This is a genomic window from Ruminococcus sp. AF31-8BH (assembly GCF_003460605.1).
In the GTDB taxonomy this organism is placed as follows: Bacteria; Bacillota; Clostridia; order Lachnospirales; family Lachnospiraceae; genus Blautia_A; species Blautia_A acetigignens.
Map to the genome: position 1 here is coordinate 57,501 of NZ_QTVN01000004.1, position 57,671 is coordinate 115,171.

Annotated in this window: 56 protein-coding genes, 1 tRNA gene and 1 pseudogene (2 of these 58 cut by a window edge); 13 read left to right on the forward strand and 45 right to left on the reverse strand. The window is 43.4% G+C overall.

Annotated elements, in window-relative coordinates; genetic code table 11:
* The 10 genes from DWZ38_RS06305 to DWZ38_RS06350 all read right to left on the reverse strand — a co-directional run.
* A protein-coding gene (locus tag DWZ38_RS06305; RefSeq protein WP_117851001.1) for a hypothetical protein crosses the window boundary here: on the reverse strand, positions 1-1,511 show its 5' portion. Its footprint begins 328 nt before the window's first position; 1,511 of the gene's 1,839 nt are visible here — the first part of the coding sequence; it begins with the start codon at positions 1,509-1,511; its stop codon lies off the left edge, out of view.
* Positions 1,512-1,727: 216 nt separating this feature from the next.
* The gene (locus DWZ38_RS06310; RefSeq protein WP_021925069.1) at positions 1,728-2,348 is read right to left on the reverse strand and encodes a V-type ATP synthase subunit D; all 621 of its coding nucleotides are present in this window, start codon (positions 2,346-2,348) and stop codon (positions 1,728-1,730) included.
* Positions 2,349-2,365: 17 nt separating this feature from the next.
* The gene (locus DWZ38_RS06315) at positions 2,366-3,748 is read right to left on the reverse strand and encodes a V-type ATP synthase subunit B (RefSeq protein WP_021925070.1); all 1,383 of its coding nucleotides are present in this window, start codon (positions 3,746-3,748) and stop codon (positions 2,366-2,368) included.
* Positions 3,749-3,766: 18 nt separating this feature from the next.
* Positions 3,767-5,539, reverse strand: a complete 1,773-nt coding sequence (locus DWZ38_RS06320; RefSeq protein ID WP_021925071.1) for a V-type ATP synthase subunit A — start codon at positions 5,537-5,539, stop codon at positions 3,767-3,769.
* Complete coding sequence (locus DWZ38_RS06325; protein WP_117851003.1) at positions 5,532-6,119, reverse strand: V-type ATP synthase subunit E; 588 nt, start codon at positions 6,117-6,119, stop codon at positions 5,532-5,534. The genes DWZ38_RS06320 and DWZ38_RS06325 overlap by 8 nt, the downstream gene beginning before the upstream one ends.
* 17 nt (positions 6,120-6,136) lie before the next feature.
* Complete coding sequence (locus tag DWZ38_RS06330; protein ID WP_117851005.1) at positions 6,137-6,445, reverse strand: V-type ATP synthase subunit F; 309 nt, start codon at positions 6,443-6,445, stop codon at positions 6,137-6,139.
* Positions 6,446-6,447: 2 nt separating this feature from the next.
* A complete protein-coding gene (locus tag DWZ38_RS06335; protein ID WP_117851008.1) occupies positions 6,448-6,879 on the reverse strand; it encodes an ATP synthase subunit C in 432 nt (143 codons plus the stop codon).
* Between the two features lie 42 nt (positions 6,880-6,921).
* Entirely contained in the window at positions 6,922-8,892 is a 1,971-nt protein-coding gene (locus DWZ38_RS06340) for a V-type ATPase 116kDa subunit family protein (RefSeq protein ID WP_117851010.1), read from the reverse strand.
* Between the two features lie 18 nt (positions 8,893-8,910).
* The gene (locus tag DWZ38_RS06345; RefSeq protein WP_117851015.1) at positions 8,911-9,954 is read right to left on the reverse strand and encodes a V-type ATPase subunit; all 1,044 of its coding nucleotides are present in this window, start codon (positions 9,952-9,954) and stop codon (positions 8,911-8,913) included.
* Positions 9,954-10,274 carry a hypothetical protein gene (locus DWZ38_RS06350; protein WP_021924907.1) on the reverse strand — a complete coding sequence of 107 codons (321 nt, stop codon included), beginning with the start codon at positions 10,272-10,274 and terminating at the stop codon, positions 9,954-9,956. Before DWZ38_RS06350 ends, DWZ38_RS06345 begins: the two co-directional genes overlap by 1 nt.
* A 387-nt stretch (positions 10,275-10,661) precedes the next feature.
* Here DWZ38_RS06350 and trmB point away from each other — a divergent pair, with 387 nt between their 5' ends.
* From trmB to DWZ38_RS23340, 5 genes and pseudogenes are all read left to right on the forward strand, one after another.
* Positions 10,662-11,315: a tRNA (guanosine(46)-N7)-methyltransferase TrmB gene (gene trmB, locus DWZ38_RS06355; RefSeq protein ID WP_117851017.1), complete on the forward strand. Its 654-nt coding sequence runs from the start codon at positions 10,662-10,664 to the stop codon at positions 11,313-11,315.
* Positions 11,316-11,404: 89 nt separating this feature from the next.
* Positions 11,405-11,566, forward strand: a complete 162-nt coding sequence (locus DWZ38_RS22145; RefSeq protein WP_173767896.1) for a hypothetical protein — start codon at positions 11,405-11,407, stop codon at positions 11,564-11,566.
* Positions 11,563-15,021 carry a DEAD/DEAH box helicase gene (locus DWZ38_RS06360; protein WP_117851020.1) on the forward strand — a complete coding sequence of 1,153 codons (3,459 nt, stop codon included), beginning with the start codon at positions 11,563-11,565 and terminating at the stop codon, positions 15,019-15,021. The genes DWZ38_RS22145 and DWZ38_RS06360 overlap by 4 nt, the downstream gene beginning before the upstream one ends.
* 277 nt (positions 15,022-15,298) lie before the next feature.
* Positions 15,299-15,371: transfer RNA gene (locus DWZ38_RS06365), tRNA-Lys, on the forward strand.
* Between the two features lie 52 nt (positions 15,372-15,423).
* Positions 15,424-15,507 (forward strand): annotated as a pseudogene (locus DWZ38_RS23340) (DUF6783 domain-containing protein); the annotation flags it as partial.
* Positions 15,508-15,638: 131 nt separating this feature from the next.
* Here the strand turns inward: DWZ38_RS23340 and DWZ38_RS22150 are convergent.
* The 12 genes from DWZ38_RS22150 to DWZ38_RS06420 all read right to left on the reverse strand — a co-directional run bounded on the left by DWZ38_RS22150 (position 15,639) and on the right by DWZ38_RS06420 (position 25,444).
* Positions 15,639-16,562, reverse strand: coding sequence for a hypothetical protein (locus tag DWZ38_RS22150; RefSeq protein WP_178105282.1), 924 nt, complete (start codon positions 16,560-16,562; stop codon positions 15,639-15,641).
* A gap of 363 nt (positions 16,563-16,925) precedes the next feature.
* Positions 16,926-17,828 (reverse strand): hypothetical protein, encoded by a 903-nt coding sequence (locus tag DWZ38_RS06375; RefSeq protein WP_243000171.1) that lies wholly within the window; start codon positions 17,826-17,828, stop codon positions 16,926-16,928.
* 262 nt (positions 17,829-18,090) lie between these two features.
* Positions 18,091-18,507: a phage holin family protein gene (locus tag DWZ38_RS06380; RefSeq protein WP_117851025.1), complete on the reverse strand. Its 417-nt coding sequence runs from the start codon at positions 18,505-18,507 to the stop codon at positions 18,091-18,093.
* Positions 18,508-18,625: 118 nt separating this feature from the next.
* Positions 18,626-19,186: a hypothetical protein gene (locus tag DWZ38_RS06385; RefSeq protein ID WP_147342984.1), complete on the reverse strand. Its 561-nt coding sequence runs from the start codon at positions 19,184-19,186 to the stop codon at positions 18,626-18,628.
* A 77-nt stretch (positions 19,187-19,263) separates the two neighbouring features.
* Entirely contained in the window at positions 19,264-20,058 is a 795-nt protein-coding gene (locus tag DWZ38_RS06390; protein WP_117851029.1) for an RHS repeat-associated core domain-containing protein, read from the reverse strand.
* A gap of 193 nt (positions 20,059-20,251) precedes the next feature.
* Positions 20,252-21,157 (reverse strand): hypothetical protein, encoded by a 906-nt coding sequence (locus DWZ38_RS06395; protein WP_330608790.1) that lies wholly within the window; start codon positions 21,155-21,157, stop codon positions 20,252-20,254.
* A 264-nt stretch (positions 21,158-21,421) separates the two neighbouring features.
* Entirely contained in the window at positions 21,422-21,838 is a 417-nt protein-coding gene (locus DWZ38_RS06400) for a phage holin family protein (RefSeq protein ID WP_117851031.1), read from the reverse strand.
* A gap of 121 nt (positions 21,839-21,959) precedes the next feature.
* The gene (locus DWZ38_RS06405; RefSeq protein WP_117851034.1) at positions 21,960-22,535 is read right to left on the reverse strand and encodes a hypothetical protein; all 576 of its coding nucleotides are present in this window, start codon (positions 22,533-22,535) and stop codon (positions 21,960-21,962) included.
* A gap of 17 nt (positions 22,536-22,552) precedes the next feature.
* Positions 22,553-23,197 carry an RHS repeat-associated core domain-containing protein gene (locus DWZ38_RS06410; protein ID WP_117851036.1) on the reverse strand — a complete coding sequence of 215 codons (645 nt, stop codon included), beginning with the start codon at positions 23,195-23,197 and terminating at the stop codon, positions 22,553-22,555.
* Complete coding sequence (locus DWZ38_RS22460; RefSeq protein ID WP_207661317.1) at positions 23,110-23,313, reverse strand: hypothetical protein; 204 nt, start codon at positions 23,311-23,313, stop codon at positions 23,110-23,112. Before DWZ38_RS22460 ends, DWZ38_RS06410 begins: the two co-directional genes overlap by 88 nt.
* Before the next feature lie 483 nt (positions 23,314-23,796).
* A complete protein-coding gene (locus DWZ38_RS06415) occupies positions 23,797-24,378 on the reverse strand; it encodes a hypothetical protein (RefSeq protein WP_117851038.1) in 582 nt (193 codons plus the stop codon).
* Positions 24,379-24,403: 25 nt separating this feature from the next.
* Complete coding sequence (locus DWZ38_RS06420) at positions 24,404-25,444, reverse strand: RHS repeat-associated core domain-containing protein (RefSeq protein ID WP_178105283.1); 1,041 nt, start codon at positions 25,442-25,444, stop codon at positions 24,404-24,406.
* 174 nt (positions 25,445-25,618) lie between these two features.
* Between DWZ38_RS06420 and DWZ38_RS06425 the strand changes: the two genes are divergently transcribed.
* Positions 25,619-25,999: a sigma-70 family RNA polymerase sigma factor gene (locus DWZ38_RS06425; protein ID WP_117851042.1), complete on the forward strand. Its 381-nt coding sequence runs from the start codon at positions 25,619-25,621 to the stop codon at positions 25,997-25,999.
* Between the two features lie 66 nt (positions 26,000-26,065).
* Here DWZ38_RS06425 and DWZ38_RS06430 read toward each other — a convergent pair whose 3' ends face one another.
* From DWZ38_RS06430 to DWZ38_RS06505, 16 genes are all read right to left on the reverse strand, one after another.
* Entirely contained in the window at positions 26,066-26,659 is a 594-nt protein-coding gene (locus DWZ38_RS06430) for a 50S ribosomal protein L25 (RefSeq protein ID WP_021925321.1), read from the reverse strand.
* A 274-nt stretch (positions 26,660-26,933) separates the two neighbouring features.
* A complete protein-coding gene (locus DWZ38_RS06435) occupies positions 26,934-27,821 on the reverse strand; it encodes an ABC transporter permease (RefSeq protein ID WP_021925320.1) in 888 nt (295 codons plus the stop codon).
* Positions 27,818-28,825, reverse strand: a complete 1,008-nt coding sequence (locus DWZ38_RS06440; protein ID WP_021925319.1) for an ABC transporter permease — start codon at positions 28,823-28,825, stop codon at positions 27,818-27,820. Before DWZ38_RS06440 ends, DWZ38_RS06435 begins: the two co-directional genes overlap by 4 nt.
* The gene (locus tag DWZ38_RS06445) at positions 28,812-29,729 is read right to left on the reverse strand and encodes an ABC transporter ATP-binding protein (protein ID WP_021925318.1); all 918 of its coding nucleotides are present in this window, start codon (positions 29,727-29,729) and stop codon (positions 28,812-28,814) included. The genes DWZ38_RS06440 and DWZ38_RS06445 overlap by 14 nt, the downstream gene beginning before the upstream one ends.
* Positions 29,707-30,735 (reverse strand): ABC transporter ATP-binding protein, encoded by a 1,029-nt coding sequence (locus DWZ38_RS06450; protein WP_117851044.1) that lies wholly within the window; start codon positions 30,733-30,735, stop codon positions 29,707-29,709. Before DWZ38_RS06450 ends, DWZ38_RS06445 begins: the two co-directional genes overlap by 23 nt.
* Positions 30,736-30,852: 117 nt before the next feature.
* Positions 30,853-32,388, reverse strand: coding sequence for an ABC transporter substrate-binding protein (locus DWZ38_RS06455; protein WP_021925316.1), 1,536 nt, complete (start codon positions 32,386-32,388; stop codon positions 30,853-30,855).
* A gap of 360 nt (positions 32,389-32,748) precedes the next feature.
* A complete protein-coding gene (locus tag DWZ38_RS06460) occupies positions 32,749-33,510 on the reverse strand; it encodes a dipeptide/oligopeptide/nickel ABC transporter ATP-binding protein (RefSeq protein ID WP_021925315.1) in 762 nt (253 codons plus the stop codon).
* Positions 33,507-34,301, reverse strand: a complete 795-nt coding sequence (locus DWZ38_RS06465; RefSeq protein WP_021925314.1) for an ATP-binding cassette domain-containing protein — start codon at positions 34,299-34,301, stop codon at positions 33,507-33,509. The genes DWZ38_RS06460 and DWZ38_RS06465 overlap by 4 nt, the downstream gene beginning before the upstream one ends.
* Before the next feature lies 1 nt (position 34,302).
* Positions 34,303-35,841, reverse strand: a complete 1,539-nt coding sequence (locus DWZ38_RS06470; RefSeq protein WP_021925313.1) for an ABC transporter substrate-binding protein — start codon at positions 35,839-35,841, stop codon at positions 34,303-34,305.
* A gap of 43 nt (positions 35,842-35,884) precedes the next feature.
* Complete coding sequence (gene nikC, locus DWZ38_RS06475) at positions 35,885-36,796, reverse strand: nickel transporter permease (protein WP_021925312.1); 912 nt, start codon at positions 36,794-36,796, stop codon at positions 35,885-35,887.
* Complete coding sequence (gene nikB / locus DWZ38_RS06480; protein ID WP_117851046.1) at positions 36,793-37,737, reverse strand: nickel ABC transporter permease; 945 nt, start codon at positions 37,735-37,737, stop codon at positions 36,793-36,795. The genes nikC and nikB overlap by 4 nt, the downstream gene beginning before the upstream one ends.
* 154 nt (positions 37,738-37,891) lie before the next feature.
* Positions 37,892-38,857, reverse strand: coding sequence for a LysR family transcriptional regulator (locus DWZ38_RS06485; RefSeq protein ID WP_243000172.1), 966 nt, complete (start codon positions 38,855-38,857; stop codon positions 37,892-37,894).
* Positions 38,857-39,267, reverse strand: a complete 411-nt coding sequence (locus DWZ38_RS06490) for a peptide deformylase (protein ID WP_021925309.1) — start codon at positions 39,265-39,267, stop codon at positions 38,857-38,859. The genes DWZ38_RS06485 and DWZ38_RS06490 overlap by 1 nt, the downstream gene beginning before the upstream one ends.
* A 405-nt stretch (positions 39,268-39,672) precedes the next feature.
* Positions 39,673-41,442, reverse strand: a complete 1,770-nt coding sequence (locus DWZ38_RS06495) for a succinylglutamate desuccinylase/aspartoacylase family protein (protein WP_021925307.1) — start codon at positions 41,440-41,442, stop codon at positions 39,673-39,675.
* Between the two features lie 85 nt (positions 41,443-41,527).
* Positions 41,528-42,313 (reverse strand): class I SAM-dependent methyltransferase, encoded by a 786-nt coding sequence (locus tag DWZ38_RS06500; RefSeq protein WP_021925306.1) that lies wholly within the window; start codon positions 42,311-42,313, stop codon positions 41,528-41,530.
* 217 nt (positions 42,314-42,530) lie between these two features.
* Entirely contained in the window at positions 42,531-42,848 is a 318-nt protein-coding gene (locus DWZ38_RS06505) for a hypothetical protein (protein WP_117851049.1), read from the reverse strand.
* A gap of 356 nt (positions 42,849-43,204) precedes the next feature.
* Here DWZ38_RS06505 and DWZ38_RS06510 point away from each other — a divergent pair, with 356 nt between their 5' ends.
* Both DWZ38_RS06510 and DWZ38_RS06515 read left to right on the forward strand, forming a co-directional pair.
* Positions 43,205-44,506, forward strand: a complete 1,302-nt coding sequence (locus DWZ38_RS06510) for an MATE family efflux transporter (RefSeq protein WP_117851051.1) — start codon at positions 43,205-43,207, stop codon at positions 44,504-44,506.
* Positions 44,507-44,640: 134 nt separating this feature from the next.
* A complete protein-coding gene (locus tag DWZ38_RS06515; protein WP_021925303.1) occupies positions 44,641-45,009 on the forward strand; it encodes a metal-dependent transcriptional regulator in 369 nt (122 codons plus the stop codon).
* Between the two features lie 264 nt (positions 45,010-45,273).
* On the opposite strand, the gene glgB is transcribed toward DWZ38_RS06515, so the two are convergent.
* Positions 45,274-47,055 (reverse strand): 1,4-alpha-glucan branching protein GlgB, encoded by a 1,782-nt coding sequence (gene glgB, locus DWZ38_RS06520; protein ID WP_117851053.1) that lies wholly within the window; start codon positions 47,053-47,055, stop codon positions 45,274-45,276.
* A gap of 203 nt (positions 47,056-47,258) precedes the next feature.
* Between glgB and DWZ38_RS06525 the strand changes: the two genes are divergently transcribed.
* Together DWZ38_RS06525 and recQ are read left to right on the forward strand one after the other, a co-directional pair.
* Positions 47,259-47,807, forward strand: a complete 549-nt coding sequence (locus tag DWZ38_RS06525) for a TetR/AcrR family transcriptional regulator (RefSeq protein WP_117851055.1) — start codon at positions 47,259-47,261, stop codon at positions 47,805-47,807.
* 13 nt (positions 47,808-47,820) lie between these two features.
* Positions 47,821-49,767, forward strand: a complete 1,947-nt coding sequence (recQ, locus tag DWZ38_RS06530; protein ID WP_243000173.1) for a DNA helicase RecQ — start codon at positions 47,821-47,823, stop codon at positions 49,765-49,767.
* Positions 49,768-49,853: 86 nt separating this feature from the next.
* Here the strand turns inward: recQ and pflA are convergent, their stop codons facing one another.
* Complete coding sequence (gene pflA / locus DWZ38_RS06535; protein WP_117851058.1) at positions 49,854-50,582, reverse strand: pyruvate formate-lyase-activating protein; 729 nt, start codon at positions 50,580-50,582, stop codon at positions 49,854-49,856.
* An 18-nt stretch (positions 50,583-50,600) separates the two neighbouring features.
* On the reverse strand, positions 50,601-52,856 hold the full coding sequence (pflB, locus tag DWZ38_RS06540) for a formate C-acetyltransferase (protein ID WP_117851060.1): 2,256 nt from the start codon (positions 52,854-52,856) through the stop codon (positions 50,601-50,603).
* Positions 52,857-53,245: 389 nt separating this feature from the next.
* Between pflB and DWZ38_RS06545 the strand changes: the two genes are divergently transcribed.
* Together DWZ38_RS06545 and DWZ38_RS22725 are read left to right on the forward strand one after the other, a co-directional pair.
* Positions 53,246-53,776, forward strand: coding sequence for a LysR family transcriptional regulator (locus DWZ38_RS06545; protein ID WP_330385650.1), 531 nt, complete (start codon positions 53,246-53,248; stop codon positions 53,774-53,776).
* On the forward strand, positions 53,725-53,919 hold the full coding sequence (locus tag DWZ38_RS22725; RefSeq protein ID WP_243000183.1) for a LysR substrate-binding domain-containing protein: 195 nt from the start codon (positions 53,725-53,727) through the stop codon (positions 53,917-53,919). The genes DWZ38_RS06545 and DWZ38_RS22725 overlap by 52 nt, the downstream gene beginning before the upstream one ends.
* 6 nt (positions 53,920-53,925) lie before the next feature.
* On the opposite strand, the gene DWZ38_RS06550 is transcribed toward DWZ38_RS22725, so the two are convergent.
* From DWZ38_RS06550 to DWZ38_RS06560, 4 genes are all read right to left on the reverse strand, one after another.
* Positions 53,926-55,740: a cation-translocating P-type ATPase gene (locus DWZ38_RS06550; protein ID WP_117851063.1), complete on the reverse strand. Its 1,815-nt coding sequence runs from the start codon at positions 55,738-55,740 to the stop codon at positions 53,926-53,928.
* A 237-nt stretch (positions 55,741-55,977) separates the two neighbouring features.
* The gene (locus DWZ38_RS06555) at positions 55,978-56,253 is read right to left on the reverse strand and encodes a metal-sensing transcriptional repressor (protein WP_117851065.1); all 276 of its coding nucleotides are present in this window, start codon (positions 56,251-56,253) and stop codon (positions 55,978-55,980) included.
* Positions 56,250-56,426 carry a hypothetical protein gene (locus tag DWZ38_RS23345; protein ID WP_347519012.1) on the reverse strand — a complete coding sequence of 59 codons (177 nt, stop codon included), beginning with the start codon at positions 56,424-56,426 and terminating at the stop codon, positions 56,250-56,252. The genes DWZ38_RS06555 and DWZ38_RS23345 overlap by 4 nt, the downstream gene beginning before the upstream one ends.
* Positions 56,398-57,192 carry an AAA family ATPase gene (locus tag DWZ38_RS06560; protein WP_347519015.1) on the reverse strand — a complete coding sequence of 265 codons (795 nt, stop codon included), beginning with the start codon at positions 57,190-57,192 and terminating at the stop codon, positions 56,398-56,400. Before DWZ38_RS06560 ends, DWZ38_RS23345 begins: the two co-directional genes overlap by 29 nt.
* 136 nt (positions 57,193-57,328) lie before the next feature.
* Between DWZ38_RS06560 and DWZ38_RS06565 the strand changes: the two genes are divergently transcribed.
* Positions 57,329-57,671 carry the 5' end (the start) of a sodium-dependent transporter gene (locus tag DWZ38_RS06565; protein ID WP_117851304.1) on the forward strand. 1,049 nt of this gene lie beyond the right edge of the window, so only the first 343 of its 1,392 coding nucleotides appear in the window; the start codon lies at positions 57,329-57,331; the stop codon falls past the right edge of the window.

Consider the following 57,671-nt stretch of genomic DNA (forward strand, 5'->3'; position numbering starts at 1 on the left):
TCTGTCAGATAGAAATCAAGGTCGCTGATAGAATCCCAGATCACATTGCCCTGCATATCCTGGCTGATGCCTGTGAAATGGCAGTCCGCACCGTTTGCTCCAGACTGGCCCCAGCCTCTCTGGTTGGTGTTGCCTGTGCACTGCAGAAAAAATTCATTATCGTCGTTATAGTTAATGTCAACATTACTTAAAGTAATGGTACTTTCTGTATTGGTTGTGTAGAACACGCCGCCGTTTTCAGAAGTCAGGCTGCCGCCGTCCATCTGGAAGGTACTGTTTCCAACCTCAGAGTCACCGGACATGCTCTGATAAAGAATAACGGTCCAGGTATTGTCGTTCTGATCCAGGTCACTCATGTTTCCAGTCAGATCACAGTCATAAAGGTGAATGGAGTTCAGACCTTCGATGCAGACTGCCTCGGAACCGTTTGCTGTCAGGCTCGCGTTGCTTACCGCAATGTCAGCTGTGCTGTAAATAGCCGGGGAACCAACACCGTTGGAAACATAATTTCCTCCATCAATTACCATTGTTCCGCCGCCTCTGTCACTTCTGATTGCCGCAGAAGACTCTCCGTTGGTCTCAACATCCAGGTTCCATCCATAAAGTGTACCGCCGCCAGCTACATGAACACCGCCTGAGGTATCTTGTGTTGTTTTTACAGTTGTACCGGAAGCATATACCGTTCCATCTCCATATGCAAAAAGTCCTGCACCGCCAGCTGCATCGGTTGTCACGCTGCCATCCTTTACATAAGCAGTACCGTCTGTTGCCAGAACCGCTGCGCCAACGCCATAGAAGCTGGAATTGTCTCCGCCTGTGCTGCTGTCAGAAGTTCTTGTAATGGTATCATTATCAAGGGTTACGCTTGCTCCGGAAGAAATCAAAGCTGCGTTCTCATCTGTACCAGTAGACTCCAAAGTCTCACCAGATACGGTCGTGTCCTCTGTATATTCATTTACAGCTGTATAACTGTCAACACCCTGAGACTGTCCGCTCATTTCCATGGACATTACAGTAATGCTCGCTGCATTTCCGTCTTCATCTAATGTAATGGAAACAATATCCCCTTCCTGAATATCAGAAAGTGAAATTTCCTCAGCCTCTGCACCCTGTCCGTCTCCATCTGGCTTCTCCGGTACTCCACCGTTCTGACCGTCTCCGCCAGTCTGGCCCTGCTGCATACCGCCAGACTGTTTCGTAATCACAGTATTCTCTGTAATAGTAATCGTCTGGCCCTGACCATTACCACCCGGCTGCCTCATTTCCTTCATAGTACCAACCGCAATAGTAATCTCCGTATCCGAAACCGATTTCACCTCACCAAGAACCACATTCTCCTCAGCTTCATCACTCTGTGCATTCTCATCACTGCCATCAGCCTTCTCACTACTTTCGTCAGAAGCCTCATCCGCTGCACGCTCCGTCTTAACATCCTCCGCATAAACCATAGCCGGAACAGAAGTTGTCGCTACCATAACACCCATTAAAACTGCTAAATATCTACGTTTCATACCCATTCATTTCCTTTCTGTATTCATATTCATCCGATCCACTCTCAAAGCCCTCATCCACTTCTCCTTTAAATCGTCTTTGTTTTTGTGTTCCTTATGGCTTATACTATACAAACAATTTGTGTCCCAAAAATGGGGAAATGGTGTTCATTCTATGGGTACTCTCGTAAAAAACTGTGAACTCATATTTCAAGCCGAAAAAAACAGGGTGCGCCATCACGCACCCTGCTTCATCCTCTTAATAACCTTAAGTCGTGTAAATTCCTCTCGCTCCTTCTCCTCCAAAGCATTGGAAATATCCTTTGTCAGAGCTTCAAACTTCGGAATCGTAATATTCTTCAGCGCATTCGCCCTCTTCTGCGTCTTCTTAATATTGCTGGCCAGACGAATCGCCGAATTCTCAATCATAGACAGCTTAATCGAAAGCTCCTTCACCCTCTCAAAAGCCGCCTTCGCCTCATCCAGAGACATCTTCGTACTATAATAAGCATACGTAGGAACATTTCCTGACTTGTCATACTCCACAAGCGGAATTTCTGTACCCATGACGCTACGCGTCTTAATACGAATCGAATCCTCAATCGGCACCGTATGCGAAATCTGATCCACAAACGCGATACCCATCTCCATATTCGCCCTCTGCAAAGCCGCATAAGCCGTACGGAACGTCTCATCAATCTGCCCCTGAATATCCTTCGCCTGATCAACCAGATTCATCATCTCACGAATCAGAATATTACGCTTTTTATCCATCAGTTCATAACCCTGACGGGAAAGAGCAAGAGAATTCTTAGCCAGAATTAAATTACCCTTGGTAGGAAACGTATTCGGATCCATTCAAGTCACCTCACTCTTTATTTGGTCGTCTCGTGATAATACTGATCCAGAATCTTAGTATCAATACGGTCAAGCTCTTCCTTAGGAAGCATACCCAGAAGCTCCCAGCCCTTATTCAGGGTATCAATAATACTTCTGTTCTCTGTATCCGTCTGTCCCACAAACTCAGCCTCAAACGCCTTACCAAACTGCAGATACTTCTTATCCAAAGGAGAAAGCTCATCCTCACCGATAACAGAAGCAAGCGCTCTCGCGTCACCAACCTTGGCATAACAGGAAAACAGCTGGTTCGCAACATCTTGATGATCTGCTCTTGTAAAGCCTTCACCAATACCATCCTTCATCAGACGGGAAAGTGACGGCAGAACATTGATCGGCGGGTAAACGCCCTGGCCATGAAGCTGTCTGTCCAGAACGATCTGACCCTCAGTAATATAACCGGTAAGGTCAGGAATCGGGTGCGTAATATCATCATTAGGCATAGTCAGAATCGGGATCTGTGTAACAGAACCTGTACCGCCAGAAACGATACCTGCACGCTCATATAAAGTAGCAAGCTCACTGTAAAGATATCCAGGATAACCCTTACGGGAAGGAATCTCACCTTTAGAAGAAGAAACCTCACGCATTGCCTCACAGAAAGAGGTAATGTCTGTAAGGATAACCAGAATATGCATTCCCTTTTCAAAAGCAAGATACTCTGCTGCAGTCAATGCGATTTTCGGAGTCAGAAGACGCTCAACAGTTGGATCATTTGCCAGATTCAGGAACATAACAACATGGTCGGAAGCACCGCTCTCCTCAAAGGTTCTGCGGAAAAACTCAGCAACATCATACTTAACACCCATTGCAGCAAATACAATAGCGAAATTTTCATCAGAATCGGCACCAAGAGAAGCCTGACGTACGATCTGTGCAGCCAGCTTGTCATGAGGAAGACCGTTTCCGGAGAAAATCGGAAGCTTCTGTCCACGAATCAGTGTGGTCAGACCATCAATGGCAGAAATACCTGTATTGATGTAGTTTCGCGGATACTCACGGGTAACCGGGTTCAGCGGTAAACCGTTGATATTCAGACTAACCTCAGGAGTGATCTCACCAAGACCATCAATAGGCTGTCCAATACCGTTAAAGGTACGTCCCAGGATCTCCGGGGAAAGTCCGATTTCCATCGGATGACCGCTAAGGCGTGTATGAGTATTTCCAAGGGACATATTGTCTGTACCCTCGAAAACCTGGATAACTGCTTTATCCTCGTATATTTCAATGATACGGCCAAGTTTTTCGGTACCGTCATCCATACGGAAGGAGACGATTTCCTCGTAGGAAGCGTTCTTAACGCCTTCCAGAACTACAAGAGGGCCGTTTATTTCACTAAGGCCTAAATATTCGATTGCCATAAAAAACTTACCTCCCTATCAGCCGTTTCTCTCTAATACGTTATCATAGAATCTGTCGATGTCAGCCTTATACTGGTCAAACATCTCAGGTTTGTTATTCGGAACATCATATTTGATGGCAATTACACGCTCAAAAATGTTGTCCTCCTTCAGTACGGAAACCGGCATTCCCTGGTTTACAAGGGAACGGCATTTCTCATAAAGATAAAGGATAATCTCCATCATATTAAACTGCTTGCTCATTGGCACGCAGGTATCCTCTGCATGGAATGCATTCTGCTGAAGGAATCCAAGACGAATAACCCTTGCGATTTCCAGTGTCAGCTTCTGATCATCCGGAAGAACATCGCTACCGATCAGCTTAACAATCTCCATAAGAGAACTCTCCTGGTTCAGAATTGCCATCAACTGATTACGGTCGCTGACAAATTTACCGGAAACATTATCTCTATACCACGGACTTAAGTCCTCCAGGTACTCACTGTAGCTTGTCAGCCAGTGGATTGCCGGGAAGTGACGGGCATAGGCAAGAGACTTGTCCAGTCCCCAGAAGCAGCGGACGAAACGCTTTGTATTCTGTGTAACCGGTTCAGAGAAGTCACCACCCTGTGGGGAAACCGCTCCGATAATGGAAACGGAACCTTCTGTACCGTTTAAGTTCTGCATCATACCAGCTCTCTCATAGAAAGCAGAAAGCTTGGAAGCCAGATAAGCCGGGAAACCTTCCTCAGCAGGCATTTCCTCCAGACGTCCTGATAACTCACGAAGAGCCTCAGCCCAACGGGAAGTGGAGTCTGCCATGATCGCAACATCATAACCCATGTCTCGGTAATACTCAGCAAGTGTTACACCTGTATAAATAGAAGCCTCACGGGCTGCAACAGGCATGTTGGAAGTATTGGCGATCAGGGTTGTACGGTCCATCATCAGGTTTCCGGATTTCGGGTCGATCAGTTTACTGAAGTCTTCCAGAACCTGTGTCATCTCGTTTCCACGCTCACCGCATCCAATATAGATAATAATATCTGCGTCAGACCACTTTGCGATTTGGTGCTGTGTCATTGTTTTTCCAGTACCGAAACCGCCAGGAATTGCTGCTGTACCGCCTTTTGCAATGGGGAAAAGGGTATCCAGGATACGCTGTCCGGTTACCAGCGGAACGCTTGCAGGGAAACGTTTGTAGGTTGGTCTTGGAACACGAATCGGCCATTTCTGAGCAAGGGCGATCTCTTTCTCGCTGCCGTCAGAAAGACGAACAGTTACGATAGGCTCCAGAATGGTATAAGCTCCATCCGGAACAGCCTTAATAACCTCAGCCTCTCCTCCAATTGTAGGAGGAACCATGGATTTGTGAAGAATGGAAGCTGTCTCCTGTGTCTCAGCAATAATAGTTCCTGCGCTTACCACATCTCCAACCTTAACGGTTACGTGTACATCCCATTTCTTGGAAGTGTCAAGGGAATCAACGCTGACACCACGGGAAATATATTTACCGGAGGACTTGGCAATCTCCTCCAGAGGACGCTGGATACCATCGAAAATATTGTGGATGATTCCAGGTCCAAGAAGAACGGAAATGGCATCGCCTGTTCCTATTACTGTATCTCCTGGCTTCAGTCCTGTTGTCTCCTCGAAAACCTGTACAGTGGTCATGCCCTTTTTCAGGCCGATAACCTCTCCTACCAGTTTCTCAGGTCCAACATAAACCATCTCGGAAATCTTGAATCCGGGATCACCTTTCAGATAAATAACAGGACCGTTAACGCCGTAGATAATACCTGTTTTATTCATGGCTCAGCCCTCCGTCAAATTTAAATTCTTTCTTCAGTGTTTCATAAGCGCCCATAAAAGAGTTGTCAATCAGGATGTTCTTCGCCGGGATGGTAGCTTTGATGCCGCCCATAAACGGCTCATTAGAAATCTCAACAGCAAATCCTGTTTTTGCCACAATGGAACGCTGCAGTGCTGTATCTTCCGGGGAAAGATAGATGAAGATCTCATCATTTCCCGCAAACTCTCTTGCCTTCTGGATCTTCTGGCAAAGATAATCCTGATATTCCGGGCTTGCCATAAAGTCTTCCAGATGATTCTTAACTTCTACAAAAAGCTCATTTCTAAGCTCATTCTGTTTGGTTGTCCAGTCACGTCTTAAAGTCAGCTGCTCAGCAGAAAGTGCCTTGTTTACCTCGCGGGTTGCATTTTCTGTCTCGGCCTTGATCTGTGCCTCGGCATCCATTTTTCTTGATTCTTTATGCTTTTCCAGCATTTCTTCCAGGCTCTTCTTATGGGCTTCCAGTGTATTCTCAGCCTCTGTCTGGGCTTCCGCAACGGAAGTGTCATAGAAATGCTGCAGTTTTTCTTCAATTGTCATGCTTGGTCTTCTCCTGCCTATAACTTTAAGCCAATGGCTTCGTTAACATATCCGGTAATAAAATCAGGTTTACGGCCTGTACCATGCCTGTCAGGGATTTCGATGATCAAAGGCGTTTTATGGTTCAGCTTTACATCGTCCACGATCTGGGGAAACTCCCGGCCAAATTTCTCGGTCAGAAGGAGAATCCCGATTTCTTTGTTGGCGATCGCTTTTTCCAGAGCGTCCTTCAGTTCGTCACGCTCATGGACTACAACGCCTTCCACACCTGCCAGTCTCATCCCTGTGCAGGTATCGATGTTGTCACTGATCAAAAACATTTTCATAATTATAATTTACCGATGATCATGAAGGAAATGATCAGACCATAAAGAGCAACACCTTCGGCAAGACCTACGAAGATAAGAGATTTACCAAGAATGCTCTGATCCTCGCTGATTGCACCAAGAGCTGCACTTGCCGCACTGGCTACGGCAATACCACCACCGATACAGGAAAGACCTGTAACAAGAGCTGCTGCGATATATCCAAGACCTGTTGCAAGACCTGCATCAGCGCTTGTTGCAGCCTGTACAGAAGAGCTTCCTGCAAACATAACCATTGCTGCTACTAACATGGTACCAAAGAAGAAAAATGCGTTTGTTGCAATTGTTGTTTTGTAACGTCCACGGCTCTTCTCGCCGATGAAATAATAACCAAATGGAACGATAATGCTTAATACAAGCGCTACTGCTAAGATAATCTGTGTCATAACTGTCATGATAATTGACCTCCTCGTAATTCAATCTTTCATAAATTAAATTTATTTTGCCTCCGCATCAGAACGGAACGGCTCGAATTTTCTTCCGCTTCCTTTGTAGAAACGGCTGAACATCTCGTAATATTCAAGTCTGAGTACCTGGATACCAACGATCAGGCCCTCAAGACCGCATACGAAAATATTTCCAAGAACGATTACTACCCAGTTCGGGCTTCCGTTCTCAGCACCGGCCAGCATCAGCACAACCTGCATCATAGCCGCATGGCTGACTGCATAAGCTCCGATACGCACGAAAGAAAGTGTGTTGGAGAAGTAGCTCAGAAGAACCTCGAACATTTCGAAAAATCCCTGAACGATAAACATTCCCACACCGCCTTCAAAAGCTGCCGGTTTCTTTTCCACAAGGTTTGTAAGAGGCTCTTTTAAGAACATTACAAGCAGCGGAAGGATAAACATAATGCAAAGAACGATACCGCCCGGAAGCTTATGGCCTGTCATAAACAGAGCAATTACAATAACTGCGGAGCCATAGAATACAAGGCCTGCAACAGAGTTGGTATCGAACCATACCTTCTCTGTATCTTTCGCTTTCAGGGAATTCATAATATTAAAGATCATACACAGAAGAATGATTCCCATACCAAAGCCGATGGCGATAATAAATACGGTGTTCAGTTTTCCAATAAAAGGCACATCCATCATGGCATCCATTGGGCGCAGCCAGACAGGTTCTATAATATCCTCAAATCCAAAGAAGCTGCCGAACATGAAGCCAAAGAATGTGGAAAAGATTCCGGCACAGCTGATGATTCCGGCAAGGTCAATATGCTTGAACTTGTAAAGAAGGAATCCGCCAATAAGTAAAACCAGTCCCTGTCCTGCATCTCCGAACATTGCGCCGAAAATAAAGGAATAAGTAAGGGCGATAAACCAGGTGGGGTCCATCTCTCCGTAAGCCGGAAGGCCATACATTTTGGTGTACATTTCGAATGGCTTGAAAAGCTTGGGGTTCTTCAGCTTGGTAGGCGGTGTCTTGTGGGCATCCTCCTGCTCATTCTCATCGATCAGGCAGAAGATACGGGCATCTCCGGAAATATCATTCTGGAAAGCTTTTGCATCTTTCTCTGTCATCCAGCCGCAAAGAATATAGAACGGCTCCTTCGGCTTATAATCAGCTGACGCATCCGCGCTGTTGTCTCCATGTGTGCAGGCTGCCAGCTTACGGATATCAAAGTTCCGTGAAAACTGGGAAAGTGTCAGCTTGCTTGAAGCAATGTCAGATGCATATTTCTTAAAGAAAGCTTTTCTTGCCGCTTTGTTTGCATCCAGGTCAGCGATCGTCTTCTTATACTCTGCTTCAAGTGCTGTGAAAGCAGCCTTGGCAGTTCCATCATACTGATCCGGTACATAAATTTTTTCAAAGTGCATAGCAGAATATACGGCATGGATCCGCTGTGCTTCGTGAACGGGAACAAAATAAATTCCCCAGATATAACGTTCGTCTTCATCACATTTAATGAAAATCGTGTCCAGATTGTCATAAATGTAGGTTTTGAATTTCTCGAAATAATCTTTCTCGATCCGTCCAAAGCGATAATGGATATAACGCATTTTCAGGATAGACTGCACATCAAAGTCTACATTTCGGAACGGATAGATGATTCGAAGTGATTCTGACAGGGAATCACGTTTCTCTTCCAGTTCCTGGCGGGTCTTATTCAGAACGTCCGCTTCGTCTTTGATCTGCTGTACAAGAGAGAGCGCTTTTTCGATTGGAAGCTTCTTCGCAGAAGCCTGCTCCGGGTTCTCAACCTCTTCATAGAAGCTTCCGATGGTGCTTAAAGCTTCTTTATACGGATTGATCTCAAGGTACGGGGAAAGATTCTTCACATCTGTCAGCTCTGTAAGAGCATTTTCCAGATGAATCTCATACCGGCTGAGGTAATTGTTTACAACTCGGTCGATATCCTCCCTTGGCCCGGTAATGCTGACAAATTTCATTTTCTCAATCACATTGCTACCTCCGGGTTACTAATTGTTGTGAACATAACGCATTGCCTCGTCCGGATCAACCTGGTAACGAACACACTCCAGTGCGATGGTCAGACGGTTTACCTCATGTTCTTTGTGATAAAGATAAGAATACAAAACAGCTACGGAATAAGGATCTTTGCGAGCCTCTTTTTCCAGGACAGTACGGAGCATGTTGTTATAAAGCTCCTCCATGGAAATCAGGTTCATCTGCTGATATTTCCGGCCGTACCAGGTACGGTTGAAAATCTGCTCACCTTCTTCACTGCTGGTAGCTTCTACCATGGCTGTGATTTCTTCTTTCTTTAGTTTATAATTCACGGGAATCAGCTGTGCGTAGATGGCTGCAGGCTCCATTTTGTAATAACGCTTGGATCTTAAGATAAACTGCAGATTCAGCATATCAAATTTCTCGCCGTAAGCCTTGGTGATCTCGTCTAAGTCATTTCCCTTGAATAACTTTTTACGGACACTCCAGATCTGATTGAAATAATAAAGATCAAGAGCCATTCCGTAGTCAAATAAAAGTCCATTGCCGTTCTCATATACGCTCAAAAGAGGAGCGTAAAATTCATTTCCCTTCAGGGCTGTCATGAATTCATCCATATTTCCGGCACTTACCAGTCTGTCAAGATCCAGCTTGGAATGGTGCAGGAAAAAGTCACGGTAAGGACTCATATCCACAGGATTGGTGCTTCTGTGATCAAAGAGATTCGTAAGGATCTCTTTCAGAACACGGATTTCGTAGCGCTTGGAATAAAGTGCCAGGAATTTGCGCTGTTCCTTGTTTGCAAAATTATAAATGCGGGAGAAATTTCCGAAAATGGATTTCTTCAGAAGCTTCTCAATCTCGCCTCGATGAAGATTGTTCTCATCAAGATCAGACCAGGCCTTCGCATATTCCGGCGTTTTTTTCAAATAAGCAGCTACCTGTGGAACATCCGAAAAACGGACAATTTCCTGAAGCTGTTCATCTGTTACCAGATGACTGCTCATAGCGCGTATTTTCGTGGAAACTCCGCTGTAGGAAAGAACGCTTCCCATTACATCACTTCCTCCTGAATGATCTTTTCAAAAATTTCTTTGGAAAGGCGTTCGTGATTCTTCGCGTAGTAAGCGTCGAGCTCACTTAAGGCTGCCTGTGTATCTTCACGCAGGGAAGCAAGGCGCTTATCCTTCTCACCTTCAAGATTACGGCGTATTTCCTGAATCTGCTCTTCGGTGTGTTTCTCCAGCTGGGTGTCAAATTCCTTGGACTGCCTTTCCATCTCAGCTGAAAGAGCTTTCTTCTTCTGCGCGGCATCATTCATAATGCTCTGTGCAGTGGTCTCTATCTCGGATAATTTACCGATTATCTGTTCCATTTTTCCCCTCCTTTTCAATTTTTAAGTATTTTACATCTATTTCACAGAAAAAGCCAGTCAAAGTTTGCCTAAATTTTTCATAAAAATGCGCCAAAATTCCAGATAATGTGACTAAAAATTAACAATCTTTTCAAAATCTGTCATACCAATTTTTAATAATGGGTACACGTATTTACTATAATAAGAAAGTTTACCTGCCAGTTATTAATTTTCCAGTCCCTGCCTTCCTTATCCTATTATTGCGAAAACACGGAAAATCATGTATAGTAGGTTTCATGAAAACAGATATCGTCTGCATGAAATCATAAACAGAGCCCATATGAATCTGTCTTAATTTTTGCTGTATCAGCAGTTTTAAATATCAAAACATTATGTCAGGAGGCATTTATGCGACTTAGAAATATCCCCGGCGCCAAAGACGCCATTGAAGAAAGTATTTATGTAATCCAGAATCCCCAGGAAAATAAAGGGTGCTGGGACAAGTTTTTCCCACAGAACCAGCCCATCCACCTGGAAGTAGGCATGGGAAAAGGCCGCTTTCTTATGGATATGGCCCGGCTTCACCCGGAGATCAATTATATCGGAATCGAAATGTATGACAGCGTGCTCCTTCGCGCTATCCAGAAGCGGGAGGCTCTTGCAGAAGAGGGAGAAAATCTTTCCAATTTAATGTTCATGCGCATGGACGCCAGACTTCTTCCGGAAGTTTTTGAAAAAGGGGAAGTGGCAAAAATTTATCTTAACTTCTCCGATCCATGGCCAAAGGCCCGCCATGCCTCCAGAAGACTGACTTCCCGTGAATTTCTCGCCCGCTATGACCAGATTCTCACCCTGGAAGGCACTATTGAATTCAAAACCGACAACCGCGGTCTCTTTGATTTTTCCCTGGAAGAAGTTCCGGAAGCCGGATGGAAATTAGAAGCCCACACCTTTGACCTTCATCACAACGAAGAAATGATGAAAGGAAATGTCATGACCGAATATGAAGAGAAATTCTCTTCTATGGGAAATCCCATCTGTAAAATGATCATCAGCCGATAAATTTCACACACTCCTGTCAGGTATGCACCTTTTTTCTGTGTCTTCATATTGTAATAAAGAAGGTTCTACCCCGACAGGAGATTTTTATTATGAAACGAACCACCCCACTGCAAAAATATGCTGCCCAGTTCCGCTACGAACACAAAAACATGAACGACCGCTTCTCCGGCGTCAAAAAACACGCCAACGAACTCTCTAAACTTTTAGACGGCATGTTTCCGAAAGATAAGAAAGAGAAAGAGAAAAAATGATAGAATGGAAAAAAGACCTCTCACCCACTACCACCAGCAAGGGAACGCAAAATGATAATATGTATCAGTTACTTGGCGGTGCCCGTAACAACAATGATTCTGAAGATGATTCCGCATTAGAGGAAAATCTCCTTAAGCTAAAAAATTATACTTATTTTGACGGTGACAAGATTCTTGCATCTTTGAAGCTTTCTGCTAAAGATAAGAAAAATGGCGAAGCAATCTACCGCCAGAATAAAGTAAACATCTCAGATATCTCAAGCGGCTATTCTCATCTGGGAGAACGATGCGGACAGGCAGATGCTGTCTTTAATGTCGGAAGAGATACCTTTCATACAACAATTATCTTCAATAATAAGGAAATAACTTACTCTAAATGTTACTGCCCGGAATGCAGCAGGAAATACTGGGGCTGGTACTCTGACAATGCCAAGTGCCAGTATACCGCTGCCCTTGCCTTTTACATCAAAGATTTTGTAAAACAAAATAATTTTGCAGATGCAACTGATATGAATGGCAATTATCTTCTGTCCACCTATCGAAAAGGACAGATAAAAAATACCCAAAAAGAACAGCCTGCTCCTTCTGCGCCCAGTGTTTCCCTGATTCCCCGTCTGACACAAAAAGACAGCCAGTTATCTGTTTCATTTAAAGTCGGTACAGACAAACTATTTGTTGTGAAAAAGCTGGACGATTTCTGCAGTCAGGTCCATAACAGTGAAACTGTCAAATACGGAACAAGCACTGTAATCAGCCACAAGCTGCAGGATTTTACGGAAAAAAGTCAGAAATGGATCCGTTTTATTGACCAGATTGTCCGGGAAGAAGCACGTTTTGTTAATAAAATTGAAGCTTCCGGCACATATCTCCCTAAGAAATTTAATGTTGGCAGTTCCCTGGAGCTGTTTGGCTGGCGCCTGGACAGCTTTTATGAAAATCTGTCGGATGACAAAATTGAGTTTGAAAATAAATCTGATTCTGCCACAAAAAAGAAAGCCCAGCTTCATTGTGCTATTGGAAATCCCCGGATCACCATGCAGATTCTGGATGCTTCCAAAAATAACAACCAGTTTGACGGTGTCACTGTAAAAGGAAGCCTGCCAGAGTTATTTCACGGAATGGACTTTGCGTATTTCATTCAGGATGACCGCTTTTGCAAAGCAGAACCTGATTTTATGGAAAAAGCAAAGCCCTTGTCAGACCTTTCCCGCAATGGACAGTTTCATTTCCAGATGGGCCGCAATACATTATCTAATTTTTACCACAATGTACTGCCCCAGTTACAGGATATTGCTGATATTACGGAAGAAAATCCTGAAAAATTCAGGCAGTATCTGACTCCGGAAGCGCATTTTGTATTTTATCTGGATATGGAAGCCGACAATATCACCTGCAAAATAAGCTCTTTTTACGGTCAAAAAGAGTATTCCTTATGCAAGGCCTTTTTCGACAACAGCATTCGCACGGAGCAACAATTCCGTGATTTTCCTCTGGAAAACAGTGTTCTTGGACAGGCAATGGAATGGCTGCCTTATTATGATGCCGACTTTGACGTCCTGCACTGTGCCGGAGAAGAGGATCTGGTTTATCATATGATGGAATCTGGAACGGACGCTCTTATGGAGCTTGGTGAGGTACGCTGCACCAATCGTTTCCGAAGCAAGCACACCCTGAAAACAGTAAAAGTTTCTGTGGGCGTATCCTTGTCTGGAGGACTTCTGGATCTGAATATTTCCACAGATGATATTTCCAGTCAGGAACTTTTGGATGTCCTGAAAAGCTATCAACAGAAGAAAAAATATTACAAGCTGAAATCCGGCGAGTTTGTAAACCTGCAGGAGCAAAATCTGGAAATGCTGGCGGAGCTAATGAAAACCCTTCACCTTACCCCCAAAGAATTTGTCAAGGGGAAGATGCACCTTCCTGCATACCGTACCTTATATCTGGATCAGATGCTGGAAAGCAATGAGAACATTTATGCCAACCGCGACCGCCATTTCCGTGAAATCGTAAAAGGCTTTAAGACTATCAATGACGCTGATTTCGAAGAACCGGAAAGTCTTTCCAAAATTATGCGTCAATATCAGAAAAACGGCTATAAATGGCTTCGCACCCTGGAAGCCTGGAAATTTGGCGGTATACTTGCTGATGATATGGGTCTTGGAAAAACACTGCAGGTTATCGCAGTTCTTCTCGCTGCAAAGCTTGAGGGAAAAAAGGGTACTTCTCTGGTAGTTGCCCCGGCGGCTCTCGTCTTTAACTGGGGTGAAGAGCTTGCCAGATTTGCTCCTGCTTTAACGTTTTCCCTGATCGCCGGAAGTCAGGCAGAGCGTCAGAAAAAGCTTCAGGAATACCAGAATTTCGACGTTCTGGTGACTTCCTATGACCTTTTGAAAAGAGATATCGATCAGTATGAGGAAAAAGAATTCTTATACGAAATTATTGACGAAGCACAGTATATTAAAAATCACACAACTGCAGCTGCCAAATCTGTAAAAGTGATTCAAAGCCAAACCCGTTATGCCCTTACCGGCACTCCTATTGAAAACCGCCTCAGTGAGCTTTGGAGTATTTTCGATTATTTAATGCCTGGATTTCTCTATGGATATGATATCTTCAAGAAGGAATTTGAAACTCCAATTGTAAAAAATGAGGATGAAGCAGCTATGACGCGCCTGCAGAAAATGGTTTCCCCATTTATTCTGCGCCGTCTGAAAGAAGATGTGCTCAAGGATCTCCCAGAAAAGCTGGAGGAAATCCGTTATGTCAAATTCGATGACGCTCAGCAGAAGCTGTATGATGCACAGGTTGTACATATGAAAGAAAAAATTGCCCAGCAGGACGAGGGTGAATTTAACAAAAATAAACTGTGGATCCTTGCTGAGCTTACAAAACTGAGACAGATCTGCTGTTCACCTTCTCTTTGCTTTGAAAATTATCGGGGAGAAGCTGCCAAGCTGGAAGGCTGCATGCAGCTGATCCAGAGTGCCATGGACGGCGGTCATCGTATGCTTTTGTTTTCCCAGTTTACCTCTATGCTGGCCATTCTTCAGGATAAGCTGGAAAAAGAGGGAATTCCTTATTATATTATTACCGGGGAAACGTCCAAGCAAAAGCGTCAGGAGCTGGTAAAGCAATTTAATTCGGACACTACCCCTGTATTTCTCATCTCCCTGAAAGCAGGCGGCGTGGGATTGAATCTTACAGGAGCAGATGTGGTTATCCACTATGATCCCTGGTGGAACCAAGCAGTGCAAAATCAGGCCACAGACCGCGCCCACCGCATTGGTCAGACCAAAAAAGTAACGGTGTACAAGCTGATTGCCCGAAATACTATTGAAGAAAAAATCCAGAAGCTTCAGGACGCCAAGCAAAATCTCGCTGAACAGATCATCAGCGGTGATATGGGACAGCTTGGCAGCATGAGCAGGGAGGATATTCTGGAGCTGTTATAGGAAATATTTTTTATTATTTTCTTCCATTACTTAGAGCGTGTTTGAAAAAGACTTTCTGCAAGGTGTACATCACAATTTGCCGAGGTGTACATTTTGCAGAAATGATTTTTTAACCCTCGAATACCTACAAATAACTGCATTTATCGCCCAGGCGACAGCAATCGTAAATATTTTCGAAAAAATTTAAAAAAATTATAAAATTCCTATTGACTTTTATCTTCCATATGCTATAATACATCTTGCGTTGAGGAAATAACAAACCAACGAAATAAAAAAAGCGCCTTTAGCTCAGTTGGTAGAGCACCTGACTCTTAATCAGGGTGTCCAGGGTTCGAACCCCTGAAGGCGCACTGAAAGCACTGTTTTTGCGGACAAAGCGATTGCCGCGGGGACGGTGTTTTTTTGTGCCCTGGCTACGACAACCGAATTCGGGTGAAATATACCGCAAAGTGGGGCGTGCAGATTGCAGGAATGATTTTTCAAACATGCCCTAGAAAACAATGGCTATCTGGGTTCTTGCATATTCCTTATGCGTCTTCAAAAATAGAACCAGGAAAACATCAGCACATAGTACTGCCATTCCCTGGTCCTGTAAAATTAGGTATTCAATCTTCTGCTTACTTGCCTTGCATTAAAGCAAGCTTTTCTTTCAGAAGTAAAAGTTCCTTTTCCGCATTGTCAGCACGTATTTTCTCTGACTCTGCACGGCAACGTTCTTTTTCTGCGTTCAGCCGCTGTTTTTCTGTATTCTTTCGTTCCGTTTCTCTCCCTGCTTCAAATTCCTCTTTCCGTAAAATCTCTTCTTCCCATTCCCGGTCGTATTCAAATATACTCATCGCAACCACCTCAGCTTTATTCGCCAGGAGAAATTCCCGCAGAATTCCTTCCCGAATGCATTCGTCCACTGCTTTTTCTACCGCCTCGTTTAAACTCAGCGTTTTTTTGTATGTTCTTACCTTTGACACGTACTGGGCATATTCTTTCAGAATCCGGCAACTCTCCATCAGCTTTTGGTTATGACCTTCATTGATGTTGATTACCAGAACCTTCAATTCCAGCGCAGGCTCTCCTCGGGCTGTTTCATAGGCATCGGACAAACGGTGTTCCATACGTTCTCCGATCTTACGGTTCCCGTTGTAGAATACAATAAACTGCGGCGCTGGAATCTTCTGCTGTCTGCTGGAGTATAAAGAAATTCCTTTTTCTTTTATGTACTTCTCGTATTCCTTGGCTATGTACATCAGATCACGCAGCGGGATATTAGGATTGTACGTAGATTGATGCTCCCACAGAAATAAATCCAGGTCCAGAATAAATGCCAGATCATTCTTCATACTCATATATATGGCATTCTCCAATGTTACAATCTCCAGATTGTCACAATCGCTGTAATTTTTCCCATTCAACGCATTATACAACGACAACAAATTTTTCTTATCCGAAAAAAGCATTCGAAAAATGGTATCCTTGTACTTCTTATTTGCAGCCGGAAGGATGCTCTGCTCCTCCTGTACTCCACTGCCAGCTTGTAGTTCCATCATAATAGGTACTCCTTTCCAGGAGACCTGAACACGCTTATTTCGAAATCTCCTGCTCTTAAATGTTTTTGGATTAAAAGCATAGATTTCTGAAATGTGTTTAGATGATAGACAGCGCCAACGCACTTTGATAATTGAAAGAAATATGCTTTGTATTTATCTTAGCACATTCTGGTCCTTTTGGAAACAGGAAATATATTAAAAATATATAAAATATTTTTTCTTTCTTTATAAACTGCCATTTCAAACATACATATAAATTTCTATTTCAACAATTCTGAAATTGTTCAGTATCTCATAAAATAAAACCAGGAAATCAACAGCATACAGTGCTGCGATTTCCCGGCTTGGTAAACACTTAATTTTCTACTTACCCTCCAATAAAGCAAGCTTTTCTTTCAAGTATAAAAGTTCCCTTTCCGCATTATCAGCACGCAGTTTCTCTGAATCCGCGCGGCGTCTCTCTTTTTCTGTATTCTTCCGTTCCTCTTCTCGCCCAGCCTCGAATTCCTCTTTCCGTAGCAACTCTTCTTCCCATTCCCGGTCGTACTCAAATATACTCATTGCAACCACCTCTGCTTTATTCGCCAGGAGAAATTCTCGCAGAATTCCTTCCCGAATGCATTCTTCCACTGCTTTTTCTACCGCTTCGTTTAAACTCAGCGTTTTCTTGTATGTTCTTACTTTTGATACGTACTGGGCATATTCTTTTAGGATCTGGCAGCTCTCCATCAGCTTTTGGTTGTGGCCTTCGTTGATGTTTATTACCAGAACTTTTAGCTCCAATGCAGGTTCTCCGCTGGATATTTCGTATGCATCGGACAAGCGGTGTTCCATGCGTTCTCCGATCTTACGGTTCCCGTTGTAGAATACAATAAACTGCGGCGCTGGAATCTTCTGCTGTCTGCTGGAGTATAAAGAAATTCCTTTTTCTTTTATGTACTTCTCGTATTCCTTGGCTATGTACATCAGATCACGCAGCGGGATATTAGGATTGTACGTAGATTGATGCTCCCATAGAAATAAATCCAGGTCCAGAATAAATGCCAGATCATTTTTCATACTCATGTATATGGCATTCTCTAAGGTCACGATCTCCAACTGGTCACAGTTGCTGTAATTTTTCCCGTTCAGCGCATTATACAACGACAGCAAATTTTTCTTATCCGAAAAAAGCATTCGAAAAATAGTATCTTTGTACTTCTTGTTTGCAGCCGGAAGGATACTCTGCTCTTCCTGTACTCCACTGCCAGCTTGTAGTTCCATCATAATAGGTACTCCTTTCCCAGGAGACCTGAACACGCTTATTCCGAAATCTCCTGCTCTTAAATGTTTTTGAGTTAAAAGCATAGATTTCTGAAATGTGTTTAGATGATAGATAGTGCCAACGCACTTTGATAATTGAAAAAAATATGCTTTGTATTTATCTTGCACAGTCTGTGCTTTTTGGAAATAGGAAATATATTAAAAATATATAAAATAAATTTTATAAGTCATAGATTGAGGACAATATTTTACAGATGGGTTTTTTCTATGCATTTTTCTCGCTTTTTAGGGCGTCAATGCTTTTTCGGAGGATTTCGGGGAGGGGCATGCCCATGAGACCGGCGTTTTCTATGATGGAAAGTGCCTCGTTGCAGATGAATCCGATGCATACAGCGTCACGAACATATTCTGTATCCATCAGGGAATCTAACTGTGCGCCTACCAGAACATAAAATAGTGTCATCGCTTTTCGGCAAAGTCCTTTCCAGCCTGCATGGCTTTCCAAAGCACCATTTTGAGATTTGGGGCTTTTCTGGAATACTACGGGCAAAAGGATTCCGCCAGTCAGCCAGTCGATGGTCATGAAAATTATCAGGGTCTGCAAGGATTTATCCCATCCGCCCAGCAAAGAAATGACGGCGCTGCCGATAAAACTTATGATCGTTATAATTCGGTACTTCATTTTTCACCTTCTTTCAAAAAAAGAGTACAAAAAGGGAATGGTTAGTCGAAAATACCAACCATCCCCTGTTGGTTTTGATTTACACTAGCTTGGAAGTATACATTCTAAATTTTACATATCACCGCTTTCTTTTCTTTCTGTCTTCATAAAGCCTTTTGCGTTCTTCCCGCATTCTTATTTTCTCTTCTAAACTACGCTCATAACTTTTTCGCTGTAAAAGACTTTCCTCAACTGAATAATTTACTCCCCATGTGTTTAAACACTTTAAAATTTCTTCCTGTTTTTTATCCTCAAAAATAATATAAAAGCATTCCAAAAAATGCAGAGAATGATATACTTTATAAGGTGTCATTTTTTTACCATTTTTTTTAACTGCTTTCGTTGAAAAAAACAGACCAGCACTCATCGACTTTGAGCATTTAACTTCACCATAGCATATAAAAGCGATATCCTCCCACCTGTATCTTTTTTTTAAAAACAGCAATCTAACATTACAGCCCTCCTGACTTATTTCTATAATTCTGCTTTCAGGCAATAAAAGACAAACTACTAAACACATATCCCCACATATCATAAATAATGTGATTCCATTTGGAGGATACATACACAAAATTGTACCACACCCAATAATAATTATGTATATCAACGTCAAGTAAAAATATTTTGATCTGAATTTCACTTGCATCACTCCTTTGGCATAATTCTGTATATAGTTAATCGTCCAGTATAACCTCAGCAATTTTTTTAACACATCCTCTAAACTGTACGAGCATTTCGCGGATAATAGTTCTTTCTTTTTTTATAAACTACTTTTCCATTTGATGCTTTATAAATAAAAGATGTCGAATATACTTTATTTTTTCCATTAAATGTACGACTTTGTCCGATAGCTTTTTTCGGAATAGGCACTGAAATATGGGAAGCAGAAATCGGTTGATTTATGACCTTATTTTCTGACATATTTGACATCGAAATTCCTGCTGACACTCCAGCCGCAGTTAGGTTCCCACTTAAACCAAATGTTGTTCCCCAAACACCAGTAATGAGATTTTGAGAGTGCTCAGGAATTGATGCAAATCCAGTTACATTACTTATAAATACAGTTGCTAAAAAAGCAGTACTTGCATTTAAAACAGTTTTTAACAGCGAATCACCTCTTTGATAACTACACCAAATTGTATAGACTGCACTAATCCCTCCGCCAATTAAGGCTCTAATCATTCCTCCGTCTCCTCCAGCTCCAGCAACAGCTCCAGCGGTGGCAGCACAAAGAATATCCCATCCAGAATATTTTTGTCCTGTTACAGTCGCCGCAATACCTCCAGTTATAACGTTAACAGCGGCTCCAATTACAGCTCCAACTACAATATTCCAGCATTGTCCATCGCCATCAACTCTCGTAATCGGGTTATCATCACAGTATGCATACAGGTTCTTCTCACCCAGCATATCGAGATTGTCCCTTAAAACCTGTGTGTCATCCGCGCTGATGAACCTGCGGATTGCAGGATCGTAGTAACGGCTGCGGCAGTAATACAGGCCGGTCTCCAGCTGTCATAGGTATATCTTACAACGACCGTTTCGCCCTTGTCAATATGACCTCAACCACCATTCTGCCATTTCAAAACTACATATAAATTTCTATTTCAACAATTCTGAAATTGTTCAATATTTCATAAAATAAAACCAGGAAATCAACAGCATACAGTACTGCAATTTCCTGGCTTGGTAAACACCTAATTTTCTATTTTCCCTCCATTAAAGCAAGCTTTTCTTTCAGAAGTAAAAGTTCTCTTTCCGCATTGTCAGCACGCCTACGCTCTTTTTCTGTATTCTTTCGCTCCTTTTCTTTTCCCAACTGCTCTCCCAACTCCTTCCCAGCCTCAAACTCTTCTTTTCGCAAAATTTCTTCTTCCCACTCCCGGTCATATTCAAATATACTCATTGCAACCACCTCCGCACGATGCTTCAGAAAAAATTCTCGCAGAATTCCCTCCTGAATGCACTCCTCAACTGCTTTTTCTACCGCTTCATTTAATTTCAGCGTTTTTTTATATGTTCTTACTTTTGACACGTACTGGGCATATTCTTTCAGGATCTGGCAGCTCTCCATCAACTTTTGGTTGTAGCCTTCATTGATATTGATTACCAGGACCTTCAGTTCCAGTGCAGGCTCTCCATTGGATGTTTCGTATGCATCGGACAGGCGGTGCTCCATCCGTTCTCCGATCTTACGGTTTCCGTTGTAGAATACAATAAACTGCGGTGCGGGAATTTTCTGCTGTCTGTTGGAGTATAAGGAAATTCCTTTTTCCTTTATATACTTCTCGTATTCCTTAGCTATGTACATCAGATCACGCAGGGGAATATTAGGATTATACGTAGATTGGTGCTCCCACAGAAACAAGGCCAGATCCAGGATAAATGCCAGATCATTTTTCATGCTCATGTATATGGCATTCTCCAATGTTACAATCTCCAGCTGATCACAATCGCTGTAGTTTTTCCCATTCAACGCATTGTACAATGACAGCAGATTTTTCTTATCTGAAAAAAGCATTCGAAAAATAGTATCCTTGTACTTCCTGTTTGCTACCGGGAGGATGCTCTGCGCCTCCTGTACTCCACTGTCAGCTTGTAGTTCCATCATAATAGGTACTCCTTTCCCAGGAGACCTGAATACACTTATTCCGAAATCTCCTGCTCTTAAATGTTTTTAGGGTTAAAAGCATAGATTTCTGAAATGTGTTTAGATGATACATAGTGCCAGCGCACCTTGATAATTGAAAGAAATATGCTTTGTGTTTATCTTAGCACAGTCTGGGCTTTTTGGAAATAGGAAATATATTAAAAATATATAAAATAAATTTTATAAGTCATAGATTGAGGACAATATTTTACAGATGGGCTTTTTCTATGCGTTTTTCTCGCTTTTTAGAGCGTCGATGCTTTTTCGGAGGATTTCGGGGAGGGGCATGCCCATGAGACCGGCGTTTTCTATGATGGAAAGTGCCTCGTTGCAGATAAATCCGATGCATACAGCGTCACGAACATATTCTGTACCCATCAGGGAGTCTAACTGTGCGCCTACCAGAACATAAAATAATGTCATCGCTTTTCGGCAAAGTCCTTTCCAGCCTGCATGGCTTTCCAAAGCACCATTTTGAGATTTGGGACTTTTCTGAAAGACTACGGGCAAAAGGATACCGCCAGTCAGCCAGTCGATGGTCATGAAAATTATCAGGGTCTGCAAGGATTTGTCCCATCCGCCCAGCAAAGAAATGACGGCGCTTCCGATAAAGCTTATGATCGTTATAATTCGGTACTTCATTTTTCACCTTCTTTCAAAAAAAGAGTACAAAAAGGGAATGGTTAGTCGAAAATACCAACCATCCCCTGTGGTTTTGATTTACACTAGCTTGGAAGAGTGTATGAAATTAAATTTTATGAACTTATTTATTTCTTTTTTTGTATAGCTTTTTGCGCTGTTCTCGCAGATTAATCTTCTCTGCTAATTTTTGTTCATATGCTTCCTTTTCTGCAAGTTTTGGACTTGTAATTACTTCTACGCCCCATTCTTTTAACTGGTTCAAAACTTTTTCTTTTTCTTTTTCATCCATCCAGAAAATACAAAAACAATTAAAAATATCTAATGAATGCTGAATATAAGATGCAGTTATTTTTTTTCCGCTTTTTCTACATAATTTAGTAGAAAAAAATATGCCTTCGAAAGAATTTGTTTTTGTTGAGACAGTATCCCTACAAATATATACAATATCTTTCCACGCATGCGTTTTTTTCACTTTGAATATATTAACAGAACACCCTTCTTCTGTTAATTCTATTACTCGAAAATCAGGAAGCAAAACAAAAATTATAAAAAATGCACTAAAAATTGAAAATAACACACACAGAGCTATTTTATAAACGCCCACAATATCCTCACTAAAATATCCAACAATTACCATGTTAATAAGAAGAACTGCCACCAAAAAATGAAGATACACAAATATTGTTCTAAACTTCATACACTCCTCCAATTTTTCTATACAGTACGAGCATTTCCAGGGTGATAACTTTTTCTTTTTGTATACACTAATTTTCCATTTGTCGATTTATAAATAAAAGAACTAGAATAAATTTTTGTTTTTCCATTGTATGTGCGTTTTTGGCCAATAGCTCCCTTAGGAATATCAACAGATTTTATAAATCCAGTTAAATTACCTATATATGTAGTTGCACCAAATGCGATCCCTGCGTTTAAAGCTGCCATCAGTACAGAATCTCCTCTACTTAAACTAGCAATTCCTGCATATATAGCACTAATGATTCCTCCGCCTATGCTTCCAATAGCACCATCAACAGCACCGGCAAACGCACCAGATGCAGCTGCAACAGCTATATCCCAAGCAGTATACTTTTGTCCTGTCACAGTTGCAGCAATACCACCAGTTACAACATTTAACGCAGCTCCAATTACGGCTCCAGCTGCAATCTCTACAAGTTTATGCCATAACTGTCCATCACTGTCACTTCTCGTAATCGGGTTATCATCACAGTATGCATACAGGTTCTTCTCGCCCAGCATATCAAGATTGTCCCTTAAAACCTGCGTGTCATCCGCACTGATGAACCTGCGGATCGCAGGATCGTAGTAACGGCTACAGCAGTAATACAGACCGGTTTCCAACTGTCATAGGTATATCTTACAACCGCCTTTCCGTCCTTGTCAAGAAGACCGATAATGTCATTCTGGGCATTTCTAAGGTACATATAGATCTCACTCTCATGGGTCAGCGCGATCACGTTTCCTGAGGAATCATAACGGTACCAGAGCGTGTTTGAAAAAAACTTTCTGCAAGACGGTCTTTCCTATAAAGTAAAAAATAGGAACGTGCATTTCTTGGCACATTCCCACAATGATTTTTTGTTATAATCTGGCAGCTTTTCGCTTGAGATATATACTGATAAATGATATAATTTACTAGTACAATTGAACAGAAGCCGGATGCAAGTTTCGCCTTACGCCCTCCAGTTTTATGAAAGGAGGGTGATGCCCATGAACACAATAGAAGTTTTAACGCTATTGTTAGTAGTATTTGCGGCATTGAACTACATAGATCAGCATAATAAGAAATAAGCATCCCACTCTCCCAAAGTTAGATGCTTAAATCTTTCTGGTTTCAAATTTAACCGAGGGCAACCGGAACTTTGCGTCCGGTCATCTTCTAAGTAGATTATACAACGGGACTCTTGTTTTTGCAAGAGTCCTTTTTTATTGCTCTAATCCTATTTTTTCCACTTACTTTTTTTACTTTCTTCATAAAGCTTTTTGCGTTCTTCCCGCATTTGAGTTTTTTCAGCTACTGAGCGCTCATATTCCCTTTGTTTAACGAGTTTTTCATCGAGAGTAACTTCTATCCCCCATTCTTTTAACAATTGCATAATTTGCTTTTTTTGAACCTCATTATCAAATATAATATAAAATTGTTTGAAAATACTCAAAGAAACATACACTCTCATAGGAGAAATTGAATTTTTATTTTTTCCCATCATATTGCTAAAAAAAAATAATCCTTCCAGTTTTTCCAATCTTGAAACTTTAATGGAACTATATATAATCTTTTCCAATTCTTCCCATCTGTATATTTTTTTAATTCCAAGCCAATGGACAATGCACCTATCTTGTGTTAATTCAATCACTCTTAAATGCGGTAGTATTTCAAATATTAATAAAAATAAGATACTAATAAACGACATTATAGTGCTTGGATTTTTCAAACTAATTGGAGGAGTAATAATAATCAAGCATACAAATCCTGCACATATCAGCAAATCATTATATAATCTTCTTTTTGCTATAATTTTCATCTATTCCTCCTACTTTAAAATATGTCTATACAGTCCGTGCCCTCAGTGGTATATAGGTTTTGTGAGGTCTTTTTTCCAGGGATCCTGTGGCAGTTTTCCAAATACTGAATTTAAAAGATGTACCAGTTCTTCCATTGAAGTGTCGCCCTTGCCCAACTTTCTTTTCATGAGGAACATTTTTTACCTGCCTTTTAGTTTCGGCGGTCTCCATAGAAAGTCCACGAGATACACTAGCTGCAATCCCCCCTGCTCCAACACCATATGTTGCGCCCCAGGTAATAGCAATAGTCTTTTCAAGTCCTTCTGATGCAACTGCAAAACCAGATAAATTACTTATAAAAACAGTTGATAAAAAAGCAGTTCCTGAATTAATAATAGCTGCTGTAAGCGAATCTCCTCTTCTAAAACTGCACCAAGCCGTATAGACAGCACTAACCACGCCACCTGCAATAGCTCCTTCAAGTCCAGCCCCACCTGCGAAAATACCAGCCAAGCCAGCAGCAATCATATCTGTAACAGTATATTCTTGCCCTGTTACTGCTGCAGCTACTCCACCTGCCAAAACATTCATGGTAGCCCCAATCAGTCCACAAATCAAAGAAAACTGTCCATTAACATCAACTCTCGTGATCGGGTTATCATCACAATATACATACAGGTTCTTCTCGCCCAGCATATCAAGATTGTCCCTTAAAACCTGTGTGTCATCCGCGCTGATGAATCTGCGGATCGCAGGATCGTAATAACGGCTGCGGCAGTAATACAGGCCGGTCTCCACGTCATAATAATATCCCTTATAACGGAACGGGTTTCTTGCTCCCACCTTGTCTTTTAAGGTTCCTTCAATCTTAACTACCTGTCCCCAGCTGTCATAGGTATATCTTACAACCGCCTTTCCGTCCTTGTCAAGAAGACCGATGATGTCATTCTGGGCATTTCTAAGGTACATATAGATCTCACTCTCATAGGTCAACGCGATCACGTTTCCGGAGGAATCATAACGGTACCAGAGCGTTTTCTCACTTCCTGTCCTTTCTGAGACAAGCAGGTCACCAGCATAGCACATCTGGGTGACAGCACCGTCCACGACTTTCCTGATCCGGTGTCCGGCATGGTCATAGGAATACTGGATATTCTTTCCGCCAGATACTGCAGCAAGGGCATTTCCTAATGTCCAGGTATACTTGGTATTTCCTTATTTTCACCTCTGATCAAAAAATACGCCGGGAAGCTGTTTTATATGGATGCAGAGGACGCGGAGCAGGAAATGAAGCTGGCATTTCTTATCGCGGTACATAGTATGAGCTATTACAATAGTGAAGGTGAATGTCTTTCCTATATCCGAAATGGCCTTTACCGTAGGTTTTGTGCTCTATGCAGGGGAAATTACCAAAACAGCGAAGAAGCAACAGAGGTTTCCAAACTATGTGAATATGGATTTACAGAAAAATATGATGATGTTGAAACATTATTTGATTACGAAATGCTTTTAGCAAACAAGCCGATTGTTTACTCCCGGATTTTCAGGCTCCTGCTGGCCTGGTATTCGGATAAGGAAATCGGGGAGATTCTGCACTGCTCGAAGCAGTATGTGAACAGGATTAAGAAAAAAATTATTTGAAAACTAAACACAAAAACGCCCGAGGGGCATCTTCCTGCCGCCCGGGCGTCTTTCATTTTTCCATCTTTATTTCTCTTCTGCGGCGTCCTCAGTCGCTGTCTCAGCTTCCGGAACTACGTTGTGTACCGGAGTGACGGTGGCGATGACGGATTCCAGATCAGTTGTGATGTGAATGTTTTTGTTCTTGGCAATCTCAAGATCTTTCACACGGAGAGTATCACCAATCTTCATGCCTGCAACATCAACTTTGATCTTATCTACCAGGTCTGCCGGAAGTGCTTTGTAAGCAACTTCTTTCAGCTCATCCTGCAGTACGCCAGATACAACCATTTCCTCGTTCTCCAGAATGATCTCAGCAACGGAATGAACCATCTCATTGCTTACCAGCGCCTGGAAATCAACCTCTTCTACTGTATGTGCAAGAGGATTATAATCAACTTCCTTGATCAGCGCATCATAGGTCTTACCATCCAGTTCCAGCATTACCTGGCTGCCCTTGTTATTGTTCTTCAGAAGAACTTCAATTTCCTTCTTGGTGAACTTAAGGGGAATGGAACCTTCGATTTCTCTGCCGAACAGGTTACCTGTTACATATCCTTCTCTTCTTAATTTCTTTGCTTTGACGTCCATGCTTCTTTTTTCAGCTTTTAAAGTATTCATTTATCTTTTCCTCCAAATTCTGAAACGCTTAGCAGCCTTCAACAAAGAGGTTTTGTTAAGTACTTCTTTTTTCTTTTTACGTCCCTTATTATAGTCACCAATTCCCATTATGATTAACCAAACATAAATTTTTTCGAGCCAATTTTTTGTGAATTTTCATTCTTGATTTTTATGCAAAATAGAATTATAAAATAAATGGATCGCAACATTTCTTAGAGTGAGTAAAAAATTTTCTGTAATCCGTATTCTTCAAAAAATAGTATCTATACAATTATCACAGATTACTCTCTTTCCGGTTCACATTTTTTCGCATATAATTCCCAATATTCGTCAGACACAGCAGCGTCACTATAAGAAAAGCACCAGGAATAAAAATGATCCACCAGGAATTGGTCATCAATGCTTTTTCCGAAAGAGACAGCATGCTCCCCCAGGATATGACCTCAATGGGAAGTCCAATTCCCATAAAGCTCAGGGTGGATTCCGAAATAATAGCACTTCTTACATTCATAATAACCATAAACATAATGGACGATACAAAATTGGGTGCAAGATGCTTCCAGAGAATGTGAAAGAAGCTTCCGCCCATGCACCTGGACGCAATAACATATTCACTGTTTCGGATCTGCCGGACCTCTGTACGAACTACCTTGGCAATGCTTGTCCAGCTGGTAATGCCAATCACAACCGACAGGCTTAAAATATTGGCTTTTCCCATAATTGCCTGCAGAAGAATCACCAGAAGCAGAGATGGAATACTAAGAAAAATCTCCGTAAAACGCATGATCAGATTGTCCAGCCACTGAGGGGATATACCGCTGAAAGAGCCAACTACAACTGCAAGCAAGACAGAGATTACAGTAGAGAGAATTCCAATCAGCAAAGAAATTCTGCCGCCATACCAGATCATGGAAAAAATATCTCTTCCCATAGTATCTGTACCAAACAGAAATTCTCTTCCAGGTGCCTTATTATAATGAAGCAGATCCATATAGGTTGGATCTTTTGTCATGATCGCTTCTGCAAACAAACAGCCTAAAAGAACCATCCCCAAAAGAACAATGGATACCACGGGTTTTCCCTGAAACCATTTCTTCTTCACAGTAACCGTTTGATTTTCCACTGCATGTGCCCCGACAATTTCAAAAGATGTATCTGTCATAATCTGGTCACCTCCGATATTTCCGTTACTTCGTGAGCTTTCATACGCGGATCAATATGTTCATTGATGATCTGACTGAGCATATTGCAGAAAATCACCAGGATGCCGGACATGATACATAACAGCATCAGCAGATTATAATCATGATATCTGGCACTTTCATAAGACAAAGCGCCAATTCCCGGATAGGAAAATACGCTTTCCACCACATAAGTACCTCCAAGAACATGAGGAACCGCAATTGCCATAATACTCAAATATGCCGGCATCACATTTCTCAGACAATGCTTAAAAAGAATCTCCCGTTTCGCCACGCCCTTTGACTTTGCCAGGAGTACATAATCTTCTCTTACTTCTTCCAGAATCTTATTTCGGATCATGTAGGCGTAATACCACAGGTGTTCCAGCGTCACAATCGTAAGCGGCATAATAAGATGCCAGATCCGATCTCCCACATCCTCCGCCTTTCCCGTGGAATATGCACCGCTGCTTGGCAGGATTCGAAGGGTTACAGCAAAAATCAGAATCAATACAATGGACAGCCAGAATTCCGGAATACAGCTTGATATGGTTCCTATTTTGCACAAAATCCGGTCACTCCATCTGTCTTCCTTCCACGCACAGAAAATTCCCAGCAGAAGGGAACCTGCAAAAATGAAAAGAAATCCAATCCCGCCCAGCAGAAGAGTATTTACAATTCTTCCGCGGATTACCTTCAAAACATCCTGTTTGTATTTAAAGGAAATACCAAAATTACCATGAAACGCCTGCCCAAGCCATTTTATATACTGTACATGGATTGGTTCATTAAGTCCCAGCTTCTTTAGTGCCCATTCCCGTTCCTTTGGACTCATTTTTTCTGTTCGTTCTCCATAATAAGAGACCAGCGGATCTCCTGGTGCAAGACGTGCCACATAAAATACTACAATTGATAAAACAAGTACGCTAAGCAGAAAAACCAGGATTTTTTTTCCATAATAAGCAATAGGATTACTCTTTGGCACTTTTTTTCCCTCCTTCCTGCCTTTTCAGCACAAAATGTCCAGGAGAATTTTCCTTCCACTCTTCTGCATCGGAATCCGTATCCACATATATTTTTACTTTTCGCTGTCTCTCCTGGACAGGATCCGGTATAGGAATTGCAGACAAAAGAGTTTTCGTATATTCATGCTGGGGATTGGAAAAAACCTCCCGTGTCGTTCCCAGTTCTACCATTTTTCCGTGATACATTACCCCAACTCTGTCACAAAGATATTCCACCATAGCCAGATCATGGGCAATAAACAAAAATGTAAATCCATGCTCTTTCTGTAAATGCCGGAAAAGATTGATCACCTGTGCCTGAATGGAAACATCAAGAGATGCTACCGGCTCGTCTGCCACCAGAAGTTCCGGATCCATGCTAAGTGCCCTTGCAATGGCAACTCTCTGCCTTTGTCCTCCTGACAGCTCAGACGGGTATCGTTCCAGAAAGGTTTTATCCATTCCCACATATTGCATCTGAAACTCTGCCTCCCTGGCATAACTGCCTCTTGGCGGCACGATATGATTGATTTTCATAGGTTCCGCAATAATCTCTGCCACTTTCATTCTCTGATTCAAACTGGAAGCAGAGTCTTGAAAGATCATCTGTCTTTTTGTCTGGAGCATTTTTTTGTTTGCCCGGAATTCCTTCTTACCTGTAATTTCTATCCCATGGTATCGGATTTCTCCTGCTGATGGGTGATATATATTCATAAGACATCTGGCTACGGTCGATTTTCCAGATCCGGATTCTCCTACCAACCCAAATACCTCCCCTTTGTAAATCTGAAAGGAAATATCATCTACCGCACGGATCGCAGCCTTCTTTGTCAGGTGAAACTGGTGAGTCAGATGCTTCACATCAACCAATACTTCTGTATTCAATTCTTTTTCCTCCTACTGGCGGGATAATCCTGGGTGCTCTTTTATCCAAAAGCCAGGTAGCTGCATAATGGGTATCACTAATCTGAAACATAGGCGGCATTTCCTCATAATCAATTCCAAGTGCATATTCATTTCTTGCGGCATATGCATCCCCCTTCGGCGGATTGATCAGAGACGGCGGCATCCCCGGAATAGTATAAAGCTGTTCCCTACCTCTGGAAAAATAGGGCAGCGACTGCATCAGCCCCCATGTATAGGGATGTCTTGGATCATAATAAATTTCTTCCGCTGTACCAATTTCCACGATTTTTCCCGCATACATAACTGCCACATGGTCTGCTGCCCTTGCTACCACACCAAGATCATGGGATACCAGAACAGTCGCTGTTCCAAGTTTTTCCTGGATTTCCCGAAGAAGATCCAAAATCTGTGCCTGAATGGTTACATCCAGGGCAGTGGTAGGTTCATCCGCAAACAAAATATCCGGATCCGATGCCAGGGCAATTGCCATAACGCTTCGCTGCCGCATACCGCCGGAAAAATGATAGGGACAAGCATGATATCTTTCCTGCGGCCGTTCAATTCCTACCAGTTCCATCAGCTCGATTACTTTTTTGTAAACCTGATCTTTTGTTTTTTTCCTGTGGTGAATTAAAATTGCCTCTGCAATCTGCTCTCCTATTTTTATAGTTGGGTTTAAAGACGTCATAGGATCCTGAAAAATCATGGAAAAAACCTTTCCACGGATTTTGGCCATATCCCTCTCTTTATATCCGGTAATATCCGCTCCATTCACCAAGATACTTCCCCCTTTTATCCTTGCACTTTTGGGAAGAAGCTTCATAATACTTTTGCATAACACACTTTTCCCGCATCCGGATTCTCCAACAATTGCCAGCACTTCTCCTTTTTTCAGGGAAAATGATACATCCCTGACCGCCTGTACTTCTCCTTTTGGACTGTCGAAACTGACGGACAGATTTTTAACTTCCAGTATTTTTTCCATTTCATACCTCTTAATCATGTGCTGCTGTCATTTTATGTCAGCAACGCCAAACGCTCAAATAAAGGGGCAGAATCTGCCCCTTTATTTGCTTCAGACATAAGTTTTTTCATGTATCTCTTACTGAATAGTCCAGTCCGCTACATTCCAGAAAATCCCCACACCATGGTGGCCCATAATCGTATCTGGGTCAATTCCCTGAATGTCTGCATCTGCTACATAGTTTGCATCAATATAGCAGATAAATGCGTACGCCGGATCATTTGCCAGTTCCACTTGGAACTTATCGTATGCTTCTTTACGTACTTCAGGGTCATCTGACTGACGCGCTTCTGTCAGATACTGATCTACAAGCTCATTAGAATATCCAGAATAGTTTGCACCTTTGTCAGTTCCGAAAACCTTGTAGGTATGGTCGTCTGCATCAAAGGGGCTTCCCCATCCGATCAGATATGCCATCTGTCCGCCCCAGTCAACCTGTGCCGGGATTTCAATGGTCACATCCATGCCAATCTGCTGCAGCTGCTGTGCTGCGATCTGGGCAATGTCTACACGTACCTGGTCTCCAGCACCAACACTGATCACAAATCCTACTTTTTCACCATCGCGATAATAAAAGCCGTCATCTCCCAGCTCGCATCCAGCTTCTTCCAGTACTGCCTTTGCTTTCTCAGGATCATAATCATAATGCTCTACATCCTCATTATTGTAAATATTTCTCTGAAGAGGACCATAAGCCGGCATTCCCTGTCCCAGAAGAACTGCGTCAATAATCGCATCTCTGTCAATTCCATAGCATACAGCCGGAATCAGGTCCCTGTTTTTCTGCCAGTATTCATTCCAGAAATTAAACAGGATTCCTCTGTAGTCTGAAGTTTTCATATCGTAGCAGGTATAGGCCTCGTCATCAGCAAAAGTGGCAGCATCCTTCGGAGTCAGCAGCGCAAGATCCAGTTCGCCTGATTTCAGCTGCAGTGCTTTTGCATTATCGTCCGTTACAATTTTAAATACTACGGTGTCAATATTCGGCTCGCCTTTAAAATATTCTTCATTCTTTACCAGGGTAATTGCCTGTCCTTCCTCCCAACTTTCCAGCTTGTATGGGCCAGTACCTACAGGATTGCGGAAGAAATCAGAGGTCTGCATATCCTCCCCTTCCAGAAGATGTTTTGGAAGAACTGCCATTGTCATATAATCCAGGAATGCAACATTAGGCGCATCCAGCTTAAAAGATACGGTATGATCATCTATTACGGTAATTTCCTCTACATCTTCATAGTTTGGAGCATTCTCAGAGCCATTCTCAGGATCCATGATCGCTTCAATAGTAAACTTTACATCCTCTGCTGTAAACGGTTCTCCATCGTGCCACTTTACATTTTCTGCAAGATGGAACGTATAAGTACAGGTTTCTTCATCAAAGTCCCAGCTCTCTGCCAGTCCCGGAACTACCTGGTTATCTCCGTCATGGGCTGTCAGTCCGTTAAAAATCAAGATATTAATTTCTCCATGTTCATCCATTGCCGGATTAATTCTGGTATAATCTCCGCTTCCATATACCAGCGTCTCCTGGCTTTCTTCTGCACATACAGAAGCTGCCGGAGCAAATGCCAGCACTCCCGCCAGCACCAGTCCCATTAAATTTTTCTTTTTCATAGTCGTCTACCTCTCCTTTTGTTTTTTATGAAACTTTGCAGTTATGCAAATATCTTATGAAAAGAAAAGCAGTCATAAGTTATCAGACTTACAACTGTTTTCCATAGAAAATTTCACATGTAAATTTAGTGGAGGTCTTACATGTAACTATGTATAAGAATTCGCATTTTCGGCCTTTCTCTTGCCTTCCTGCTAAGATTATTCTATCAGATTTTAAGGCTTTCACAAGCTCCCCAGGGGGATATTCTGCCATTCCTATTTTGCATGATATCAGCGTTTTATGGAATACCTTTCTGTAATAAAAAAGACCTGCAAGGTAAGTCGTATCTTTTCTTACCCATACAAATCTTTTTCTGCATTCTATAAAAATACAGCATCCACCAGTTTCCTGGTATACGCCTGCTTTGGTTCATTGATAATGTCGTCCGGGAGTCCGCTTTCCACTACTTTTCCCTCATACAAAACCAGTACTCTGTCGCAAAACATCTGAACCAAAGCCAGATTGTGACAGATAAAAATGAAAGACAGACCGTGCTTCTCCTTCAGCTCTTCCAAAAGCTCCATGATTTGCTTCTGAATGGTTACGTCAAGTGCACTGGTGGCTTCGTCACAGATCAGCACCTTTGGTTCTACTGCCAGTGCCCTTGCAATTGCCGCGCGCTGGCACTGTCCGCCGCTGACTTCATGGGGATAACGCTTTGCAAATTCACTGCTTAATCCACACTGCTCCAGAAGTTCTGCCACTCTTTTTTCGATATCAGCTTTCTTCATGCCACGATTTCGAAGACTTTCTCCGATTCCATCCCCAAGAGTCCTTCTTGGATCAAAGGAACCAACCGGATTCTGAAAAACCATCTGGATATTGCCATACACATCCTTCAGCTGATTATGCTTCAGTCTGGTAATGTCTTTTCCTTCAAATTTCAGAGTTCCCTCTGTGATATCTGTCAATCGGGTGATCATTTTCGCCAGCGTGCTTTTGCCGGATCCGGATTCCCCGACAATCCCAAGGGTCTCACCTGGCTTCAGTGTAAAGCTTACATCGTCCACTGCCTTAAAGGATTCTTTCCCTCTTTGTGTAAATATCTTTGTTAAATGCTCTGCTTCTAAAAGTGTACTCATGCTTTGACCTTCCTTTGCAGCTTCGGCACTGCTGCCAGAAGTTTTTTGGTATAAGGATCCTTTGGATGATCCAATATTACATCCGCAGTACCATATTCCACTGTTTTTCCATCCTTCAGAACCAGTACCGTATCTGCCATTGCACGTACCACACCAATATCATGGGTTACAATTACAATTGCAGTTCCAAATAGTTCTCTTAGCTTCAACATTTCCTTTACCACCTGCCGCTGAACGGAAACATCCAGCGCACTGGTAGGTTCGTCTGCAAAAAGGATTGGAGGATTCATGAGCATGGCAATGGCAATTCCGGCTCTCTGGTTCATTCCGCCCGACAGTTCAAATGGATAACTTTTCCAGACTCTTGCGCTGTCTTTAAAATTCAATTTTTCAAACAGATCCATAGCCCGGTCCTTTGCTTCTTTTCTTGTTACCTTCTGGTGAGCACGCATGCTTTCATAAATCTGGTCACCAATGGTGCGGATGGGACAAAGAGAAGCTCCTGCATCCTGAAAAATCATGCCAATTTTAGCTCCCCGGATTTTTCTTTTTTCTTTTTCCGGAATATCCAGAATGTTTTGCCCCAAATAGCGGATATCCCCTCTTGTCACAAGTCCCCCCGCTCCAAGAAGTCCCATCGCAGCCTTGATCAAAGTACTTTTTCCGCTTCCGGACTCTCCCACCAGTCCCAGGATTTCTCCTGGGGCCAGAGAAAAGTTCACATCCTGGACCACTGCTTTTCCATCGAATGAGATTTCAACGGAATCATAGGTCAATATTTTATTTTCCATATTAGTTAATATCCAAATCTGCTGTCAGTTCATAATAATCACATGGGTGGGCAACCAATCCGGTTACATTGGATTGCATAATCATGCTCATTCTCAGATGAGAACAGAATACATAGGCATTATCGTCCAGAACCGTCTGCTGCATCTGGATTCCCAGTTCAGCCCGCTTGTCCACATCAAATTCATTTTCCATCTGAGCTGCAAGCTCTTCCAGCTTATCGCTGTGGTAATGTCCATTATTGGAAACAGAAGAATCCAGGGCGCAGGAAGTAAAGAAATACTGTGGATCGCCAGTAGGTGCCGTTACCATAGCGCTTGCATATACATCCCAAAGTGTAGGATCTTTACGGATAGTATTGTTATCAGAAGTACAGTTTACCTGAACATCCATACCGATTTCTTTCAAAGTTGCCTGTGCAGACTCCGCAAGAAGAGGAAGCTCCTGACGGCTTGGATAGGTCAGCCAGCGGATCACCAGCTTCTGTCCATCCTTTTCCCGGATGCCATCCCCATCGGTATCCACCCAGCCAGCGTCTTCCAGAACCTGTTTTGCACCATCCGGATCGTAACTTTCTGTTGTCAGATTCTGTCCTCCAAAGGAAAAAGTATCCGGAAACGCACCTACTGCCGGATATCCGTATCCTTTCAGGAGCACGGACACAAAGCTTTCTTTATCGATTCCCATGGCAATTGCCTTGCGTACAGCCGGATCAGAGGTTACCGGGCTTTCAAAATTCATCCATGCATAAAAGGCACGGCTTGTTGCAGTACTGGAGAAGGTAAAATCCTCATTTTCAAAAATAGGATAGCTTGCATATGCCATGCCGTAAGCAGCATTGATTTCTCCTGCCTGAAGAGCAAATGCAAGGGTATCACCGTCTGAAATGGTGCGGACCGTAATTTCGTCTACGTTTACATCTCCGTTCCAGTAATTTTCATTTTTCACCAAAGTCAGATGATCATCGGTTACCAGATCCGTTGCCACATATGGGCCGGTTCCGATTACAATTCCATTGTCTGTAATGCCAGCCTGCGTATCAATGATACATCCATAAGGATCACTGAGATAATTGATCAGTGCCGGTTTTGGCTCAGTTGTCTTAATGGTAATGGTGTTTCCATCTGCTTCAATGGTATCAATGCAAAGGTCTCCTGCTGCACGCTCATGATTTGCCACCAGAGCTTCCAGACATTCCTTCACAGCCTCACCATCACAGGCACGTCCATTTGAAAAGACAACACCGTCATTTAATGTGATTTTCCAGGTCAGTTCATCTATATTTTCGTACTCTTTTGCAATCCATGGTTCAATCTCCATGGTATCGGAATAGCGGAACAGAGTTTCTCCCACGCCATAGCGGATGCATGCCCATCCGGCGTAGGTATTCTGGGGATTAATATCTGCTTCTTCATTCTCTGCATTAAAAGTGGTATCACCAAATACAAATGTTTTTTTGTCATCTGCAAAGGTTGGCACTCCTGTTAACCCAAGTGTCATGCCTACTGCTAATGCCATTGCCAGAATTTTCTTTGCTTTCATCTTCATTCCTCCTGCTATAATTAAATTGTTATTATAAATACCATCAAAAAGCTTCTCTGTTTTTCGGATCCAGGTAGTCACGAACTGTATCTCCAAGTAAATTAAAAATAACGACTGATACAAAAATTGCAATTCCAGGTGACAAAACAACCCAGGGATATGTCTGGATCATGCTTCGTCCACTGCTCATCATACTTCCCCATTCAGCCATAGGGATCTGCGCTCCAAGCCCCAGGAAAGATAAGCCTGCCAGCTCCATCATCATAGTTCCAATATCCAGCATGGCAGTTACCAGAACAGGTCCCAGCATATTTGGAAAAACATGCCTTAGCATAATCTGGAGGGAACTGTCACCTGATAGTATAGCGGCATGGATATAAGGTTCATTTTTCAGCGCCAGGGTTTGACTTCTGGCTATGCGGGAGTACTTCGGCCAGCTGATGACTGCCAGTGCGATAATCGCATTCTGGATTCCTCCTCCAAGGATTGCTGCAATTGCCATAGCAAATACCAGTCCTGGAAAAGCAAGGCAGACATCTGAAATCCGCATCATGACAGAGTCCATAATGCCGCCGTAATATCCACACCCCACGCCTACAATCGTTCCAAATATGGAAATCACCGCTACCAGAATGAAAGTGGAAAAAATACTGGCTCTGGCACCGCTGATCACACGGGATAACATGTCTCTGCCATAGGTATCTGTCCCCATTGGATGTGCCAGGCTTGGAGCCTGAAGGGCACTGGAAAGATCCTGCGCATAAGGATCATAGGGACAAAGGTGATCTGAAAAAACTGCAAGTATTACCAGACAGACAGCCAGAACGGTAAAAAATACCAGCTTTTGTTTTATATGGCTCTTTTTCACTTTCTGGACGCGCACTGTTACCTTTTTTCCATATTCTTTAGTGGCTGTATTTCTTACATTCATATCCTCATTTTTCCTTTTACTCACTGCTTTACACCTCCCAGACGAATTCTTGGATCCAGGAACCGATAAGACAGATCCGTAAGCAGATTCACCAGAACATAAATGATCGCCATCCACATAACATATGCCTGAATAATAGGATAATCACGCATGGAAATGGCATCCACTGCCATTTTCCCAACGCCATCCCACATAAAAATGGATTCCACAATTGCAGTACCGCCAAGAAGATTTCCCACGGAAAGCATCAATAAGGTAATGATCGTTACCAGGGCAGCTTTCATAATGCTTTTCCACAGCGTAACAGAAAATTTCACACCACGTGCCTTCGCCCCTGCCACATAATCTTTGCTCAGCTCATCCAGAACCGTTGCACGAACCTGACGAAGATACTTTGCAGACATGGCAATTGCCAGGGTGATTGCAGGTATAGCCACACTTTTCAGGCTCACATCCTTTGCTATGACTGGAAAAATCCTCAGCCTTATGGCAAGAAAATACATCAGCAAAAGTGAGACGAAAAAGTTGGGAAGACTGTTTCCGATAAAACTGCACAGCCGAATCAGATAATCGACCACTGTATTCTGTTTCACCGCCGACAAAATTCCAAGCGGTATGGATATTACAATGGTAAGCAGAATCGAAGTGACCGTAAGAAGCAGAGTTGCCGGGAGCTTCGATACAAACGTATCAAAGACCGGAAAGCCGGATACATAACTGTTTCCCATATTTCCCCGAAGCAATTTTCCAAGCCATACGAAATACTGCGTCAGAAATGGTTTGTCAAGCCCCAGCTGTTCTCTGGCCGCATCTAAGGTTTCTTCTGACACTACCCCTCCTGTATTCTCCATTTTCTGCGTGACAACATCACTTCCTGCAATCCGCATCATTCCATAAGACAGAAAGGTAATGGCAAACAGAATAGGAATCAGCTGAAGGATACGTTTTATTACATATTTCCTCATTTGAATATCTCCATTTCCTAAAAAGCACCTAAACGATTTTCAAATACGCTTCGATTGTTCATTTTAGCAAAAAGAAAAACAGCCTACAACCCACCCAGGGGGTTATAAGCTATTCTTAATTTGCATGGATTTTTTTATTTTAGGAATGCCTCTCTTATTCTTCTGTTCTTTCGTTCACGGTCTTGCCTTTTAGCTTTTCAGCCAAAAACTCCAGAAATTCGTCCATTAATTCATCCGTTTCATCATTTTTTCTTCTGATATAGCCAAAGAAAATTTTGTTCTTTTTGAAATCCAGGGGAATTCCCTGATTCATGGCCTTTTTATGATCAGAAAGGTAACTTCCGCTGATGTTGGAAAGCTCTGTCTCCTGGAGCATTTTTTCCATAATATAGTCGCTGTTTGTGATGACTGCCAGATCCAGGTTCTCCCAGCTAAAGGTTCCACGCTTTTCTTTCTCATTTAATTCCAGAAACTCATCACGATAATTCTGGATAAAACGCATGGATTTCATCTGTTCCATAGTTACGGTAAAAGCGTTCTCTTTGGAATGATCCATTTCTTCCAGATCCTGGTACAGTGGATTTTGTTTTCCAGGATAAAATGTGGCCGTGCTCTCCTGCATAACCTGGAACACCAGCCGATTTTTCGTCAGTTCATACTGGAATTCCTTTTTCTGCTGCTCCATCACATATACAAAACCAATATCCGACAGATAATCTCTCACACGTTCCATTACCGTGCGCACCCCTGCCGTATAAACTTCAAAGTGGTAGTTCTTCTCATAATTTTTTTTATAAAACTCAACAAACTGATTGGTAAACCAGGAGCTTGGATTCAATGAGATCCGAAGATATTTCACCATATTCTGGTGGCTCATTTCTTCCAGTTTCCGGGAATCATTTACAATCCTGCATGCATAACGGTAAGCTTCACGCCCCTGTGCAGTAAGGACAATTCCACGGGGCATACGGTCAAAAAGCACGATTCCCATATCATTTTCCAAGGCCTTGATTGCTTTGCTCACACTTGGCTGAGTGGTATAAAGAAGCCTGGCAGCCTCACTAATGGAGCCTGTTTCTGCGCACACAATAAAATATTTTAACTGTTTTAGATCCAGCATTATATCAAGATTCCCTCCAGATGATCACACTCGTGCTGGATGATCTGCGCGGTCCAGCCCTGGAATTTTCCCCGCTGTTTTTTGAAATTGATATCCTCGTATTCCACTTCAATCTCCTCATATCTAGTGCATTTTCGCACGCCGATCAGGGACAGGCAGCCCTCTTCTGTCTGGTATTTTCCGGTCTTTTTCACAATCACGGGATTGTACATAATGGTGTTCATAAAACCCATATTTACCACGATAATACGCTTGCGCTCCCCGATCATGTTGGCTGCCATGCCTACGCAGCCCTCCTCATTTGCCTTCAGGGTATCCAGAAGATCCTGGGCAATCTGGGCGTCTTCTTTTGTAGCTTTCTCTGATTTCTGGCTTAAGAACCAGGTGTCATGCATAATTTCTCTGATCATATTCTTCTACCTTATCTATTTTATTTTCCAATGAATCCGTAAACTTCTCTTCCACTTTACCATATCCACGCCCGAAGTCAACCCACATTGTTTATTCGGCATCCATCCGCATTTTCTCTCATTGACAAAAAATGGAAAACTATGTTACTATAAGAACCATATTAAACCTAGTTGACAAGTAGGTATTAGGAGGTAAATGACATATCCTGGATTAAACCAGTTACTTATGAAACCGCAAGCCCAGAGGTAAAAGCTTTCCTTGATGAGAAAGGCCATGAGATCTTAAACAGCTCCCGCAAGCGTCCTTACCAGATGCTTTTGCATTTGACAGGGTCTGATTTAGATTAACAAAAACTGTATATGAATGACTTTACTGCCAATTCATATACCGTTTTATGTATTTCCTCAGTTGCAGCTGCCTTTTGTTGCTGCGATTGCGAACATTGGGGTTGGATTGTAGAAGGCATCCTTCTCTTTATACATTCTTCTGCTCACTCCAAGATCTATGGAAATCTGCTCCATTCCCACTTTTCCAAGCTCTTCCACGTCCCATGCAGGGCGGATATAGGAGCTGATTGGGAGCTGTCGCTTGATGTCCTCGCACTCCTGCATCAGGGAGTCCCCAAGCTGCTTGTGGGCGTGATTTTCCGGAAGATCGGAGGTCTCAGCAAAATCCACGGCACCGTAATTAGCATCGAAATTCAAAAGTACTCCGCCTGGCTTTAAGACTCTTGTCCACTCCTTGTAGGCCTGTGCAGCCTCCGGCAATGTCCAGGTAAGGTTTCTGGAAATGACCACATCAAAGCTGTTATCTGCAAAGCTTAAATGCTCCGCATCCATGATCTCAAAATTGCAGTTTACCTGCTCTTCTTTTGCAAGGATTCTGGAATTTGCAACCATGTCCGGGGTAAGATCCGTGCCAGTTACCTGATGTCCCTGCTTTGCAAGAAGGATGGTGAAAAATCCGGTTCCGCAGCCTACATCTAATATTCTAAGCTTTCCATTATGCGGCTTTTTCAAACTCATTCCTACCTCTTTATTCCCATTTTCTTCAGAATCCAGGGTGTTTTCCTTCCTTTCAGGCAGATATTTCCGGATTTCTTCCAGCCATCTGTCTGCCAGCGCACTGTGCAGTTCCGCTCTTCTCTGCTCCAAAAAGCTGTCACTTCTCTTGGTCCAGTAAGCGGCAATTTTCTCCTTACGGTCATCTTCTTCATAGCTGATCCTGCCGTAAGCTACCATTGGACCATCCTTTAATACCTGCAGAGAACCTGCCTGATAAAGGATCACTCCGTCCCCGTAAGCTACACTGTTTTCCAGAATATTATCCTCATAATCCTTCACATAACCAAGGATCTCACCCTCTGTAAAAAGGTCTCCCGCCTTCTTCTGGGGATACCACATTCCGGTATAAGAAGCAGACTGATACTGCACCTGGGTTACATTCAGCGGATAGTATTTTCGCAGGCTTGCGTGTCCGTCATAGATTCCAAGGAACCTTAAAATACTGCGCACATCCCGCTTCATAGAACGCACTTCTTCTGTATCCCAGTCGCCCATTCCGCCTCGTTCCAGAAGGACGGAAGGGATGCCGCAGGATGCTGCATAATTATAGCTTCCGCCAGATGCCACCTCGGATTTCACCATATAGGGCACATCCACCTGTTCTGCCATCTGACGGGAGATTTTAGTTACTTCCGGGTCTGCTTTTCCTGCGTAATAGACATAGGGAGTCAGCTTCTCATAGTCATCTCCGCTGTGAAGATCAATGTAGTAATCTGCTTTTTTCTGTAGTTCATTCACCACTGCATAGGCCAGTTTCTCATACTTGGTTCCATCTTTTTTACCAGGAAAAACACGGTTCAGATTCTCGCCTGTTTCCCTGCAAAGAGAACCGTGGCGGTTCTCAAATTCGTCCCTTCCAACTACCTTTACAATAATGACTGTTCCCGTCATTTTCTCAATTTTCAGGTCTCTTCCAAGCTCTATTGCGCTCTGGATTCCCACATATTCTCCTGCATGGATTCCCGCCGTGATCAGAGCCGTTTTGCCTGGCTTTTCCCCGCGGACAATCGTCGCAGGAAGGGAAAATTCACCATCTCCAATGCTGATAAAGCCGTGGACGCGCTGTCCCGGTGCCGCGCAAAGACCGCCGATATTTATTGTATCACCCATTCTTTTATCCTTTCCATATGGTAGCTTTAATCATCATAATGATTCAGAATACTGCCTGCTGACCATTACGCTTTAGTTCCTCTTGTTATTTCGTAACCTTAATCATAAACATAGGCGTGGACCCATAATTCAGCTTTTCTTCCTCACTCCACACCTGCTGCCAGATGTTCTCATCTACCTCTATTTTTTCTGCTTTCAGTTCTTCCAAGACCTTCACATCCCATCCCGGGCGCTTTGTCTCAGACAATGGAACCTGCAGTGCGATCTTCTCCATGCGGTCAATATCCGTGCACAGATAATGGTCGTCAAGGCTGCCTTTTTCCACATTCCTGCGGTCGTTTTCATAGGCTTCCCGCTTCTTGTCATCATAGAGATAGCCGTACCAGTTGGCATCAAAATTCAGAAGCTTTCCGCCCTTTTTCAGCACCCTAAGCCATTCCCCGTATGCCTGATCCGGATGAGGAAGATTCCATGTCAGGTTCCTGGAAATGATCACATCAAAGCTCTCATCCTCAAACTCCAGGGCCTGGGCATCCATCCTCTTAAATTCAATATTGCTGCTCTTTTCTCCAATAAATTTTGCCGCATTTTCAGCAGCCTTTTCCAGCATTCCAGGGGTGTAATCCACAGCCGTTACGTGATAACCAGCCTCAGCCAGAATCATTGGAAAAAAGCCAGGGCCTGTACCGATATCCAGGATCCGCAGCTGTTCCTTGTCGTTATCAGAAAGTTTTTTTTCCAAAAATCCACTTTCCAGGGTCTTTAGCCATGCCTTTTTTTGCATCCCCTTCAGCTCTTTTTCATTCACCTCAGAATACCCCTCTGTCCGGGTACTCCAATAGCTCTCTATTTCATCCAGCAATCTATCCAATTGTATTTCCTCCGCATAAATCTAAAGTTGTATATTCCGCAAATATACTCCAATGTTAAAACTTTATCAAAAACGCTTTCTTTCCGCAAGCCCCCCTGGGGGATGTATATACAATTCTCCCACTGCGCCATTAAATTTCCCAGCAAAAAAATATCAGAGAACCTCTGTCAGCTGAGATTCTCTGATATTTTTCAAAATCCGTTCTGTTTCAAAGCTTTTATTTCTTTGTATCGTGCCGCACTGTGCAGCTGTTTTTTCCATTCTTCCTGGGTTCGTAAAGGGCCTTGTCCGCTTCTGCCTCTTCGGGCACAATATACTGTAAATTAAAATCCCCGATCACCTGGTCAAAATTTCCTGCGGAATGCTGGGGAACCACGGTTTTCTCATCTGCAGAATAATACAGAATATACCCCTGGGTTTCCAGATCGATCCAGCATACATAGTCAAATTCCGAAAGAACCGCGTGGGCGATGGATGCATTTCGCTGCTCATCCTGCAGAAATATTTTTTTGAAAAAAGTGATTTTCTCCAGCATAATGATTCACCTTATCTGACTGTATTTTCCCAAAGCTTTTTTCAAAATCCTCTCCAAAATGAATCCTCACGAAATCAATAATTATTTTTATTATACTACCCGGTACATGATTTGTCATGGGAAAATACTGTGAAATGTTACGGTTTCCCATATTTACAGGTTTCTGTTCCTATTGTATAATGAACAGGTCTTTGATAAATTTCATTTCAGGAGTATCATTTTCATTTATGATAAAGCAAAACAGACATTATCCCCTTCTGGATCCGCAGAATCCTGCGTCCGGGTACAATATTTTCTTCATTTGTTTTTATAACAATAATGATAAAAATATATTTCAGAAAGGATAACCGCTTAAAATGTTAAAACAATTTTTCAAATACATCACACAGAGTGTGGCTGGCATGATCGGGATTTCTGTGTATATTCTTGCAGATACCTTTTTTATTTCCGTTCAGTCAGGTGCAGACGGACTGGCGGTGCTGAACTTGATCCTGCCTGTTTACGGGCTGGTTTATGCAATCGGCGCCATGATCGGCATCGGCTCTGCTACCAGATATGCCATCAGCAAAGCCCAGGGCGGAAATCCGGATTTTTATTTCACACAGTCTATTTTTTGGTGCCTGATCTGCAGCATTCCTTTTATTCTCACAGGAATTTTTCTTCCGGGAAAATTTCTTGGGCTCCTTGGTGCCGATCAGAGACTGATCCATCTTGGAAAAGGATATCTCAGAATTATGCTGATCACTACGCCGCTGTTTATGTCCAATTACACCTTCACAGCCTTTGCCCGGAATGACCATGCTACCTCACGGGCCATGATCGGCGCTATTGCAGGAAGCCTGTTTAATATTGTGTTTGATTATATTTTCATGTTTTCTATGGGACTGGGGCTTTCCGGTGCGGCACTTGCCACTGCGTTTAGCCCTGCGGTAACCATGACCATCTGTTCCACACACTTTCTCAGTAAGAAAAATCAGGTGGAATTTCAGTGGAAGCGCCCTTCTATCCGACACCTTGTTTCCTGCTGCCAGCTTGGAATTTCCGCATTCGTGGGAGAGCTTTCTTCTGCAATTATTACCATTATTTTCAATATGCTGATCCTGGATATTGCAGGAAATGTAGGCATAGCTGCTTACGGCGTTATTGCCAATCTTTCCCTGGTGGTCATGTCTATTTTCAACGGACTGGCGCAGGGCGCACAGCCGCTGATCAGCCAGAATTATGGGCAGGGAAAACAGGAAAATGTACGAAAGCTTTTGAAATGGAGTATTCTTTCCTGCCTGGTTCTGGAGCTTGTTACAGTGGCTCTTTCCTGGGGATTTACAGATGGATTAATCGGGATTTTCAACAGTGAAAACAATCTTCTGCTTTTGAATTATGCCCATACCGGACTTCGAATCTACTTTCTTGGCTTTTTGTTTGCAGGCATTAATATTATGCTGGTGGCCTATTTTTCCGCCACTGACAACGCCCGCCCAGCCATCACAGGTTCCCTCATGCGCGGAATCTTCGCCATCGCCGTTAGTGCCGTAATCCTATCGAAACTCCTTGGAATAAACGGCGTATGGGGCTCCTTTTTAAGCTCGGAAGTCATCACATTCGCCGTACTGCTCCTGCTTTCCAGATTTCAGAAAAAGCCCCAAAAAGAGATCAAATAAAAAACATGCATAAAATGCATAAAAGATTGCGGATAAACTGGTCAAAAAATAATTGCCCAATTCAGTAAACTATGGTATCCTATAATTATTATACTTGAACAGCAACACAAGCTAGAAAATTGAGGTGATCTATCGTGAAATCAAATGAATCCGCTGAGAACTATCTGGAGACAATTCTCGTCCTCAGCAAGAAGAAACCCGTTGTCCGTTCTGTTGATATCGCTGATGAGCTTGGTTTTAAGAAGTCCAGTGTCAGCGTTGCCATGAAGAATCTCCGTGAGAAGAACCATATCACCGTCACTCCTGAAGGATATATTTATCTTACTGAATCCGGTCAGAAGATTGCGGATATGATTTATGAGCGTCATGAATTTTTATCCTCCTGGCTGATCAGCCTGGGCGTTGATCCTGAGACTGCTACTTCCGATGCCTGCCGCATCGAGCACGTTATAAGCCCGGAGAGCTTTGCCGCAATCAAGAGCCATCTGGCTCCGGATAAATAAATGCCGTAATCCCATACTCTCACGGCTGCACGCTTTACGGAATATTGCCTGCCAAATAGTTACAGATTAATACATGAAATAAGACCTGCACTCCAGATAAATGAACTATAGTAAGTTTCGATTATAGCATTTTATTTGGATGCAGGTCTTTTGTTTATACCAAATACTGTGACAAATTGCAATGCTCTCCAAGCTCTGGACTACTTTTCGCAAAGCTCTTGAAACAGCGTTTCAAGCATGCCCTTTGCTGTCTGCTTTTCAATATTACTTCACCAGATAATATCTTGCGGAAAACGGTCCCATTTTGAATACCGCTTTTCCGCCCTTGATTTCTTTCTCTTTCTTGGTGTAGCGCTTTTTGCCGCCGTATTTTACCATGTCGCTGGCAAGGAGAAGCTCATATCCGGCGTAATCCTTTTCCAGGGTGTATTCCTGAGTTTCATCTGAGAAATTGAACACTGCAAGAATCTTCTGATCCCCGCTGATTCGCTCAAACAGGTACATGCATTTCTGCTCCTGATGGCAGTCCACCCACTCAAAGCCATCCTGGCGGATATCTCTCTGATAGAATGCATTATTCGTCAGATAGCACTTATTCAGGTCTGCCATGAATTTGTGGAAAGCTTCGTGGATCGGGAATTTCAGCAGGATCCAGTCAAGCTCGTCTTTCTCGCACCATTCTTTGAGCTGTGCCAGTTCATTTCCCATGAAGTTCAGCTTTGCGCCTGGATGTGCATACATATACATGTAAAAGGCTCTTGCCTGAGGGAATTTGCCGTCGTATCCGCCGTTCATTTTCTGGGCGATGGTGGCTTTTCCGTGGACGACCTCATCATGGGACAGAGGGAGAATATAGCGCTCATTGTAGTAGTACATCATGGAAAAAGTCAGCTTGTGGTACTTCTCTCTTCTTTCATTTGCATCTGCCTGGAAATAGGACAGGGTGTCGTGCATCCAGCCAAGATCCCATTTGTAGTCAAAGCCAAGTCCGCCCTCCCAGACAGCCTTAGTAACACCCTGGTAAGGGGTAGAATCTTCTGCAAAAAGCAGGCATTCCGGGACACGCTCTTTCAGTCCCTGGTTCATGGTGCGGATAAATTTAAGAGCAGCCAGGTTCTCGCCGCGGTTTGCGTCTCCCTGCCAGTAGATCAGGTTTCCTACCGCATCCATGCGAAGTCCGTCGAAGTGGAATTCTCTCAGCCAGTAATATGCGGAGGACTGCAGGAAGCTGCATACCTCACCTCTGGAATGCATAAAGTTGCAGCTGCCCCATTCGTTGCGTCCAACTGCCATGTTGGGGTACTCGTATAATGCGGTTCCATCGTATTCTGCCAGTGCATAATCATTCACAGCAAAATGCACAGGAACGAAATCCAGAATTACGCCGATGCCTGCCTGATGGCACTGGTCTACAAAGGATTTCAGTTCTTCCGGCTTTCCGTAGCGGGCAGTTGGGCTGAAATATCCGGTGTCCTGATAGCCCCAGGATTCATCGCAGGGATACTCGCAAAGAGGCATGATTTCTACATAGTTGTAGCCGTATTCTTTCAGATAGGCGATGAGGATTGGGGCAAGCTCTTCGTAGGTGTACCAGTCTTCCTGTCCTTCTCCCCGTTTTTTCCAGGAGCCGAAATGCATCTCGTAGATGTTGATTGGCTTGTCATGGCCTACCTTGCAGCCTTTCTGCCATTTGGCATCTTTGAATTTGTAGCCGCCAAGGGCATAGGTTTTGGATGCGGTGCCGGGGCGCATTTCGCTGTAGAATGCGTAGGGGTCTGCATGGTCTATGAAGGAGCCGTCCTGGCGGTAGATTCTGTATTTGTACATCAGGTCGGAGCCCACACCGTCAATGGTGCATTCCCAGAAATTTCCATCGTGGACGCGGTTCATTGGGGTTTCAGTCCAGCCGTTGAATTCTCCGATTACGGAGACGCGCTGTGCTGCAGGGGCAAAGGTGCGGAAGGTGGTGCCGCTTTCCAAGACGTGTGCGCCCAGGTACTGATAGGCTTCAAATTCTTTGCCGGTGTAAAAGTTGTAAAAATCCATAAATACCCTCTCCCATTTCTATTGGATTGATTTTAAAAGTTATTAGACAGTAGTTGGTTTTCTTTGTATAATAGGGATTATAATTGTATGGGAAAGGAATTGCTACCATCGAAAAACGACTTTGGTTGGAAATCCAACTTTTTCAAAAAAGTGTTGGATAATTATATTGCTAAAGCGGACGCCAGGAGGAGCAGGAAAAGTGTATGGATATTAGGGTTGAAAAGACAAGACAGAGTATTATTAATGCGTTTATTGAATTGAGATCGCATAGGGAGCTAGAGAGGATTACGATTAAGGAGTTGTGTGAGAAGGCGCGGATCAATAAGTCTACGTTTTATTCTCATTATCAGGATATTTATCATCTTTCGGATACGCTGGAGACGGAGGTGGTGGTTTCTATTATGGAGAATTTGAGCCATCCGGAGAAGGTACTGGAGGATACGGCGGATTTTTCGCGAGAGCTGTTTATGGGGTTTCTGGCGAAGGATGCGCTGATTGGGATTTTGTTTTCGGGGAGCAGGAGTAAGTGTCTGGTACAGAAGATTGAGATTGCTTTGAAGGAATTGGTGTTTGGGGCTTATCCACAGTATCGGGAGAACCGGGATATTAATATTATGCTGACGTATATCTTGTATGGATGCTATTATGCGTTTTATGAAAACCGAAAATATGGGGATGTTCCGGTGCTTTCCAGTATTACAGAGCTGACGGGGGAAACGGCTGCGGCGGCACTGAAAATGGTTAATAAATAGAGAAAGGACAATTATGACATTGAATACAACAGGTTCCAATCTGCAGATGGGAAGTTCAACGATCACTCCTTTGCAGATTTTAAAAACTTATTTCGGATATGACTCCTTCCGTGAGGGGCAGGAGGAAATTATAGATACGATTCTGGACGGCAGGGATGCGCTGGCGATTATGCCTACAGGGGCTGGGAAATCCCTTTGTTATCAGGTTCCAGCGCTGCTTTTGCCGGGGATTACGCTGGTGGTTTCGCCGCTGATTTCGCTTATGCAGGACCAGGTGAAATCCTTAAATGAAGCGGGAATCCATGCGGCATATATCAATTCTTCCCTTACAGAAGGACAGATCAGCAAGGCACTTTCTTTCGCCGCAAGAGGCGTGTACAAGATTATTTATGTGGCACCTGAGCGGCTGGAAACGGCTTCTTTTCTGGCGTTTGCCCTGCATACTCCCATTTCCATGGTGACAGTAGACGAGGCACACTGTATCTCCCAGTGGGGACAGGATTTCCGTCCCAGCTACCTGAAAATCGTAGATTTCGTGAGGCAGCTGCCTGGACATCCGATCCTCAGTGCTTTCACCGCAACCGCCACAGAAGTGGTCAAAAACGACATTGCAAGAATTCTGGAACTGAAGAATCCAAACATTGTCATCACTGGCTTTGACCGAAAAAATCTCTACTATCGAGTGGAGCATCTTACAGGAAAACAGAAAGATACCTTCATTGCAAACTACATAGCCAGTCACGCAAACGAAAGCGGTATCATCTACTGCGCCACCCGCAAAAACGTGGATACTTTGTATGAACAGCTGCTAAAACAGGGTGTTTCTGTCACCCGTTATCATGCGGGAATGAACACAGAGATCCGCAAGGAAAGCCAGGATGATTTCATCTATGACCGCGCCCAAGTTGTGATTGCCACCAACGCGTTTGGAATGGGAATCGACAAGTCCAACGTGCGTTTCGTCATCCATTACAACATGCCCCAGAGCATGGAAAATTACTACCAGGAAGCTGGACGTGCAGGCCGTGACGGGGAACCTGCAGAGTGCATTCTGCTCTTTTCCCCGCAGGACGTTATGATCAGCAAAATGCTCCTTGGAAGCAAGGATTTCGAGGGCATGGATTTCGCTGAAATGGAACAGGTGCGCCATCAGGACGCAAAGCGTCTTCAGATTATGGAAGGCTACTGCATGACCACCTCCTGTCTGCGCAATTATATCCTGAATTACTTCGGGGAATCCACTGACCAGCCCTGTGACAACTGCGGCAACTGCCATCAGGAATTCGAAGAACTGGACATGACTCAGGACGCCAAATGGGTAATCGGATGCATTACAGAAATGCGCGGAAGATACGGCCAGGCCCTTGTAATCGGTACCCTGCTTGGCTCCAAGAGGGCCCGCTTAAGAGAGATTGGCGCCGACTCCTACAACTGTTACGGTCAGCTTCAAAGCCGCACGGAAAATGACCTTAGACTTCTCATCAGCCAGATGATCCGCCAGGGTTACATCGTCCAGACAGACGGGGAATACAGTGTCCTCAAAGTCGGAAATATCTCAGAATTACAGCAGAAAAACACCCAGATCCTTGTAAAAAAATTCAAGGAAAAAGAAAAGATTTCCGCGTCAAAGAAACGCAAAAATCCATACGGAAAGAGCTATTTCGAAGCCGAAAATACTGCCGGCAATTCCAACGAAGCCACTAATACTTCCAGCCCAAATGCCGCAAAAAAATCCGCCCTTTTCGAAACCCTACGCCAGCTTCGCCTCCAGATTTCCAAAGAAGAATCCGTCCCGCCCTACATCGTCTTCACCGACAAAACCCTCATCGACATGTGCGAGAAGCTTCCAGGAACCGAATCCGAAATGCTGGATGTCTCCGGCGTCGGCCAAAACAAACTAAAGAAATACGGCCAACGTTTTTTACAAGAAATCTCCTCATTTCTTTCCAACAACAACTAATCATTTCCCGCAACTTAAAAGAGGTCCCCGTGAGACTTTTCCAGTCTCACAGCGACCTTCCTTTAAGGAGTTTGCTTCACGTTCTCTTATATGGCGTTAAGAATCCGTCTTGCATTATCAATTCTTTCCTGTGTTGGAGGTTTCACGCCCTCCAGCGGATACGGGATTCCCAGCTTTTCCCACTTAAAAGTACCAAGCGTATGGTACGGAAGAACTTCCACGCGCCGGGCGTTTCCCAGTGTCTGAATAAAATCCGCAAGCTGGTGCAGATATTCATCCTTGTCACTACCTCCCGGAACCAGTACATGGCGAATCCACACAGGTTTATTCATGTCCGAAAGCTCACGGGCCATAGCCAGAATATTCTGGTTGGTCTGCCCGGTAAGCTTCACATGCTCCTGCTCATTGATCTGCTTGATATCCAGAAGCACAAGATCTGTGTATTTCATCAGTTCCAGCCATTTAGAATGCCAGGGTTCCTTTGTAGTATAGGGGTTTCCGCTGGTATCCAGAGTTGTATGGACTCCTGCTTCCTTTGCCTTGCAAAAAAGCTCTGTAAGAAAATCCATCTGTAAAAGGGGTTCTCCGCCGCTCACCGTGATACCGCCTTTTTCTCCCCAGTAGGATTTAAAGCGAAGAGCTGTTTGCAGAAGCTGATCCGTGGTGTATTCTTTCCCTTCTGTCATATTCCAAGTATCCGGGTTATGGCAGAACTGGCAGCGCATAGCGCAGCCGGAAAGAAAAATTACATATCTCACTCCGGGTCCGTCTACAGACCCGAAGCTTTCCAGAGAATGAACATAGCCTTTTAACATGTTGTTTTCCTTTATTAATTACATTCTGTCATGGCAGGTTCTGGAAATAACATCCAGCTGCTGCTCTCTTGTCAGATCGATAAATTTAACAGCATAACCGGAAACACGGATAGTGAAGTTTGCATACTCCTCTTTTTCCGGATGCTCCATAGCATCAATCAGTTTCTCTTTTCCAAATACATTTACATTCAGATGATGTGCACCCTGGTTGAAGTATCCATCAAGTACGTGAACAAGGTTATCTGTACGCTCCTCATCACTGTGTCCAAGTGCATCCGGATTGATTGTCTGAGTATTGGAAATTCCATCCAGCGCATCCTCATAGTCAAGTTTTGCAACAGAGTTCAGGGAAGCAAGAAGTCCGTTCTGCTCTGCGCCGTAGGATGGGTTAGCACCTGGTGCAAGCGGCTCTCCGGCTTTTCTTCCATCCGGAAGAGCACCTGTAGCCTTACCATAAACTACGTTGGAAGTAATGGTAAGAATAGATGTGGTTGGCTTGGAATCACGATAAGTATGAATATGTTTCAGCTTCTCCATGAATGTAGAAAGCAGTTCTTTCGCAATGCTGTCAGCTCTGTCGTCATCATTACCATAACGTGGGAAGTCACCCTCAACCTGGAAGTCTGTAGTAATTCCGTCTTCATCACGAATTGCTCTTACTTTTGCATATTTAATAGCAGACAGGGAGTCTACTACATGAGAGAATCCGGCGATACCGGTTGCGAAAGAACGGTCAACCTTTGTATCAATCAGAGCCATCTCAGCTGCTTCATAGTAATATTTGTCATGCATGTAGTGGATCATGTTCAGAGTTCCTACATACAGATGAGCCAGCCAATCCATCATCTGGTCATATTTCTGCATAACCTCATCATAATCAAGGTACTCGGAAGTAATCGGCTTGTACTCCGGTCCTACCTGCATTTTCAGCTTCTCATCCACACCGCCGTTGATTGCGTAAAGAAGGCATTTTGCAAGGTTTGCACGAGCTCCGAAGAACTGCATTTCCTTACCAGTCTCTGTAGCAGATACACAGCAGCAGATTGAATAGTCATCGCCCCAAACCGGACGCATAACATCATCGTTCTCATACTGTACGGAACTTGTTTTAACAGAAATATTAGCAGCATATTTCTTGAAGTTCTCCGGCAGCCTGGAAGAATAAAGAACCGTCAGGTTTGGCTCCGGAGCCGGTCCCATGTCCTCAAGAGTATGCAAGAAACGATAGTCATTCTTGGTGATCATATGGCGTCCGTCAACACCGATACCACCAACCTCAAGAGTAGCCCATACCGGGTCTCCGGAGAACAGCTGGTTGTAGGACTCGATTCTTGCGAATTTAACCATACGGAATTTCATTACCATGTGGTCAACAAGCTCCTGAGCTTCCTTCTCAGTGATAACACCGTTCTTAAGGTCTCTTTCAATATAGATATCAAGGAATGTGGAGATACGTCCAACACTCATCGCAGCACCATTCTGTGTCTTGATTGCTGCAAGATATCCAAAGTACAGCCACTGGAATGCTTCATGTGCATTTTTTGCTGGCTGTGAAATATCATAGCCATAAATTTCAGCCATTGCTTTCATTCCCTTAAGGGCACGGATCTGATCTGCAATTTCCTCACGAAGCTGGAAATCATAGCGTCTCATACCCTGGCGGTCGCATGCTGCAAAGTCTTTCTCCTTGCCTTCGATCAGAGCATCAATACCATACAGAGCCACACGTCTGTAATCACCTACAATACGTCCACGTCCATAGGTATCCGGAAGTCCGGTAAGGATATGGCTGTGACGTGCTTTTTTCATCTCTGGTGTATAGATATCAAAAACACCCTGGTTATGTGTTTTGAATTCATATTTTGTAAACATATCATGAATCTGCGGATCTACTTTATAGCCATACATCTCGCATGCTTTCTCTGCCATCTTAATTCCACCGTATGGCATAAATGCACGCTTCAGAGGCTTATCTGTCTGAAGTCCTACTACTTTCTCAAGATCCTTCAGATCTTCGTCAATGTATCCAGGTCCATATGCAGTCAGGCCTGTAACAACCTTAGTTTCCATGTCGAGCACACCATTATTGGCACGCTCTGCTTTCTGCAGCTCCTGCAGCTTTCCCCACAGCTTGTCTGTAGCCTCGGTCGGGCCTTCCAGGAAGGAATCATCTCCGTCATAAGGGGTATAATTGTGACGGATAAAATCACGAACGTTGATCTGTTCTTTCCAACGGCTTCCGCTGAAGCCTTCCCACTGTGCAAAATCTTTCATTCTTGTACCTCTTTCTTTCTATTTTGTAGTTCTCCGCGTATATTGAAGAATTGTTATTGGTTTAACGATTGTAGTATACGGTATTGTTTTTTCCCCGTCAATCGGTTTGGAACATGCTTTTAATAAAATACAATTTGAATGTAAAAATATGGAATTTGCAGGACATGAGTCCTATATTTCAGACTTTCCAAATGCCCCGCATGCGCTCTCTTTCCATATGATTCCAATGGATTCTGATAAATATTCTCAGCAATACCTTTGATAATTTTTATCAACATAATCCAAGGGGCAAAAGTCCTTTGCCCCTTACATCAATGCCTTTTATTTGGGACAAAAGTCCCTTTTATATAGTTCCTTTAAAATTGAAAGAATAATTGATGGAATTGAATATGAATTTGCTACATTTACGATATTTTGCAAAATTGGCACAAACGCTGCACTATACACGGGCGGCAGAACATCTTTGCATTGCACAGCCAAGCCTCAGTCACGCCATTTCACAGATGGAAGCTGAGCTTGGAGTTCCCCTTTTTGAGAAGGTGGGAAAAAGCATTGTGCTTACCCATTATGGGGAACAATTTCTGGCCTGTGCACAGCAGACTCTTATGACACTGGACAATGGAGTGGACGCCCTTCAGCGTGTGGGACGAGGAGAAGGACTGATTCGTCTGGGGCTTCTCTGTACCCTGGGAGAAGACTTTGTTCCCGGGCTTGCAGAACGATTTCTGAAGCAGTATCCTGAGAAAATATCCGTTTTACATTCAATACAGGCATCACCGGACAGCTGCTTGACGGGCTTTGCGCAAGGCGTTTTGACCTTGTTTTCGCCTCTCTGGCGCAGTTTCACACCATTGACCTTGCCCAGACCATTCCTTATCCACAGGTTTATTTTGCCAAAGGCTCCGGTCTTCGTTCTGTAGTTGACGGCCTGTTGCGCCAGATCGGCCAGGAGCCCCAGATTGCCTACGAGACGGAGGAGGACAGCGTAATTGCCGGACTTGTGGCCCATGGATTTGGGATTGCAGTGGTTCCCTACATGGAAATGCTTCTCCGATTACTTTGATTGTCATTATTTTTTCCTCCATTTTAATAAGAATGCTGAATTTGTGATTACCAATACGGAACCTGCGTTGTGGACGAGGGCACCTACGATGGGGTTCAGGATTCCGGTGATGGCAAGGACGATTGCAATAAAGTTCAAGGTCATAGAAAAGGTCATGTTCAGTTTGATGGTAGTCATCATGCGCTTGGAAAGAGCAATGAGATGGGGAAGCTCTTTTACTTCATCGTCTACAAGGGCAATGTCGGCTGCGTCTACTGCGATGTCGCTTCCCACGCCGCCCATGGCAATTCCCACTTCTGCACGCTTCAGAGCCGGGGCGTCGTTGATTCCGTCGCCGATCATACAGACCATTTTGTTTTCCTGCTGATAACCATCAATGTATTTCAACTTGTCTTCCGGGAGACAGTTGGCACGGACTTCCTTAATATGAAGCTGGGATGCGATGGTCTTCGCCGCATTTTCATGGTCTCCGGTTAAAAGGACCGACTGAACGCCAAGGCTGTTCAGGGAGTCAATCATGCCGGTGCTTTCCTCACGAAGAGTATCGGAAAGAGCGATGAAACCAGCATACTGACCGTCAATTGCCACATAAGTAACGGTACAGCCGCGCTCTATGTACTGCTTCGGATTAGCCTTACTCTGAATTTTTTGAGTACTATAAAAACTTGCATCTGTTAATTCTTTGCTTTCTCCTGTTTTATCCTCAGTGTCTGCACACTTTTCGGCAATGGTCTTTATTTCCACGCCATGTTCCTTCAAAAGCTTCGGATTTCCCGCCAGAACCTGTTTTCCTTCTGACACTGCACAGACTCCCTGTCCCGGAATCATCTGGAAATCCTCTGCACCGGAAAGTATGATGCCTTCCTTCTTACAGCAGCTTACAATTGCTTTTCCAAGGGGATGCTCGGAAAGCTGCTCGGCACAGGCTGCAAGTCTGTAAATATCATCATTGTTATAATTTTCGCTGTTGCTGACAGCTGCAACCACCTTCGGTGTACCATATGTTAAAGTTCCGGTTTTATTAAACGCAATCACGTTTACCCTTGCAAGCCGTTCCAGGGCATCTCCCTCACGTACCAGGAAGCCATGCTTGGTGGCATTTCCGATAGCCGCCATAATAGCGGTTGGGGTAGCCAGCACAAGGGCGCAGGGACAAAATACAACCAGAATAGTAACCGCACGGATAATCTCTCCAGAAATCAGCCAGGTAAGAGCTGCCGCAGTTAACGCGATCACCACGATCCAGGTAGCCCAGCGGTCTGCGATCCCTACAATCTTAGCTTTCCCAGCGTCTGCGGATTGGACCAGACGGATCATTCGCTGGATGGAGCTGTCCTCCCCAACCTTGGAAGCCTTCATCTCAAAGGCCCCAAACTGGTTGACCGTTCCGCTGGATACCTCGTCTCCCACTGTCTTATCAACTGGAAGGGACTCCCCTGTCATAACCGCCTGGTTGACGGAAGTCTGTCCTGAAATAATGATTCCGTCTACCGGAACCCCTTCCCCAGGAAGTACCCGAAGGATATCACCAACCTGTACCTTTTCCGCAGGGATAACAGATTCTTTTCCATCTTTTATTACCCTGGCGGTCTGTGGTGTTAAATGAACCAACTTTTCGATTCCGGCTCTGGCTCTGGCTACAGTAAGCTCTTCCAGAAGTCCGCACAGCACAATGGCAATCCAGGACATGTCAAAGGGGAACGGGGAAATTCCCAGCAGACTTAACACAATGGCGCTTCCAGAGATCACCAGCAGGGTGATGTCTTTCTTCGTGCCGCCGATTTCAAGTAACTCTTCTAACTTTCCCATTAGATTTTTCATGTTATGCCTCTTTTCTATACCTTATGAGGTATATGTTCATTATACCTATAGGGGTATATGTTATCAAGAAGGGTAAATGATAAGAATTCTCAAAACAGACGCAAAACAGGCCGCATATCACCCGCAAACCATTTCCGACTCTGACAATAAGTCGGAAATGGTTTGCGTAATGATATGCGGCCTGCTCTGTTGTGCATTGACACATATAAATCTATCACTCAAGAACCGTAACGGAGATCATCCCATATTGGAAAATCGTTCCACTGCTTTGGTAAAGCTCTCGATGGTTTTATCTGCGTCGCCATGCTCAATTCCATCACGAACGCAGTGTTTGATGTGGCCTTCCAGCACTACCTTGCCGCAGCCGTGAAGCGCGGATTTTGCAGCGTTGATCTGGGACAGAACATCCTCACAGGGAACATCCTCGTCGATCATCCGGTCAATGGCCTGCACCTGACCAATTATTTTTTTTAACCTGCGGTGCAGGTTCTCAGAATCCATACATTGTTTCATTTGTTTGATACATCCTTTCTAATCAGCACCTTTTTCCCGGTATCAAAAGAACTGAAGGTCTGCAGGGAAATCTGGTTCATGTATTCATTCATATAATCTACATCATCCACCAGCAGTGCCTTGATAAAATCATTATAGCGCACATTAGATTTCTGAAACCAGCCGCGGATCATTTTCCTGAACATATTCTTCACTTCGTGGTTGGTAATAGACAACTGATACAATTTCCTCATCCACTGGAGTTTCAATATTTTTCCCAGAAAGAAGATCTTCCATATCAACCTTTATATTTGGCGAACCTTCCTGTATCAGCTTTCCAACCAGACTGTTGGAACTGGTATTTGCCCAGAAGTTTTCAAAACGGCCGGTATCCAGAAACTTGGTAATGGACCATGGATTGTAGATGTCCGTGCGGCTGCCGAAACGAAAACCATCATACCAGTACCGAACCTGCTCCAGCTGATCCATGCAGCCAAATTCCATGAGAACCCTTTCTACCTCTTCCCTGTTAAAGCCAAAGGCAGTCTCATATTTCCTGGAATCTGTAGTCACAATTTCCAGATTGTTCAGATCTGAAAAAATAGATTCCTTGGAAATTCTGGTAATCCCCAATCTTGCATCCTGATAGGTTGCACCTTTCACTGAAGCAAAGCTGATAAAAATAACAGGATAGCTTCCCTGCAGTTCCCTGTATTTCTCACTTTTCCATATCTGCAGTCCTTCAAAGTATCTGCTGTATCCGGCATACTGATTGGAAAAGAAATATTCCAGCATACTCATATTCAAAGTTTTTCCAAAACGGCGTGGTCTGGTGATCAGCGTAACTACATCCCCGTTCTCCCACCATTCCTGGATAAAATCAGTCTTATCTACATAAAAATATCCGTTTTCTCTGATAGAACCAAAATCCTGATTTCCAATGGAAATAACTGGTTTCATACTGTGGAAAGCTTCCTTTCATGTCTTCTACTTTAACATTTCTGCTTCCTGTTTACAAGTCATCTGAAAATTTGTTTTACTAATTATTTATCATATGTTATCTTATTCTTACAACACTAAGGGGGAAAGAATGATAATGGAAAAGAAATCGAATCATTTTTCAGGACAACTTGGTTTTGTCCTTGCTGCGGCCGGAAGTGCTGTAGGAGTGGGAAACTTGTGGAGATTTCCATACCTCGCAGCCAAAGACGGAGGCGGCTTATTTTTAATTATTTACCTGATCCTGGTACTTACCTTTGGATTTACCCTGCTCACTTCTGATATTGCCATCGGCCGACGCACACAGAAAAGTGCCATCGGTGCCTATACCCAGATGCGGCCTAAGTGGAAATTCCTGGGAATCCTCACCTTCCTGGTACCAGTCCTGATCATGACCTATTACGCTGTCATCGGCGGATGGATTACCAAATATGCAGTGG

What these genes read in the sequence shown, in the direction of transcription:
- DWZ38_RS06415 (WP_117851038.1), bottom strand. Translation starts at nt 24,378, where the DNA reads ATGAAAATTATAGCAAAAAGAAGATTATATAATGATTTGCTGATATGT.
- DWZ38_RS06405 (WP_117851034.1), bottom strand. Translation starts at nt 22,535, where the DNA reads ATGAAGTTTAGAACAATATTTGTGTATCTTCATTTTTTGGTGGCAGTT.
- DWZ38_RS23345 (WP_347519012.1), bottom strand. Translation starts at nt 56,426, where the DNA reads ATGATCCGCGGCTGGTTTCAGAAATCTAATGTGCGCTATAATGATTTT.
- DWZ38_RS06395 (WP_330608790.1), bottom strand. Translation starts at nt 21,157, where the DNA reads ATGATGGAACTACAAGCTGACAGTGGAGTACAGGAGGCGCAGAGCATC.
- DWZ38_RS06545 (WP_330385650.1), top strand. Translation starts at nt 53,246, where the DNA reads ATGAATTTGCTACATTTACGATATTTTGCAAAATTGGCACAAACGCTG.
- DWZ38_RS06360 (WP_117851020.1), top strand. Translation starts at nt 11,563, where the DNA reads ATGATAGAATGGAAAAAAGACCTCTCACCCACTACCACCAGCAAGGGA.
- DWZ38_RS22150 (WP_178105282.1), bottom strand. Translation starts at nt 16,562, where the DNA reads ATGATGGAACTACAAGCTGGCAGTGGAGTACAGGAGGAGCAGAGCATC.
- DWZ38_RS06550 (WP_117851063.1), bottom strand. Translation starts at nt 55,740, where the DNA reads ATGAAAAATCTAATGGGAAAGTTAGAAGAGTTACTTGAAATCGGCGGC.
- DWZ38_RS06485 (WP_243000172.1), bottom strand. Translation starts at nt 38,857, where the DNA reads ATGCTGGATCTAAAACAGTTAAAATATTTTATTGTGTGCGCAGAAACA.
- DWZ38_RS06310 (WP_021925069.1), bottom strand. Translation starts at nt 2,348, where the DNA reads ATGGATCCGAATACGTTTCCTACCAAGGGTAATTTAATTCTGGCTAAG.
- DWZ38_RS06490 (WP_021925309.1), bottom strand. Translation starts at nt 39,267, where the DNA reads ATGATCAGAGAAATTATGCATGACACCTGGTTCTTAAGCCAGAAATCA.
- DWZ38_RS06430 (WP_021925321.1), bottom strand. Translation starts at nt 26,659, where the DNA reads ATGAATACTTTAAAAGCTGAAAAAAGAAGCATGGACGTCAAAGCAAAG.
- DWZ38_RS06555 (WP_117851065.1), bottom strand. Translation starts at nt 56,253, where the DNA reads ATGAAACAATGTATGGATTCTGAGAACCTGCACCGCAGGTTAAAAAAA.
- pflA (WP_117851058.1), bottom strand. Translation starts at nt 50,582, where the DNA reads ATGTTAAAAGGCTATGTTCATTCTCTGGAAAGCTTCGGGTCTGTAGAC.
- DWZ38_RS06455 (WP_021925316.1), bottom strand. Translation starts at nt 32,388, where the DNA reads ATGAAAAAGAAAAATTTAATGGGACTGGTGCTGGCGGGAGTGCTGGCA.
- trmB (WP_117851017.1), top strand. Translation starts at nt 10,662, where the DNA reads ATGCGACTTAGAAATATCCCCGGCGCCAAAGACGCCATTGAAGAAAGT.
- DWZ38_RS06495 (WP_021925307.1), bottom strand. Translation starts at nt 41,442, where the DNA reads ATGGGTGATACAATAAATATCGGCGGTCTTTGCGCGGCACCGGGACAG.
- DWZ38_RS06510 (WP_117851051.1), top strand. Translation starts at nt 43,205, where the DNA reads ATGTTAAAACAATTTTTCAAATACATCACACAGAGTGTGGCTGGCATG.
- DWZ38_RS06420 (WP_178105283.1), bottom strand. Translation starts at nt 25,444, where the DNA reads ATGTGCTATGCTGGTGACCTGCTTGTCTCAGAAAGGACAGGAAGTGAG.
- DWZ38_RS06375 (WP_243000171.1), bottom strand. Translation starts at nt 17,828, where the DNA reads ATGATGGAACTACAAGCTGGCAGTGGAGTACAGGAAGAGCAGAGTATC.
- DWZ38_RS06470 (WP_021925313.1), bottom strand. Translation starts at nt 35,841, where the DNA reads ATGAAAGCAAAGAAAATTCTGGCAATGGCATTAGCAGTAGGCATGACA.
- glgB (WP_117851053.1), bottom strand. Translation starts at nt 47,055, where the DNA reads ATGGATTTTTACAACTTTTACACCGGCAAAGAATTTGAAGCCTATCAG.
- DWZ38_RS06560 (WP_347519015.1), bottom strand. Translation starts at nt 57,192, where the DNA reads ATGAAACCAGTTATTTCCATTGGAAATCAGGATTTTGGTTCTATCAGA.
- DWZ38_RS06460 (WP_021925315.1), bottom strand. Translation starts at nt 33,510, where the DNA reads ATGAGTACACTTTTAGAAGCAGAGCATTTAACAAAGATATTTACACAA.
- DWZ38_RS06380 (WP_117851025.1), bottom strand. Translation starts at nt 18,507, where the DNA reads ATGAAGTACCGAATTATAACGATCATAAGTTTTATCGGCAGCGCCGTC.
- DWZ38_RS06450 (WP_117851044.1), bottom strand. Translation starts at nt 30,735, where the DNA reads ATGGAAAAAATACTGGAAGTTAAAAATCTGTCCGTCAGTTTCGACAGT.
- DWZ38_RS06400 (WP_117851031.1), bottom strand. Translation starts at nt 21,838, where the DNA reads ATGAAGTACCGAATTATAACGATCATAAGCTTTATCGGAAGCGCCGTC.
- pflB (WP_117851060.1), bottom strand. Translation starts at nt 52,856, where the DNA reads ATGAAAGATTTTGCACAGTGGGAAGGCTTCAGCGGAAGCCGTTGGAAA.
- DWZ38_RS06345 (WP_117851015.1), bottom strand. Translation starts at nt 9,954, where the DNA reads ATGGGAAGCGTTCTTTCCTACAGCGGAGTTTCCACGAAAATACGCGCT.
- DWZ38_RS06350 (WP_021924907.1), bottom strand. Translation starts at nt 10,274, where the DNA reads ATGGAACAGATAATCGGTAAATTATCCGAGATAGAGACCACTGCACAG.
- DWZ38_RS06335 (WP_117851008.1), bottom strand. Translation starts at nt 6,879, where the DNA reads ATGACAGTTATGACACAGATTATCTTAGCAGTAGCGCTTGTATTAAGC.
- DWZ38_RS06465 (WP_021925314.1), bottom strand. Translation starts at nt 34,301, where the DNA reads ATGGAAAATAAAATATTGACCTATGATTCCGTTGAAATCTCATTCGAT.
- DWZ38_RS22145 (WP_173767896.1), top strand. Translation starts at nt 11,405, where the DNA reads ATGAAACGAACCACCCCACTGCAAAAATATGCTGCCCAGTTCCGCTAC.
- nikB (WP_117851046.1), bottom strand. Translation starts at nt 37,737, where the DNA reads ATGAGGAAATATGTAATAAAACGTATCCTTCAGCTGATTCCTATTCTG.
- DWZ38_RS06435 (WP_021925320.1), bottom strand. Translation starts at nt 27,821, where the DNA reads ATGACAGATACATCTTTTGAAATTGTCGGGGCACATGCAGTGGAAAAT.
- DWZ38_RS06325 (WP_117851003.1), bottom strand. Translation starts at nt 6,119, where the DNA reads ATGACAATTGAAGAAAAACTGCAGCATTTCTATGACACTTCCGTTGCG.
- DWZ38_RS06330 (WP_117851005.1), bottom strand. Translation starts at nt 6,445, where the DNA reads ATGAAAATGTTTTTGATCAGTGACAACATCGATACCTGCACAGGGATG.
- DWZ38_RS06315 (WP_021925070.1), bottom strand. Translation starts at nt 3,748, where the DNA reads ATGGCAATCGAATATTTAGGCCTTAGTGAAATAAACGGCCCTCTTGTA.
- DWZ38_RS06505 (WP_117851049.1), bottom strand. Translation starts at nt 42,848, where the DNA reads ATGCTGGAGAAAATCACTTTTTTCAAAAAAATATTTCTGCAGGATGAG.
- recQ (WP_243000173.1), top strand. Translation starts at nt 47,821, where the DNA reads ATGACATTGAATACAACAGGTTCCAATCTGCAGATGGGAAGTTCAACG.
- DWZ38_RS06525 (WP_117851055.1), top strand. Translation starts at nt 47,259, where the DNA reads ATGGATATTAGGGTTGAAAAGACAAGACAGAGTATTATTAATGCGTTT.
- DWZ38_RS06425 (WP_117851042.1), top strand. Translation starts at nt 25,619, where the DNA reads ATGGATGCAGAGGACGCGGAGCAGGAAATGAAGCTGGCATTTCTTATC.
- DWZ38_RS06320 (WP_021925071.1), bottom strand. Translation starts at nt 5,539, where the DNA reads ATGAATAAAACAGGTATTATCTACGGCGTTAACGGTCCTGTTATTTAT.